At 69.3% G+C, this 55,164-nt stretch carries 53 protein-coding genes (2 of these 53 cut by a window edge); 38 read left to right on the forward strand and 15 right to left on the reverse strand.

Translation table 11 applies throughout. From position 1 onward, the window contains the following. The 10 genes in view from AC07OQ_RS01395 to tolA are tightly spaced (at most 34 nt apart) and all read left to right on the forward strand, a layout consistent with a single transcriptional unit that may run on beyond the window. Positions 1–186: the final stretch of a type IV pilus modification PilV family protein gene (locus AC07OQ_RS01395; RefSeq protein ID WP_495051286.1), read on the forward strand. The gene continues 1,041 nt to the left of window position 1, outside the view; only the last 186 of its 1,227 coding nucleotides appear in the window; its start codon lies beyond the left edge, outside the window; the stop codon is at positions 184–186. A 34-nt stretch (positions 187–220) separates the two neighbouring features. After that, the gene (gene ribD, locus AC07OQ_RS01400; protein WP_495051287.1) at positions 221–1,348 is read left to right on the forward strand and encodes a bifunctional diaminohydroxyphosphoribosylaminopyrimidine deaminase/5-amino-6-(5-phosphoribosylamino)uracil reductase RibD; all 1,128 of its coding nucleotides are present in this window, start codon (positions 221–223) and stop codon (positions 1,346–1,348) included. A gap of 20 nt (positions 1,349–1,368) precedes the next feature. Further along, complete coding sequence (gene ribBA, locus AC07OQ_RS01405) at positions 1,369–2,469, forward strand: bifunctional 3,4-dihydroxy-2-butanone-4-phosphate synthase/GTP cyclohydrolase II (RefSeq protein ID WP_495051288.1); 1,101 nt, start codon at positions 1,369–1,371, stop codon at positions 2,467–2,469. A gap of 13 nt (positions 2,470–2,482) precedes the next feature. After that, positions 2,483–2,947, forward strand: a complete 465-nt coding sequence (gene ribH / locus AC07OQ_RS01410) for a 6,7-dimethyl-8-ribityllumazine synthase (RefSeq protein ID WP_495051289.1) — start codon at positions 2,483–2,485, stop codon at positions 2,945–2,947. Between the two features lie 11 nt (positions 2,948–2,958). Continuing rightward, positions 2,959–3,447, forward strand: a complete 489-nt coding sequence (gene nusB, locus AC07OQ_RS01415) for a transcription antitermination factor NusB (RefSeq protein ID WP_495051290.1) — start codon at positions 2,959–2,961, stop codon at positions 3,445–3,447. A 4-nt stretch (positions 3,448–3,451) separates the two neighbouring features. Continuing rightward, positions 3,452–4,642 carry a pyridoxal phosphate-dependent aminotransferase gene (locus AC07OQ_RS01420; protein WP_495051291.1) on the forward strand — a complete coding sequence of 397 codons (1,191 nt, stop codon included), beginning with the start codon at positions 3,452–3,454 and terminating at the stop codon, positions 4,640–4,642. Further along, positions 4,639–5,052, forward strand: coding sequence for a tol-pal system-associated acyl-CoA thioesterase (ybgC, locus tag AC07OQ_RS01425; protein WP_495051292.1), 414 nt, complete (start codon positions 4,639–4,641; stop codon positions 5,050–5,052). The genes AC07OQ_RS01420 and ybgC overlap by 4 nt, the downstream gene beginning before the upstream one ends. Continuing rightward, positions 5,049–5,747: a protein TolQ gene (gene tolQ / locus AC07OQ_RS01430; protein WP_495051293.1), complete on the forward strand. Its 699-nt coding sequence runs from the start codon at positions 5,049–5,051 to the stop codon at positions 5,745–5,747. The genes ybgC and tolQ overlap by 4 nt, the downstream gene beginning before the upstream one ends. A 1-nt stretch (position 5,748) precedes the next feature. Next, entirely contained in the window at positions 5,749–6,183 is a 435-nt protein-coding gene (gene tolR / locus AC07OQ_RS01435) for a protein TolR (RefSeq protein ID WP_495051294.1), read from the forward strand. A gap of 22 nt (positions 6,184–6,205) precedes the next feature. After that, positions 6,206–7,078, forward strand: a complete 873-nt coding sequence (gene tolA, locus AC07OQ_RS01440) for a cell envelope integrity protein TolA (RefSeq protein WP_495051295.1) — start codon at positions 6,206–6,208, stop codon at positions 7,076–7,078. A gap of 287 nt (positions 7,079–7,365) precedes the next feature. Here the strand turns inward: tolA and AC07OQ_RS01445 are convergent, their stop codons facing one another. Both AC07OQ_RS01445 and AC07OQ_RS01450 read right to left on the reverse strand, forming a co-directional pair. Next, complete coding sequence (locus AC07OQ_RS01445) at positions 7,366–8,148, reverse strand: hypothetical protein (RefSeq protein WP_495051296.1); 783 nt, start codon at positions 8,146–8,148, stop codon at positions 7,366–7,368. Between the two features lie 10 nt (positions 8,149–8,158). After that, positions 8,159–8,770 carry a LysE family translocator gene (locus tag AC07OQ_RS01450; RefSeq protein ID WP_495051297.1) on the reverse strand — a complete coding sequence of 204 codons (612 nt, stop codon included), beginning with the start codon at positions 8,768–8,770 and terminating at the stop codon, positions 8,159–8,161. A gap of 100 nt (positions 8,771–8,870) precedes the next feature. Between AC07OQ_RS01450 and gcvA the strand changes: the two genes are divergently transcribed. Then, entirely contained in the window at positions 8,871–9,779 is a 909-nt protein-coding gene (gene gcvA, locus AC07OQ_RS01455; protein WP_495051379.1) for a transcriptional regulator GcvA, read from the forward strand. A 287-nt stretch (positions 9,780–10,066) separates the two neighbouring features. Here gcvA and AC07OQ_RS01460 read toward each other — a convergent pair whose 3' ends face one another. Genes AC07OQ_RS01460 through AC07OQ_RS01475 form a run of 4 tightly spaced genes read right to left on the reverse strand, consistent with a single transcriptional unit; the run spans position 10,067 to position 12,448 of the window. Beyond that, complete coding sequence (locus tag AC07OQ_RS01460) at positions 10,067–10,546, reverse strand: DoxX family protein (RefSeq protein WP_495051298.1); 480 nt, start codon at positions 10,544–10,546, stop codon at positions 10,067–10,069. A gap of 12 nt (positions 10,547–10,558) precedes the next feature. After that, complete coding sequence (locus AC07OQ_RS01465) at positions 10,559–11,254, reverse strand: HvfC/BufC family peptide modification chaperone (RefSeq protein WP_495051299.1); 696 nt, start codon at positions 11,252–11,254, stop codon at positions 10,559–10,561. Beyond that, positions 11,251–12,138 carry an MbnB/TglH/ChrH family RiPP precursor modification enzyme gene (locus AC07OQ_RS01470; RefSeq protein ID WP_495051300.1) on the reverse strand — a complete coding sequence of 296 codons (888 nt, stop codon included), beginning with the start codon at positions 12,136–12,138 and terminating at the stop codon, positions 11,251–11,253. Before AC07OQ_RS01470 ends, AC07OQ_RS01465 begins: the two co-directional genes overlap by 4 nt. 25 nt (positions 12,139–12,163) lie before the next feature. Continuing rightward, the gene (locus AC07OQ_RS01475; protein WP_495051301.1) at positions 12,164–12,448 is read right to left on the reverse strand and encodes a BufA1 family periplasmic bufferin-type metallophore; all 285 of its coding nucleotides are present in this window, start codon (positions 12,446–12,448) and stop codon (positions 12,164–12,166) included. Positions 12,449–12,574: 126 nt separating this feature from the next. Here AC07OQ_RS01475 and AC07OQ_RS01480 point away from each other — a divergent pair, with 126 nt between their 5' ends. Beyond that, positions 12,575–13,141: a sigma-70 family RNA polymerase sigma factor gene (locus AC07OQ_RS01480; RefSeq protein ID WP_495051302.1), complete on the forward strand. Its 567-nt coding sequence runs from the start codon at positions 12,575–12,577 to the stop codon at positions 13,139–13,141. Positions 13,142–13,146: 5 nt separating this feature from the next. Then, positions 13,147–13,341, forward strand: a complete 195-nt coding sequence (locus tag AC07OQ_RS01485; RefSeq protein ID WP_495051303.1) for an anti-sigma factor family protein — start codon at positions 13,147–13,149, stop codon at positions 13,339–13,341. A 42-nt stretch (positions 13,342–13,383) separates the two neighbouring features. Here AC07OQ_RS01485 and AC07OQ_RS01490 read toward each other — a convergent pair whose 3' ends face one another. Continuing rightward, positions 13,384–14,715, reverse strand: coding sequence for an MFS transporter (locus tag AC07OQ_RS01490; protein ID WP_495051304.1), 1,332 nt, complete (start codon positions 14,713–14,715; stop codon positions 13,384–13,386). Positions 14,716–14,826: 111 nt separating this feature from the next. Between AC07OQ_RS01490 and cyoA the strand changes: the two genes are divergently transcribed. The 7 genes from cyoA to AC07OQ_RS01525 are packed head-to-tail and all read left to right on the forward strand — an operon-like array spanning position 14,827 to position 21,590. Next, complete coding sequence (cyoA, locus tag AC07OQ_RS01495; RefSeq protein ID WP_495051305.1) at positions 14,827–15,888, forward strand: ubiquinol oxidase subunit II; 1,062 nt, start codon at positions 14,827–14,829, stop codon at positions 15,886–15,888. A gap of 46 nt (positions 15,889–15,934) precedes the next feature. Continuing rightward, positions 15,935–17,938 (forward strand): cytochrome o ubiquinol oxidase subunit I, encoded by a 2,004-nt coding sequence (gene cyoB / locus AC07OQ_RS01500; RefSeq protein WP_495051306.1) that lies wholly within the window; start codon positions 15,935–15,937, stop codon positions 17,936–17,938. A gap of 25 nt (positions 17,939–17,963) precedes the next feature. Then, complete coding sequence (gene cyoC, locus AC07OQ_RS01505; protein ID WP_495051307.1) at positions 17,964–18,584, forward strand: cytochrome o ubiquinol oxidase subunit III; 621 nt, start codon at positions 17,964–17,966, stop codon at positions 18,582–18,584. Then, complete coding sequence (gene cyoD / locus AC07OQ_RS01510) at positions 18,584–18,964, forward strand: cytochrome o ubiquinol oxidase subunit IV (protein WP_495051308.1); 381 nt, start codon at positions 18,584–18,586, stop codon at positions 18,962–18,964. The genes cyoC and cyoD overlap by 1 nt, the downstream gene beginning before the upstream one ends. Then, positions 18,964–19,743, forward strand: coding sequence for an SURF1 family protein (locus AC07OQ_RS01515; protein WP_495051309.1), 780 nt, complete (start codon positions 18,964–18,966; stop codon positions 19,741–19,743). The genes cyoD and AC07OQ_RS01515 overlap by 1 nt, the downstream gene beginning before the upstream one ends. Next, the gene (locus AC07OQ_RS01520) at positions 19,721–21,064 is read left to right on the forward strand and encodes an ATP-binding protein (RefSeq protein ID WP_495051310.1); all 1,344 of its coding nucleotides are present in this window, start codon (positions 19,721–19,723) and stop codon (positions 21,062–21,064) included. Before AC07OQ_RS01515 ends, AC07OQ_RS01520 begins: the two co-directional genes overlap by 23 nt. Next, entirely contained in the window at positions 21,054–21,590 is a 537-nt protein-coding gene (locus tag AC07OQ_RS01525) for a response regulator transcription factor (protein ID WP_495051311.1), read from the forward strand. The genes AC07OQ_RS01520 and AC07OQ_RS01525 overlap by 11 nt, the downstream gene beginning before the upstream one ends. An 87-nt stretch (positions 21,591–21,677) precedes the next feature. On the opposite strand, the gene pcp is transcribed toward AC07OQ_RS01525, so the two are convergent. Further along, a complete protein-coding gene (gene pcp, locus AC07OQ_RS01530) occupies positions 21,678–22,319 on the reverse strand; it encodes a pyroglutamyl-peptidase I (RefSeq protein ID WP_495051312.1) in 642 nt (213 codons plus the stop codon). Between the two features lie 104 nt (positions 22,320–22,423). Here pcp and AC07OQ_RS01535 point away from each other — a divergent pair, with 104 nt between their 5' ends. The 5 genes from AC07OQ_RS01535 (at position 22,424) to AC07OQ_RS01555 (ending at position 28,981) form a co-directional block, all read left to right on the forward strand. Further along, positions 22,424–23,407, forward strand: a complete 984-nt coding sequence (locus AC07OQ_RS01535) for a TRAP transporter substrate-binding protein (RefSeq protein WP_495051313.1) — start codon at positions 22,424–22,426, stop codon at positions 23,405–23,407. Positions 23,408–23,600: 193 nt separating this feature from the next. Continuing rightward, positions 23,601–26,129 carry a GspE/PulE family protein gene (locus AC07OQ_RS01540; protein ID WP_495051314.1) on the forward strand — a complete coding sequence of 843 codons (2,529 nt, stop codon included), beginning with the start codon at positions 23,601–23,603 and terminating at the stop codon, positions 26,127–26,129. A gap of 181 nt (positions 26,130–26,310) precedes the next feature. Then, entirely contained in the window at positions 26,311–27,483 is a 1,173-nt protein-coding gene (locus AC07OQ_RS01545; RefSeq protein WP_495051315.1) for a sigma-54-dependent Fis family transcriptional regulator, read from the forward strand. 100 nt (positions 27,484–27,583) lie between these two features. Next, complete coding sequence (gene selD / locus AC07OQ_RS01550) at positions 27,584–28,642, forward strand: selenide, water dikinase SelD (protein WP_495051316.1); 1,059 nt, start codon at positions 27,584–27,586, stop codon at positions 28,640–28,642. Positions 28,643–28,756: 114 nt separating this feature from the next. Continuing rightward, positions 28,757–28,981, forward strand: coding sequence for a hypothetical protein (locus AC07OQ_RS01555; protein ID WP_495051317.1), 225 nt, complete (start codon positions 28,757–28,759; stop codon positions 28,979–28,981). A 33-nt stretch (positions 28,982–29,014) separates the two neighbouring features. Here the strand turns inward: AC07OQ_RS01555 and AC07OQ_RS01560 are convergent, their stop codons facing one another. Both AC07OQ_RS01560 and AC07OQ_RS01565 read right to left on the reverse strand, forming a co-directional pair. After that, positions 29,015–30,304, reverse strand: coding sequence for a 3-deoxy-D-manno-octulosonic acid transferase (locus AC07OQ_RS01560; protein ID WP_495051318.1), 1,290 nt, complete (start codon positions 30,302–30,304; stop codon positions 29,015–29,017). Between the two features lie 148 nt (positions 30,305–30,452). Beyond that, entirely contained in the window at positions 30,453–31,844 is a 1,392-nt protein-coding gene (locus AC07OQ_RS01565) for a phosphomannomutase/phosphoglucomutase (RefSeq protein ID WP_495051319.1), read from the reverse strand. Between the two features lie 245 nt (positions 31,845–32,089). Here AC07OQ_RS01565 and AC07OQ_RS01570 point away from each other — a divergent pair, with 245 nt between their 5' ends. From AC07OQ_RS01570 to AC07OQ_RS01580, 3 genes are read left to right on the forward strand one after another with little or no spacing between them, the layout of a single operon-like run. After that, positions 32,090–33,589, forward strand: a complete 1,500-nt coding sequence (locus tag AC07OQ_RS01570) for a DNA-3-methyladenine glycosylase 2 family protein (RefSeq protein ID WP_495051320.1) — start codon at positions 32,090–32,092, stop codon at positions 33,587–33,589. A 5-nt stretch (positions 33,590–33,594) separates the two neighbouring features. Next, positions 33,595–34,095, forward strand: coding sequence for a methylated-DNA--[protein]-cysteine S-methyltransferase (locus AC07OQ_RS01575; RefSeq protein WP_495051321.1), 501 nt, complete (start codon positions 33,595–33,597; stop codon positions 34,093–34,095). Continuing rightward, positions 34,092–34,967 carry a DMT family transporter gene (locus AC07OQ_RS01580; protein ID WP_495051322.1) on the forward strand — a complete coding sequence of 292 codons (876 nt, stop codon included), beginning with the start codon at positions 34,092–34,094 and terminating at the stop codon, positions 34,965–34,967. Before AC07OQ_RS01575 ends, AC07OQ_RS01580 begins: the two co-directional genes overlap by 4 nt. A gap of 6 nt (positions 34,968–34,973) precedes the next feature. Here the strand turns inward: AC07OQ_RS01580 and ligA are convergent, their stop codons facing one another. Next, on the reverse strand, positions 34,974–37,412 hold the full coding sequence (ligA, locus tag AC07OQ_RS01585) for an NAD-dependent DNA ligase LigA (RefSeq protein WP_495051323.1): 2,439 nt from the start codon (positions 37,410–37,412) through the stop codon (positions 34,974–34,976). A gap of 100 nt (positions 37,413–37,512) precedes the next feature. On the opposite strand from ligA, the gene AC07OQ_RS01590 reads away from it, so the two are divergent. After that, the gene (locus tag AC07OQ_RS01590) at positions 37,513–38,715 is read left to right on the forward strand and encodes a multidrug effflux MFS transporter (RefSeq protein WP_495051324.1); all 1,203 of its coding nucleotides are present in this window, start codon (positions 37,513–37,515) and stop codon (positions 38,713–38,715) included. Between the two features lie 6 nt (positions 38,716–38,721). Here AC07OQ_RS01590 and paeA read toward each other — a convergent pair whose 3' ends face one another. After that, complete coding sequence (paeA, locus tag AC07OQ_RS01595; RefSeq protein WP_495051325.1) at positions 38,722–40,020, reverse strand: polyamine export protein PaeA; 1,299 nt, start codon at positions 40,018–40,020, stop codon at positions 38,722–38,724. Between the two features lie 113 nt (positions 40,021–40,133). On the opposite strand from paeA, the gene AC07OQ_RS01600 reads away from it, so the two are divergent. Then, positions 40,134–41,687, forward strand: a complete 1,554-nt coding sequence (locus AC07OQ_RS01600; RefSeq protein WP_495051326.1) for a methyl-accepting chemotaxis protein — start codon at positions 40,134–40,136, stop codon at positions 41,685–41,687. 92 nt (positions 41,688–41,779) lie between these two features. On the opposite strand, the gene AC07OQ_RS01605 is transcribed toward AC07OQ_RS01600, so the two are convergent. Then, the gene (locus AC07OQ_RS01605) at positions 41,780–42,886 is read right to left on the reverse strand and encodes a cell division protein FtsZ (protein WP_495051327.1); all 1,107 of its coding nucleotides are present in this window, start codon (positions 42,884–42,886) and stop codon (positions 41,780–41,782) included. Between the two features lie 109 nt (positions 42,887–42,995). After that, positions 42,996–46,511, reverse strand: a complete 3,516-nt coding sequence (gene smc / locus AC07OQ_RS01610; RefSeq protein WP_495051328.1) for a chromosome segregation protein SMC — start codon at positions 46,509–46,511, stop codon at positions 42,996–42,998. 228 nt (positions 46,512–46,739) lie between these two features. Between smc and queF the strand changes: the two genes are divergently transcribed. After that, positions 46,740–47,171 (forward strand): preQ(1) synthase, encoded by a 432-nt coding sequence (queF, locus tag AC07OQ_RS01615; RefSeq protein ID WP_495051380.1) that lies wholly within the window; start codon positions 46,740–46,742, stop codon positions 47,169–47,171. Next, entirely contained in the window at positions 47,172–47,597 is a 426-nt protein-coding gene (locus AC07OQ_RS01620) for an SET domain-containing protein (protein WP_495051329.1), read from the forward strand. It begins immediately after the preceding gene. A 21-nt stretch (positions 47,598–47,618) separates the two neighbouring features. Here the strand turns inward: AC07OQ_RS01620 and AC07OQ_RS01625 are convergent, their stop codons facing one another. Further along, complete coding sequence (locus tag AC07OQ_RS01625) at positions 47,619–48,371, reverse strand: substrate-binding periplasmic protein (RefSeq protein ID WP_495051330.1); 753 nt, start codon at positions 48,369–48,371, stop codon at positions 47,619–47,621. A 78-nt stretch (positions 48,372–48,449) separates the two neighbouring features. Here AC07OQ_RS01625 and dapC point away from each other — a divergent pair, with 78 nt between their 5' ends. From dapC to prmB, 6 genes are all read left to right on the forward strand, one after another. After that, positions 48,450–49,667 (forward strand): succinyldiaminopimelate transaminase, encoded by a 1,218-nt coding sequence (gene dapC / locus AC07OQ_RS01630; protein ID WP_495051331.1) that lies wholly within the window; start codon positions 48,450–48,452, stop codon positions 49,665–49,667. Positions 49,668–49,677: 10 nt separating this feature from the next. Further along, positions 49,678–50,502 (forward strand): 2,3,4,5-tetrahydropyridine-2,6-dicarboxylate N-succinyltransferase, encoded by an 825-nt coding sequence (dapD, locus tag AC07OQ_RS01635; RefSeq protein ID WP_495051332.1) that lies wholly within the window; start codon positions 49,678–49,680, stop codon positions 50,500–50,502. A gap of 138 nt (positions 50,503–50,640) precedes the next feature. After that, positions 50,641–51,801, forward strand: coding sequence for a PilT/PilU family type 4a pilus ATPase (locus tag AC07OQ_RS01640; protein ID WP_495051333.1), 1,161 nt, complete (start codon positions 50,641–50,643; stop codon positions 51,799–51,801). Then, a complete protein-coding gene (dapE, locus tag AC07OQ_RS01645; protein ID WP_495051334.1) occupies positions 51,798–52,955 on the forward strand; it encodes a succinyl-diaminopimelate desuccinylase in 1,158 nt (385 codons plus the stop codon). The genes AC07OQ_RS01640 and dapE overlap by 4 nt, the downstream gene beginning before the upstream one ends. 107 nt (positions 52,956–53,062) lie before the next feature. After that, positions 53,063–54,946, forward strand: coding sequence for an aspartyl protease family protein (locus AC07OQ_RS01650; protein ID WP_495051335.1), 1,884 nt, complete (start codon positions 53,063–53,065; stop codon positions 54,944–54,946). A 63-nt stretch (positions 54,947–55,009) separates the two neighbouring features. Then, positions 55,010–55,164, forward strand: the 5' end (the start) of a protein-coding gene (gene prmB / locus AC07OQ_RS01655; RefSeq protein WP_495051336.1) for a 50S ribosomal protein L3 N(5)-glutamine methyltransferase. Its footprint extends 715 nt past the window's final position; 155 of the gene's 870 nt are visible here — the first part of the coding sequence; the start codon lies at positions 55,010–55,012; its stop codon lies beyond the right edge, outside the window.

Below are 55,164 nucleotides of genomic sequence, written 5' to 3' on the forward strand. Positions count from 1 at the left end.
GTCGAGAACCTGGAACACCCGCTGCGCTATGTGGATGTGGCCGGGGCGCTGACCCAGCAGAACTTCCTGGTGATCCGCGCCGCCGCCAACTGCCCGCAGGGCACACCGGTCGACCCGTCGCTGGGGCGCTTCTTCAACAGCGCCACGGTGCTGCACCAGCCCGCCGGCATCGTCACGCCGCGCTGACCCTTGCGCCCGCCGGCGCGGCTAGACTGCGCCGATGAGCGACAGCAGCCCCGCCCCCCTCCAGCATCACGACGACCGCAGCGCCATGGCCCATGCCCTGGCCCTGGCCGAGCGCGCCATCGGCCTGTCCGACCCCAACCCGCGCGTCGGCTGTGTGATCCTCGACCGCGATGGCCGCGTGCTCGGCGCCGGCCACACCCAGCCCGCCGGCCAGGCCCATGCCGAGGTGATGGCCCTGCGCGACGCCGCGGGCCATGAGCTGCGCGGCGCCACCGCCTACGTGACCCTGGAGCCCTGCTCTCACCATGGCCGCACGCCGCCCTGCTGCGACGCGCTGATTGCCGCCGGCCTGGGCCGCGTGGTCGCCGCCGTCGGCGACCCCAACCCCCTGGTGGCCGGCCAGGGCATGGCGCGCCTGCAGGCGGCCGGTATCCGCACCGAGCTTGGCCTGCTGGCGGACGAGTCCCGCGCCCTCAACATCGGCTTCTTCTCGCGCATGCAGCGCGGCCGCCCCTTCGTGCGCCTGAAGGCCGCCGCCTCGCTGGATGGCCGCACCGCCCTGCCCGACGGCCAGAGTCAGTGGATCACCGGCGAGGCCGCCCGGCGCGACGGTCACGCCTTCCGCCGGCGCGCCAACGCCCTGCTGACGGGCATCGGCACGGTGCGCGACGACGACCCGCGCCTGGACGTGCGCTACGTGGAAACGGCCTTGCAGCCGCTGCGCGTGATCGTCGACTCGCGCCTGGAAACCCCGCTCGCGGCCCGCATCCTGCAAGCGCCGGGACGGGTGCTGATCTACGCCGCCGTCCCGGACGAGGCGCGCGCCCGGGCGCTGCGCGCCGCCGGCGCCGAGATCGTGTTCCAGCCCGGCCCCGGCGGCAAGGTCGACCTGGCCGCGCTGATGGCCGATCTGGGTGCGCGCGGCATCAACGAGCTGCATGTTGAGGCCGGCCACAAGCTCAACGGCTCCCTGGTCAGGGCCGGCCTGGTGGACGAGTTCTTGATCTACCTGGCACCCAAGCTGCTGGGCGAAGGCCGGGACATCGCGGCCTTCGGCCCGCTGGCCAGCCTGAAGGATGCCGTCGAGCTGCAGTGGCAGGGCGTCGAGCCGGTGGGCCAGGATCTGCGCCTGATCGCCCGACCGGGCGGATGGGCACTCTAGGCCCTCTACAATCCAAGCCTATGCCCATATCACCTGTCCCCGAGCTGGTCGCCGAGCTGGCGGCCGGCCGCATGGTCATCCTGGTCGATGAAGAGGACCGCGAGAACGAGGGTGACCTCGTGCTGGCGGCCGACCATGTGACTCCCGAGGCGATCAACTTCATGGCCAAGTACGGCCGCGGACTGATCTGTCTGACCCTGACCCGCGAGCGCTGCGAGCGCCTGCAGCTGCCGCCGATGGCCACGCGCAACGGCACCAAGCACGGCACGGCCTTCACCGTCTCGATCGAGGCCACCACCGGCGTCACCACCGGCATCTCGGCCGCCGACCGCGCCCGCACCGTGCAGGCCGCCGTGGCCCGCGGCGCCGTGGCCGCCGACCTGGTCCAGCCCGGCCACATCTTTCCGCTGCAGGCCCAGGACGGCGGCGTGCTGATGCGCGCCGGCCATACCGAGGCCGGCTGCGATTTCGCTCGCATGGCTGGCCTGGAACCCGCCGCCGTGATCTGCGAGATCATGAAGGACGACGGCACCATGGCGCGCCTGCCGGACCTGGAGATCTTCGCGCAGGAGCATGGCCTGAAGATCGGCACCATTGCCGACCTGATCGAATACCGCAGCCGCAACGAGTCGATCATCACCCGTGCCGGTTCGCGTTCCATGCAGACCGCCCAGGGCGAGTTCCAGGCCGAGGTGTTCCGCGACCGCAGCGGCGCCGTCCACCTGGCGCTGAGCCATGGCCAGTGGACCGAGGCCGACGAGGTGCTGGTGCGCGTGCACGAGCCGCTGTCGGTGCTGGACCTGCTGGAGGCCGGTCCCTGCTCCCATTCCTGGCCGCTGCCCGCCGCGCTGGCCGAGATCCAGCGTGCCGGACGCGGCGTGGCGGTGCTGCTGAACTGCGGCGAGGACGCCGATGGCCTGCTGGCGCGCCTGCAGCCGACGACCTCCCCGGCCGCGCCGAGCACGACCATGGACCTGCGTACCTATGGCGTCGGCGCGCAGATCCTGCGCGAACTGGGCGTGCACAAGATGAAACTGCTGGGCAGCCCGCGCCGCATGCCCAGCATGACGGGCTACGGCCTGGAAGTGACGGGGTTCAAGGCCCCGGACAACAACTGCTGATTCAAGGACATCCATGCAAGCTGCCGACAAGGGCCGGGCCGTCAATCTCAAGGGCCAAGACCTGCGCATTGGCCTGGTGCAGGCCCGTTTCAACGATGCCATCACCGGCGCCCTGGCGCAGAACTGCCTGGCCGAGCTGAAGGCCCTGGGCGTGGCCGAGGGCCAGATCGACCATGTCACCGTGCCCGGCGCCCTGGAAGTGCCGCTGGCCCTGCAGGCCATGGCCGAGGGTGAGGCCTATGACGCGCTGATCGCGCTGGGCTGCATCATCCGCGGCGAAACCTATCATTTCGAACTGGTGGCCAACGAGAGCGGCGCCGCCGTGACGCGCATCGGGCTGGACTACCAGATCCCCGTGGCCAATGCGATCCTGACCGTCGAGAACGAGGCCCAGGCCTGGGCCCGCGCCGAGGAGAAGGGTCGCGACGCCGCCCGCGTGGCGGTCGAGATGGCCAATCTGCTGGACACCCTGCGTTGAACAAAGACACCATGGCTGACGACAAGAAAACCAACAAACCCGCCGCCAAGCGGGCCCCGGCCAAGTCGGCGCGCCGCCGCGCCCGCGAGGCCGCGCTGCAGGGCCTGTACCAATGGCTGCTGGCCGGCGAAGACGCCGGCGCGATCGACGCGCATATGCGCGAGCAGGACGGCTTCAACAAGGCCGACCTGGCCCATTACAACGCCCTGCTGCATGGTTGCGTGCAGGAGGCGGCCGACCTGGATGCCGTGCTGGCCCTTCATGTCGACCGCAAGACCACCGAGCTCTCGCCGATCGAGCATGCGGTGCTGATGATCGGCGCCTACGAGCTCAAGCATTGCATCGACATCCCCTACAAGGTGGCGATCAACGAGGCGGTCGAGCTGGCCAAGTCCTTCGGCGGCACCGACGGCCACAAATACGTCAACGGCGTGCTGGACCGCGCCGCCGTCGATCTGCGCCCGCTGGAGGTGCAGCAGCAACAGGCCGCGCGTCGCTGATCCGATGAAGCTGGCCCAGCGGCTCGAGCAGATCGAGCCCTTCTACGTGATGGAATGTGCCAAGGCCGCGGCGGAGATCGCCCGCAGCCCGGCCTGCGACCCGGCCCAGGGCGGCCGGCGCATGATCTACCTGAACATCGGCGAGCCCGACTTCGGCGCGCCGCCGGCGGTGCAGGCCGCGGCCCAGGCCTGCATCGAGACGGGCCGCACCCAGTACACGCCGGCCACCGGCCTGCCGGCGTTGCGCCAGGCGATTGCAGGCTGGTACGGCACGCATTTCGGCCTGGACATCGCGCCCGAACGCATCGTCGTCACCGCCGGCGCCTCGGCCGCCCTGCAGCTGGCCTGCCTGGCCCTGTTCGAGCGCGGCGACCGGGTGCTGATGCCCGACCCCTGCTACCCCTGCAACCGCCATTTCGTCGCGGCCGCCGACGCCCAGGCCGTGCTGCTGGACGCCGGTGCGGCGCAGCGCTTCCAGCCCAGCGCCGCGCAGATCGAGGCCGCCTGGGACGCGCAGACCCGCGGCGTGCTGCTGGCCTCGCCCAGCAACCCGACCGGCACCTCGATCGAACCCGAGGAGATGCGCGCCATCGTCGCGGCCGTGCGCGCGCGCGGCGGCGTCACCATCGTCGACGAGATCTACCTGGGCCTGAGCTACGAGGAACATTTCGGCCACAGCGCGCTGGCTCTGGGCGAGGACGTGATCTCGGTCAACAGCTTCTCCAAGTATTTCGGCATGACCGGCTGGCGCCTGGGCTGGCTGGTGCTGCCGCCGGCCCTGGTCCAGCCCGTCGAGAAGCTGGCGCAGAACCTTTTCATCTGCCCCTCCAGCATTGCCCAGCATGCGGCCCTGGCCTGCTTCGAGCCTGCGCAGCTCAGGGAGTACGAACGCCGCCGCGCCGAGTTCAAGGTCCGGCGCGACTACATCGTGCCGGCGCTGCAGCAGCTCGGCTTCACGGTGCCGGTCGTACCGGACGGCGCCTTCTATGTCTGGTTCGACGTCTCGGCCTTCTCGTCCAGCAGCTGGGACTTCTGCTTCGAGATGATGGACAAGGCCCATATCGCCCTGACTCCGGGCAAGGACTTCGGCAAGCTGGGCGCCGAGCGCTGGGTGCGCCTGTCCTTCGCCAGCAGCCTCGACGACCTGAAGGAAGCGGTGGCCCGACTGGCCGCGGCGCTGAAGCACAAGGCATGAGCGACTTCGAGCACGGCCTGCGCGTCTACTGGGAAGACACCGACGCCGGCGGCGTGGTCTTCTACGCCAACTACCTGAAGTACTTCGAGCGCGCGCGCACCGAGTGGCTGCGCGCCCTGGGCTTCGAGCAGGAGCGCATGCGCCAGGACGGCGGCGTGATGTTCGTCGTCGGCAGCACCGCGCTGCGCTACCTGAGCCCGGCCCGGCTTGACGATTTTTTACAGGTCTCGGTGCGCCTTGCCGAGTGCGGTCGTGTCAGCATGACGCTCCATCAGACGGCGCGCTGCGGCGAACGCCTGCTGTGCGAGGGCGAGATCCGCATCGGCTGCGTGGACAGCCGGACCTTCAAACCCACCCGCATCCCCGCGGCCATCCTCCAGGCCCTGGACGCCCAGACCAAGCAACAATGAACCAAGACCTTTCCATCGTCAGCCTGATCCTGCACGCCAGCTTCGCGGTGCAACTGGTGATCGCCGGCCTGCTCGCGATGTCGCTGGCCAGCTGGAGCGTGATCTTCAGCAAGTTCTTCGCGCTGTCCAAGGTCAAGGCCGCCAACGAGGCCTTCGAGGCCGAGTTCTGGTCCGGCAAGAACCTCAACGAGCTCTACAACAGCGTCAACGGCAAGCAGGGCGGTGCCCCGCTGGAGCGCATCTTCGCCGCCGGCATGCGCGAATTCCTGAAGCTGCGCGAGCGCCGCGTCGCCGAGCCCAGCGCCCTGCTGGACGGCGCCCGCCGCGCGATGCGCGCCAGCTTCCAGCGCGAGCTGGACGCGATGGAGTCGCACCTGTCCTTCCTGGCCTCGGTCGGCTCGGTCTCGCCCTATGTGGGCCTGTTCGGCACCATCTGGGGCATCATGCACGCCTTCGTGGGCCTGTCCAACCTGCAGCAGGTGACCCTGGCCACCGTGGCCCCCGGCATCGCCGAGGCCCTGGTCGCCACCGCGATCGGCCTGTTCGCCGCGATCCCCGCCGTGCTGGCCTACAACCGCTTCGCCCGCCAGATCGACCGCAGCGCGATCACGCTGGAGACCTTCATCGAGGAGTTCTCCAACATCCTGCAGCGCAACGCCGGTGCGCCCATCGGCGGCCAGCATGGAGCCGACTGACATGGCTGCCATCAGCCCGCGTGGCGGCGGCCGCCGCCGCACGATCAACGAGATCAATATGGTGCCCTTCATCGACGTGATGCTGGTGCTGCTGATCATCTTCATGGTCAGCGCGCCGCTGATCACGACCGGCCTGGTCGACCTGCCCAGCGTGGGCAAGAGCCGCCAGCAGCCCGACCAGGTGATCCACGTGATCGTCGGCAGCGACGAAAAGCTCAAGCTCAAGATCGACAAGGGCGAGCCCGAAGGCATCCAGATGAACCGACTGGCCGACCGCGTCAAGCAGGCACAGGCGGGCAAGGACAACTCGCCGGTCGTGATCTCGGCCGACAAGGCCGTCAAGTACGAGGCCGTCGTCAAGGTGATGGATGCCCTGCAGAGCGCCGGCATCCAGCGCGTCGGCCTGGCCGTCAAGAGCGGCGCCAGCGGCGGTTGACGCGCAGCCGAAGAGCCACTCCATGAGCGTCCTCGCCCTGCATCGGGACCCCTCGCGTCCGCCGCCCGCCCCGGGCCTGGGCCGCGGCATCGTGCTGGCCCTGATCGCCCATGGCCTGCTGATCGTCGCCCTGACGGCCGGCCTGAACTGGCGCAGCAAGACCGAGCCGGCCTTCGAGGCCGAGCTCTGGGGCGCCGTGCCGGTGGCCGCCGCGCCGCGCGAGCAGGCGCCGCCGCCGGAGCCCGAACCCGAACCGGTCAAGCCACGGCCCGCACCCGAGCCTCCCAAGCCCGATCCGCGCGCCGAGCAGGAGCAGCGCGAGGCCGAGATCGCGATGGAGCGCGAGAAGAAGAAGAAACTCGAGAAGAAGCGCGCCGAGGACGAAGCCGAGCGCAAGAAGCGCGAGCAGGAGCTCAAGGACAAAAAGGCCAAGGAAGAGCAGAAGGCGCGCGACGACAAGGCCAAAGAGGACAAGCTCAAGGAAGACAAGGCCAAGCAGGACAACGCCAAGAAGGCCGAAGCCGCATTGGAGAAGCAGCGTCAGGACAATCTGCGCCGCATCCAGGGCATGGCCGGCGCCACCGGCGCGCCCAACGCCGCCGGCACCGCGCTGCAGAGCGCCGGGCCTTCATCCAGCTATGCCGGCCGCATCAAGGCACGCATCCGCCCCAACATCATCTACAGCGATGCCGGCACGGGCAATCCGGTGGCCGAGGCCGAGGTGCGCGCGGCTCCCGACGGGACGATCCTGAGCCGCCGCCTCGTCAAGAGCAGCGGCGATGCGGAATGGGACAAGGCCGTGCTGCGCGCCATCGACAAGACCGAGGTGCTGCCGCGCGATGTCGACGGCCGCGTGCCCGCCTTGCTCGTCATCAGCTTCCAGCCCCGCGAGTAAGGCCCCGCCCGCGGGCACGTGGGCAGCCTCCGGGGCGCGTCCCTGCTTGTGGGTTGCCATGCATGTGCACATGGAACATGCACGCCGGTCTAGCTGTCACGCCGGCAGGACAGCCTTAGGCTGGGCCGCCGCAGGCTTGAGCGCGCCGAACTCACCCGATCGACTCATAGCAGCCGGACAGGTTGCTCTAAAGCTGCCCATCGCCCGAGGCCGTGGCATCGTGGTTGGACATCCAAGAAGCAACCGGTCGGTCCGTAAAGCTATCGGCCACAAGCCATCTGCTCCGTTCACTCCACGACAGCTCCCAGAGCTGTCCGTTGGCGCAGTCGCCGGAAGCTCCATGCCTGCAAGCCAAGTGCCGCAATCAGTGCGGCACCGTAGGCCAGCGGCATGGCGACCCGGGTCAGCGCCAGGCTGAGCACATAGAAGAAGACGCCGAAACCCACTAGACCTGCACCCATGCCCCGCATCACGCTCTGGCCGGCGCCCGGACCAGCAATATGGTGCGCGAATACCGTGAGGATCAGGCCCATAAAGGGAAACGACGCCAGCACCCCGCTGACCTGCGGCCCCAGCCTTGGGGCAGCGGCCGTCACAACCAGAACGAGCATCATCATCAGAGCGATCCGGGCTGGAATGTCCCACCGCGCCGGCGCCGTGACTCGACGATCTGGCGCCGCCATGGGACTGAAGTGCAGTGCGCCTGCGATCGCCGCCAAGGCGATGGCGAACAGCAGACCCTGTGGCCACTCACTGGCCTGAAGCAGCCCCGCGACCACGGCGAAGGCGAGGCAAGAGCCGATGATCGCCAGCAGGCAACCTCTCGTGGCCAGAAGGCAGTAGGCCCAGACGGCTGCCGCCTGCGCGGCGGTCGCCGTCAGGGACCCGGAGGTCGCTTCACGGGCGAAGGGGGCGCCCTGCTCCAGCGCCAGGAACAGAGAGATCGGCCCCGAGGTCAGCGGCAGCCCCACGAAGAAGCCGCCAATGGACTCGCCCCAGCGGCGGACCGCCAGCGTGGCCCCCAACAGCAGCAACGGCGAAGCGATCAGCTTGAAGAGCAGCAGTTCCATCGGCTGGCCGTTAGCCCCGCAACGGTAGTGCAGCGCCGATGGCGACGAAGATCCCACCGCACGCCTGGTTGAAGCGTCGGCCCACCTTGGCCAGCCAGGGGCGCACACGATGGGCGGCGCTGGCGAGCGCGTACTCGGTCCAAAATTCCGTCACCGCATAGGTGGCGGCCATGATCGCGAATTGCATCAGCAGGCTGCGCTGCGGGTCGATGAACTGCGGAAGCAACGCGCTGAAGAACAGCAGGCCCTTGGGATTAGTCGCCGCTGACAGCAGTCCTTGGCGGAACATGGTGGCACCTGGGGCTCCGGCTTCCCTGGACGGCCTCTCCAACGTGATGGGTGGCGCCCACCACAGCTTGACGCCGAGCCATGCCAAGTAAGCCCCGCCCACCCACTTGAGGACCGTTAGCCACTCCACCGACGACTTGGCCAGCGTACCGATGCCGAACATGCACAGTGCCATGATTGCGGTGAAGCCGACGAGACCACCCACGATCGTGAAGAGGGTCTTGCGGCTGCCGTGCAACGCTCCATGGGTCAGCGCCAGTAATCCATTTGGACCGGGAGACAGCGACATGCCAATGGCGGTCACGAGAAACAGGATCCAAGTATCGAGGGACATGGTCGGAAGTGATTTAATTGCGTGATTTTTCGCTGCACAGACCACATCGGACAAGCGATTTGTCCTCACATAATGCGTGAGCGGAACTCACGCATTGGACATGTTCGATCGGTTACCTCCCATGCAGACCCTGCGCGCCTTCGAGGCCGCGGGCCGCCTCTTGAGCATGACGCAGGCCGCCGACGAGCTGCACCTTACTCATGGCGCCATCAGCCGCCACATCGCCACCCTGGAAGCCGACCTCGGCAAGCCGCTGTTCCTGCGCCTCACGCGCCGTATCGTCATGACGGAGGCCGGTGCAGAGTTCCATGCGACAGTGGCTCGCCTGCTCGGCGAGCTGGCCAGCGAGGCGCAGCGCCTGCGCGGCGACGACCGCGCGAATCGTTTGATGGTAAGCACCAGCGTGTCATTCGCGAGCAAGTGGCTGGCGCCGCGTTTGCCCGGGCTGAGGGCCAGCTGCCCGTCCTTCGATGTCCAGATGGACGTCACGGACGTGAACGTCGACCTGCGGGCGGGTCATGTCGACGCTGCGATCCGCTACGGCTTCGGCAGCTACCCGAACGTGATGTCGGAGCGGGTCCTGGAGGAGTCGGTGACGCCGATATGCAGTCCCGCTTACCAGAGCGAGGCCGGTGGGTTGGCATCGGCGATGGATGTCGTGGGCTGCACCCTGCTTCACGAAGTCGGCATGCTGGTTGACTGGACCCAGTGGTTCGCGCTGGCCGGCCTGAGCCGCAAGCGTCCGCCGCGTGGGCCGACCTTCAGCCACGGCAGCATGGCTGTGGAGGCGGCCATCCGTGGCGAGGGCATCGCGCTGGCCCGCAGCACCCTGGTGGCCGATGACATCGCGGCGGGGCGGCTGGTTGCGCCGTTCCCAAACCTTCTTTTGAAGGCCGAGCGCGGGTACGACCTGGTCTACCGAGTGGGTGAGCGGGACAGCCCGAACATCGCGGCACTCAGGTCTTGGTTAAGCAAGGAGATTAGGGCGTTCAGCAGGACCGTGCGCTGACGCCCGATCCGGTGAAGAGGCGGAATCCGCAAATCCACGGTCAGCTTTGCGCTCGTTTCGTGACCGGCAGTTTGTGGCCGACTGCCGCCCTAGAGATGAGCCGGGCGTAGGTCGGCTCCCGCCGCAAATCCGACATTGCATCGGGCGGCTTGGCCGTCGCGGGCCGGCATCTGCGCGACGGCCAAGCCGTGGCGCGCTCGCTGTTTGTCTTTGCAGGGCGCGGCTTGCCCCAAACAGCACAGCCCGCGCCGCTTCTGGGGCGGCGCGGCGAGCGGCACCGTCCCGACCTAGCGGCGCGCGATCAGCGCGTCCAGCGACCAGCGGCCCGCGCCGCACAGCAACACCGCCAGCAGCAGGCTGCCCCAGAGTTGGTGGCCCAGCAGCGCGGCCGGCGCGATCTCGGCCAGGCTCAGCACCGCGACGATGTTCAGCACCGTCAGCCCCAGCGCCGCGAAGCGCCCGGCGAGCCCCAGCAGCAGCAGCAGCGGCAGCAGCAGTTCGCCGCCGGTGCCCAGGTAGGCCGCGAGCGCGGGCGACAGCAGCGGCACCCGGTACTCGTCCTGGAACAGGGCCAGCGTGGTGTCCCAGTCGCGAATCTTGGTCAGCCCCGAGAGGAAGAACACCTGGGCCACATAAAGCCGTGCCAGCAGCAGCGCCAGCGAGCGCAACTGCTCGACCAGGGCGGCCAGCGGTTGCGCCATGGCCAGCGGGCGTTCCAGCCCGGGGTCGGTCAGGGCCCCGAGCGTCATCTTGATCATCGTGTTCATGCTGTCTTGTCCTTATGCGTCGAGGCGCAGAACCGCCCACAGCCAGCCCTCGCGCAGGGCGGCCTGCAGCCATTGGGAGAAGTCGAAATCCGGATGCGCGGCCAGGCAGCCGTCCAGCGCCGCGCCGAGGCTCTGGCCCGCCAGCAGGCGCGCGAAGAAATCGGCGGGGCCCGCCTCCAGCTCCAGCGTCTCGGCGCGCCAGACGCGCCGCCACACCAGCCGCTGCGGCGGGAGCAGTTGCAGCCCGGGGCGCAACGCCAGGCGCAGCCGTTCCGGCGCTTCCTGCCCCAGCAATGGCAGGGTGTCGGCATCCAGCTCGGCATCGGCCGCCCGCTCGGCTTCATGCAGCGCCCATTCCAGGCGCGCCAGCGCCGGCGGCTCGGCGTCCATGCCGGGCTGCGCCTCCAGAAAGTCGGGCAAGTCCTGACCCCAGCGGCCCAGGTCGCCGCAGCGCGGCGGCCGCTGGCGCCAGAAGGCCCAGGCCATCGCGGCGAACTGCGTCTCGCCCAGCAGCGCATGCAGGCGCGGAAATGCGGCCGTCAATGCCTTGTCCGCCAGGGCCTGCGCATTGCGCCGGTAGGCCCGCAGCCCGGCCGCCGCGCCGCCGGCGATGCCGGCCGGGCTTGTCAGCCCCGCAGGCAAGGCACCGCTGTCGAGGGCGGCCAGCAGGGCCCGCTGGCGCCGGGCTTCGCGCGCGGTTGCGTTCATGGCCGCGCCCTCCCGAGCGCCGCGGCCGCGACGGCATCGGCACGGGCGGCCTCCTCCAGCAGCACCGCCAGCGCGGGGATCTCGGTGTCCCATTCGATCAGGCTGGGCACCGGGCCGAATCGGCGCAGCGCATGGGCATGCACGGCCCAGACCGTCTCGCAGACCCGGCTGCCATGGTTGTCGATCACGATGCCGTCCAGGCGGGCATGCCCGGCCAGGTGGATCTCGCCCACGCTGCCGGGCCGCAACGCGTCGATCCAGGCGCAGGCCTCGCGCAGCGCGCCCGCTTCGGCGCCCTCTTGATCGGGGTCCTCTTGGTCGGGACGGCGGTTGAGCGCATTGACGACCAGGTTGTTGACATCCAGCAGCAGGCCGCAGCCGCTGCGCGCGCTGAGCGCATTGAAGAACTCCGGCTCGGCCAGCGCGTCGTCGTCCCAGGCCAGGTAGGCGCTGAGGTTCTCGACCAGCAGCGGCCGCCGCAGGCGCTCCTGCACCCGCTGCACGTTCGCCACCATGATCGCCAGGCTGGCCTCGGTGAAGGCGATGGGCAGCAGGTCGTTGGCATGACGGCCCGGCGCGCACGCAAAACTGGCGTGATCGGACACGCGCAGCGGCTCGATGCGTTCGACCAGGCCGGCCAATTTCTCCAGATGGGCCTCGTCCAGCCCGCCGGCCGAGCCCAGCGACAGGCCCACGCCATGCAGGCTGACCGGGTATTGCGCGCGGCCCGCGGCCAGCACCTGCAGGGCCGCGCCGCCCGGCGCGAAGAAGTTCTCCGAATGCACCTGCAGGAAGCCCAGGCGCGGCCGCTCGCGCAGCAGCGCCTCGTAATGCGGCTGGCGCCAGCCGATGCCGGCCGGGCTCTGCAGGGCGTCCGGGCTCATCGCAGCTTCATCGCGGGTTCGCCGCTTACTTCTTCATGGCCAGCTTGGCCTTGGCCTCGTCGCTCGTCAGGCCCTTCATGTCCTTGCAGCTGCCCTTGTTCACGTACTTCCATTCGTCGGGGGACATGTCCATCTTCGACTGGCCCGCGCAGGAATGGCTGCCCGAGAGGTTGGCGCAGTCGTTCTGGCCGGCCTTGGCGATGCCGTAGCACTTCTCCTTGCCGCTGTCCTGCGCGGCCGCCTGGGCCGAGAAACCCATGGCCAGCGCGGCGGCCAGGGCAGAGGACACGATGTGCGATGTGGTGTTCATGGAAAACTCCTTGTGGGATCAGGGATCGAAGGCAGCAAGCGCGTCATGCGCTGCTGTGGCCTGCGTCGCGGCAGGCGCCGAAGTCCTTACACTGCGCCGAACAAAAGCTACGCCGACAGGCCTCGCATGACCGATTTCGCCCAGGCCCTGGAAGCGCTGCGCCCGCAGCTGCTGAAGTACGCCCGCATGCAGCTGCACAACCCGGCCTGGGCCGAAGATGCGGTGTCCGAGACCCTGCTGGCCGCGCTGGAGAGACCGCTGGCCTTCGCCGGCCAGTCGCAGCTCAAGACCTGGCTGGTCGGCATCCTCAAGCACAAACTGGTCGACCAGATCCGGCGCAATTGCCGCGAGCTCTCGAGCACGCCGGAAGACGGCGTCGACCTCGACGAGGAGCTGTTCCGGGCCGACGGCCACTGGCGCGAGGCACCGCAGGACTGGGGCGACCCCGAGGCGGCCTTGCGGCAGCTGGAGTTCATCAGGGTGCTGGAGGCCTGCGTCGAGCATCTGCCCGGCCAGCAGGGGCGCCTGTTCATGATGCGCGAGTGGCTGGAACTGGAGACCGACGAGATCTGTAAGGTCCTGGCCATCAGCCCGACCAATCTCTGGGTCATGCTGCATCGCGCACGCCTGCGTCTGCGCGAATGCCTGCAGCTGAACTGGTTTACCCCCACATCGTCCCATCGCCCCGCCTGATCGCCATGCTGCTGCGTCGAACCTGCCGCGAAGTCACCGCCCTGGTGCTGCAAGCCCAGGACCGCGCCCTGCCCTGGCACGAACGCCTGGCCGTGCGCCTGCACATGCTGATCTGCCAGGCCTGCCCGCGCTTCGCCGCCCAGGTGGCACTGATGCGCCGCGCCAGCGCGCGCTGGCGCGCCTATTCCGAATCGGACTGACAGCGCAGCCGCCCCAACGGAGCCCGCGGGGCCGGCGAGAGCTTAATCTCGCAATGCCAGCGCCCGGTTGGCGCGCAGCGCCAGCAGGGTGCAGGCCACGCCGGACAGCAGGTACAGGGTCACCGCCTCCAGCCCGAAATGGGCGGACAGCCCCAGCGCCACCAGCGGCGCGAACGCCGCACCGACCAGCCAGGCCAGATCGGCGGTCAGCGCCGCGCCGGTGTAGCGCAAATGCAGCTCGAAGTTGGAGGTCACCGCGCCCGAGGACTGGCCGTAGGACAGGCCCAGCAGCACGAAGCCGGTGATGATGTAGATGTCCTGCCCGACCCGGCCGCCTTCCAGCAGCGTGGGCGCCAGCAGGCTGAACAGGCCGATCGCGATGGCCAGGATGCCCAGCAGGCGGCGGCGCCCGATGCGGTCGGCGATCAGGCCCGAGACCGGCATTGCCGCCGCGGCCATCACCGCGCCGAACACCTGGATGGCCAGGAACTCGGCGACGCTCTGCTCCGAATACAGCAGGATCCAGGACAGCGGGAACACCGTGACGATGTGGAACAGCGCGTAGCTGGCCAGCGCCGCGAAGGCGCCGATCAGGATGTTGGAGCCCTGGGTCGACAGCAGCTCACCCACATCGCAGGGCTCCAGCTCGTGGCTGTCCATATTGCGTTCGTACTCATGCGTCACCACCAGGCGCAGGCGCGCGAACAGCGCCACCACATTGATCGCGAAGGCGGCGAAGAAGGGATAGCGCCAGCCCCAGTCGAAGAAGTCGCTGCTGGAGAGATTGCTCCACAAATAGGCAAACAGGCTGCCCGCCACCACGAAACCGAGCGGCGCGCCCAGCTGACCCAGCATCGCGTACCAGCCGCGCTTGCCCTGGGGCGCGTTCAGCGCCAGCAGCGAGGGCAGCCCGTCCCAGGAACCGCCCAGGGCCAGGCCCTGGCCGATGCGGCAGGCCGCCAGCAGCGCGATCGCCGCGAAGCCCGCCGTGGTGTAGCCCGGCAGCAGGGCCATGCCCACGGTCGAGCTGCCCAGCAGGAACAGCGCCACGGTCAGCTTGGCGCTGCGCCCGAAGCGGCGCTGGATCCACATGCCGGCCAGCGTGCCCAGCGGCCGCACGACAAAGGCCAGGGAGAACACCGCGAAGGCCCACAGCGTACCCTCCAGCCGCCCCATGTGCGGGAAGAAGATGGCCGGGAACACCAGCACCGAGGCGATGCCGTAGACGAAGAAATCGAAGTACTCGGACGCCCGGCCGATGATCACGCCGACGGCGATGTCGCCCGGCGCCAGGGCCGCGTCCTCGGCGGATTGCGGCTTGTGGTCCGGCACGGCCGGGAAACGGGCGGGGGGGGTAATGCTGGTACTGGACATGACAGATGACTGACTGGCTGGGACAAAATGTCCTATCGATGATCTGCATCAATCAGGATACATTCGCGCCCGGCACACAACTATTGTTTACCCGCGGATCTGGTTTTCCCGATGTCGTCAACGCCCCTGATCAACAAAATCCTTGGCCGCCTCGGCCTCGCCGCCCTGGCCGCTCCGTTGGCAGCGTGCAACACCGTGGTGATGAACCCTTCCGGTGACATCGCCGCGCAGCAGGCCCAGCTGATCGTCACCTCGACCCTGCTGATGCTGATCATCATCGTGCCGGTGATCGCGCTGACCATCCTCTTCGCCTACCGCTATCGCCAGTCCAACACCCAGGCCAGCTACAGCCCGGACTGGCACCATTCCACCCGCCTGGAGCTGCTGATCTGGGGCGCGCCGCTGCTGATCATCATCGCGCTGGGCGCGATCACCTGGATCAGCACCCACAAGCTCGACCCCTACCGCCCGCTGGACCGCATCGACGCCAACCGTGCGGTGCCGGCCGACGTGTCGCCGCTGGTGGTCGAGGTGGTGTCGCTGGACTGGAAGTGGCTGTTTCTCTACCCCGAGCAGGGCATCGCCACGGTCAACGAACTGGCCGCACCGGTGGACCGCCCGATCCAGTTCAAGCTCACCTCGTCCACGGTGATGAACGCCTTCTACGTGCCGGCGCTGGCCGGCATGATCTACACGATGCCGGGCATGGAAACCCAGCTGCACGGGGTGATCAACAAGGCGGGGGTCTACGACGGCTTCTCCTCGAACTTCAGCGGCGACGGCTTCTCGCACATGCGCTTCAAGTTCCATGGCCTGTCGAACGCCGAATTCGACGCCTGGGTCGCGCGCAACAAGGCCGAGGGCGGCGAGCTGAGCCGCGACGCCTACCTGAGCCTGGAAAAGCCCAGCGAGAAGGAAGCCGTGCGCCGCTATGCCAGCGTGGCCAAGGGCCTGTATGACGCCATCCTGAACCGCTGCGTCGACGGCAGCAAGATGTGCATGGCCCAGATGATGGCCATCGACGCCAGCGGCGGCGGCGGCAAGGGCGCCATCGACGGCCTGGCCAGCCGGCCCTGGCGCGACGACCAGACCCGCAGCTACGTGGCCGCCCTATGCACGCCCGAGAACGCCGGCCAGTATGCGGCGCAGCTCGCATCCGTCCGCCAACCCTGAACGGCGGCGCTGAATCGCGGCCCAAGAATTACCGAGAAGATCCACGATGCTCGACGCACAACAGCTCATCTTCGGGCGCCTCAGTTGGGAGGCGATCCCCTTTCATGAACCGATCCTGGTCGGCACCTTCGCCGCCGTCCTGCTGGGCGGCCTCGGCCTGCTCGCGCTGCTGACCAAGTACCGCCTCTGGGGTCCGCTGTGGCACGACTGGCTCACCAGCATCGACCACAAGAAGATCGGCATCATGTACATCGTGCTGGGCATCGTCATGCTGCTGCGCGGTTTTTCCGACGCGCTGATGATGCGTGCCCAGCAGGCCATCGCCTTCGGCGGCGAGGCCGGCTTCCTGCCGCCGCACCACTACGACCAGGTCTTCACCGCCCACGGCGTGATCATGATCTTCTTCGTGGCCATGCCCCTGGTGACCGGCTTCATGAACTACGTGGTGCCGCTGCAGATCGGCGCGCGCGACGTGGCCTTCCCCTTCCTGAACAACTTCAGCTTCTGGATGACGGCCGGCGGCGCGGTGCTGGTGATGATGTCGCTGTTCGTCGGCGAGTTCGCCCGCACCGGCTGGCTGGCCTTCCCGCCGCTGTCGGGCATCCTGGCGAGTCCGGGCGTCGGGGTGGACTACTACATCTGGGCGCTGCAGGTCGCGGGGGTCGGCACGACCTTATCGGGCATCAACCTGATCGTCACCATCATCAAGATGCGTGCGCCGGGCATGAACCTAATGAAGATGCCGGTCTTCACCTGGACCTCGCTGTGCACCAACGTGCTGATCGTGGTGAGCTTCCCGGTGTTGACCGCGACCCTGGTGCTGCTGTCGCTGGACCGCTACCTGGGCACGAATTTCTTCACGACGGACCTGGGCGGCAACGCCATGCTGTACGTGAACCTGATCTGGATCTGGGGCCACCCCGAGGTCTACATCCTGGTCCTGCCCTGCTTCGGCATCTTCTCCGAGGTGGTGGCCACCTTCGCGCGCAAACGCCTGTTCGGCTATGCCTCGATGGTCTACGCGACGGTGGTGATCACGATCCTGTCCTACCTGGTCTGGCTGCACCACTTCTTCACGATGGGCTCGGGCGCCAGCGTCAACAGCTTCTTCGGCATCACGACGATGATCATCTCGATCCCGACCGGAGCGAAGATCTTCAACTGGCTGTTCACGATGTACCGCGGCCGCATCAAGTTCGAGCTGCCGATGATGTGGACCATCGCCTTCATGATCACCTTCGTGATCGGCGGCATGACCGGCGTGCTGCTGGCCGTGCCCCCGGCGGACTTCGTGCTGCACAACAGCCTGTTCCTGATCGCGCATTTCCACAACGTGATCATCGGCGGCGTGCTGTTCGGCCTGTTCGCGGGCATCTACTTCTGGTTCCCCAAGGCCTTCGGCTTCCGCCTCGACCCGTTCTGGGGCAAGCTGTCCTTCTGGTTCTGGGTCATCGGCTTCTACTTCGCCTTCATGCCGCTGTATGTGCTGGGCCTGATGGGCGTGACCCGCCGTATGAGCCAGTTCAGCGATCCCTCGCACCAGATCTGGTTCCAGATCGCCGCCTTCGGCGCCGTGCTGATCGCCCTGGGCATCGCCAGCATGCTGATCCAGTTCTACGTCAGCTTCAGGAAGCGCGAGCAGCTGCGCGACGCGAGCGGCGACCCCTGGGACGGCCGCACGCTGGAATGGGCGACCGCCTCGCCGCCTCCGGCCTACAACTTCGCCTTCACCCCGGTGGTCCACGACCTGGATGCCTGGACGGACATGAAGAAGCGCGGCGCCGTGCGCCCGACCGGCGGTTTCGTGGACATCCACATGCCCAAGAACACCGGCGCGGGCGTGGTCATCGCGGCGCTGGCCACCCTGCTGGGTTTCGCGATGATCTGGCATATGTGGCTGGTGGCCGGCGTGAGCTTCGCGGTGCTGGTGATCGCCGCCATCGTGCACACCTTCAACTACCACCGCGACTACTACATCAAGGCTGACGAGGTGACGCGCAGCGAGGACGCGCGCACCCGGCAGCTGGCGGCCCTGCCGGCCCAGGCCTGAGAAGCCCACAAGAGCGACAGCAACCATGCAAGCAACGCAAACCCTGAGCGGGGCGACGGCCCCGCGCTTCTACGACGACGGCAGCCACCATCCGCAGCAGGGCACCCTGCTGGGCTTCTGGATCTACCTGATGAGCGACCTGCTCATCTTCGGGTCCCTGTTCGCCACCTTCGCGGTGCTGGGCCGCAGCTATGCGGCGGGTCCGTCCGGCGCCGACCTGTTCGACCTGAAGCTGGTGGCGGTCAACACCGCCATGCTGCTGTTCTCGTCAATCACCTACGGCTTCGCGATGATCGGCGCCCAGCAGGGCAGCAAGAAGCTGGTGCTCTCCTGGCTGGCGGTGACCGGCCTGTTCGGCCTGGCCTTCGTCGGCATCGAGCTCTACGAGTTCGCCCACCTGATCCACGAAGGCGCCAACTGGCAGCGCAGCGCCTTCCTGTCCTCCTTCTTCGCCCTGGTCTCGACCCACGGTCTGCACGTCAGCTTCGGCATCATCTGGCTGGTGGTGCTGATGGTGCAGGTCGGCAAGCTCGGCCTGACGGTGGAGAACAAGCGCCGCCTGATGTGCCTGTCGATGTTCTGGCACTTCCTGGACCTGGTCTGGATCGGCGTGTTCACCTTTGTTTATCTGATGGGGGTGCTGTGATGGGCGCTCAACAACACGACCATGGCCATGACGGCCACCACGACGACCCGATGGCCGGGTACCACGTGTCCTTCAAGGGCTATGCGGTCGGCTTCCTGCTGTCGGCCATCCTGACCATCATCCCGTTCTGGCTGGTGATGGCCAAGGTGCTGCCGGCCGACATGACCAAGCTGATCATCCTCGGCTTCGCGGTGGTGCAGATCGTCGTGCAGATGGTCTACTTCCTGCACATGAACGGCAAGGTGGAGGGCGGCTGGTCCATGCTGTCGCTGATCTTCACCGTGGTCTTCGTCGTCATCATCCTGGCCGGTTCGGTCTGGGTCATGTACCACATGAACACCAATATGATGCCCGTGCATGACATGAGCAGCATGCGCTGATGTCCGGCCTGCCGCCGCGGCCGCGCCGCGGCAAGGCCTTCTGGGCCTTGCTGCTGGGCGCGGCCTTGTTCTTTCTGGGCTTCCTGGCGCTGGGCGTCTGGCAGCTCCAGCGCCTGGCCTGGAAGCAGGACCTGATCGCCCGCGTCGAGGCCCGCCTGGCCGCCGCAGCGGCGCCGCCGCCCGCGCGCGCCGCATGGCCGTCCGTCGACAAGGCCGGCTTCGAGTACCGCAAGCTGCGCCTGCGCGGCCGCTTCGACCCTGCGCGCGAGACCCTGGTGGCCGCCAGCACCGAGCTGGGTTCGGGCTTCTGGGTGCTGACGCCGCTGCGCACCGAGCAGGGCGACTGGCTGCTGGTCAACCGCGGCTTCGTGCCGCCCGCGCTGCGCGAGCGCGCCGGCCGGCCCGCGGACGCTCTCGAAGGCGACACCGAGCTGGTCGGCCTGCTGCGGCTCAGCGAGCCGGGCGGCAGCCTGCTGCAGAAGAACGAGCCGGCGGCCGGGCGCTGGTACTCGCGCGACGTGCGGGCCATCGCAACGGCGCGCGGGCTCGAAGGCCCGGTGGCGCCCTTCTTCGTCGATGCGGCGGGCGACCCGCGCACCGAGGTCTGGCCCAGGCCGGGCCTGACCGTGCTGCACTTCAGCAACAATCACCTCGGCTACGCCCTCACCTGGTTCGCGCTGGCCGCCATGGTGGCGGCCGCGCTCGCCTACCTGCTGCACGACGCGCGGCGCCGCCGACCTGCCGGAGACCCCGCTCTTGCCCACCACGATCGCGATTGAGCATCCCTCTGCCCCCGGCCAGGCGCCGGTGCAGCAGGCCGGCCGCAAGAATCTGCTGCAGCTGATCCAGCTGCGCTGGCTGGCCGTGGCCGGCCAGCTCGCCACCATCCTGACCGTGCAGTTCGCGCTCGGCATGCACTTGCCGCTGGCCGAGATGCTGAGCCTGCTGGCCGCGCTGGCCCTGTTCAACCTGGTCTGCTGGCTGCGCAGCCGCGCGCCCTATGGCGTGGGCGACGGCGAGCTGTTCGCCGGGCTGCTGGTCGATGTGGCGGTGCTCACCGGCCAGCTCTACTACAGCGGCGGTGTCACCAACCCCTTCATCTTCCTCTACCTGCTGCAGGTGGCGCTGGGCGCGGTGCTGCTGCGCCGCCGCTACATCTGGGCCATGGTCGGCCTGACCAGCCTGTGCTTCATCGCCCTGACCCAATGGCAGCGCAAGCTCACCCTGCCCGACCTCAGCAGCCCGGAACTGTCCACCCACTACGTCGGTGGCCTGCTGATCTGCTTCACGCTCAACGCCGCCCTGCTGGTGACCTTCATCACCCGCATCGGCCGCAATCTGCGCCAGCGCGATGCCCGCCTGGCCGACCTGCGCCAGCGTGCCGCCGAGGAGGACCACATCATGCGCATGGGCCTGCTGGCCTCGGGCGCCGCGCACGAACTGGGCACGCCGCTGGCCACCCTGTCGGTGATCCTGGGCGACTGGTCGCGCATGGCGCCCTTTGCCGGCGACCCCGAGCTGCGCGAGGAGATCGAGGAGATGCAGCTGCAGCTGCAGCGCTGCAAGACCATCGTCAGCGGCATCCTGCTGTCGGCCGGCGAGGCGCGCGGCGAGGCGCCGGCCCAGACCACGCTGCATGCCTTCCTGGACGAGCTGGTCGAGCAATGGCGCAGCACCCGTCCGGCGCAGGCGCTGCGCTACGAGCGCGGCCAGTTGCCCGACCCGCCGATCATCTCGGACGTCGGCCTCAGGCAGATGATCGACAACGTGCTGGACAACGCGCTGGAGGCCGCGCCGCAGCGGCCGCTGACCCTGCTGGCGCGCTGCGAGGACGAGGAGCTGATCATCAGCGTGCTGGACCGGGGCCCCGGCTTTGCGCCCGAGATGCTGGCGCGCTTCGGCCGCCCCTACCAGTCCAGCAAGGGCCGACCGGGCAGCGGCCTGGGGCTGTTCCTGTCGGTCAATGTGGCGCGCTCGCTGGGCGGCCGCATCGAGGCGCGCAACCGCCCCGACGGCGGCGCCGAGGTGGTGCTGAGCCTGCCGCTGGCGGCGCTGACCCTGCAGGCCCCGGGCGCGGGACAATCCGACCATGGACGCTGAACGACAGCTGCTGATCGTCGAGGACGACGACGCCTTTGCCCGCACCCTGACCCGCTCCTTCGAGCGCCGGGGCTACCGGGTGCTGCGCGCCGCCAGCCTGGACGGCCTGCAGCAGTTGCTGGCCAGTCACCGCCCCGGCTATGCGGTGGTGGACCTGAAGCTGGCCGGCGGCGCCTCCGGCCTGGCCTGCGTGCAGGCCCTGCATGCGCATGACGCGCAGATGCAGATCGTCGTGCTGACCGGCTATGCCAGCATCGCCACCGCGGTCGAGGCCATCAAGCTGGGCGCGCGCCATTACCTGGCCAAGCCCGCCAACACCGACGACATCGAGGCCGCCTTCAATCGCGCCGAGGGCGACGCCGAGGTCGAGCTGACCGAACGCACCACCTCGATCAAGACGCTGGAGTGGGAGCATATCCACGAAACCCTGGCGGCCACCGGCTTCAACATCTCCGAGACCGCGCGCCGCCTGGGCATGCACCGCCGCACGCTGGCGCGCAAGCTGGAGAAGCAGCGGGTGAAGTAGGCCCACCCCCTGCGCGCGCGCCCTCAAGGGGGCGATCCCGTAGGGCCGGCAGAGCCGGATCCTCGGGATCCGCGGGTCCGAGATCGATCAGGAAAGCGTGCCGCCTTCGGCCACCAGATCGCGCTCGGTGTTCAGCGCCACCCGCAGCGCCAGCCGGGTGCCGTCGATCAGGGTCGCCAGCGGCAGGCTGGGCTGGCCCGGGTGCCGCGCCGCCTGCTCGGGCAGGTAGGGGATGTGCATGAAGCCGCTGCGCACCCCGCTGCCGGCCAGCCGGTGCTGCAGGCCGTAGAACACATGGTTGCAGACGAAGGTGCCGGCGCTCTGCGACACCGAGGCCGGGTGGCCGGCCGCGCGCAGGCCCGCGACCATGGCCTTGATCGGCAGGGTCGAGAAATAGGCGGCCGGGGCCCCCGCCAGCACCGGCCGGTCGATCGGCTGCGCGCCGGCGTTGTCGGGGATGCGCGCATCGTCCACATTGATGGCCACGCGCTCGATCGACAGATCGCAGCGTCCGCCGGCCTGGCCCAGGGCCAGCACCAGCAGCGGCCGGGTCTCGGCCAGGGCCGCGGCCAGCGCCTCCAGGGCCGCGCCGAACGCGCAGGGCAGCCGGCGCGCCACGATGCGCGCATCGTCGATCATCTGGCCGTCGAGCGCGCGCGCGATCTCCCAGGCCGGATTGATGGTTTCGCCCCCAAAGGGCTCGAAACCGGTGAGCAGGATCTGGTTCATGCGGCGCATGCTAACCGGGCCGGCTCGGGGTCTGCACCAATCGGCAAGGCGCCGGGCACGCCGCATGCTTGCCATATCGCCACCGTCCACTCCGGAGCCCCAGCATGCCGATTTCCCGCCGCCTGCTTGCCCTCAGCGCCGTCGGGGCCCTGAGCCTCCTGGCCACCAGCGCCCGCGCCCAGACCAAATGGGACCTGCCCTCCGCCTATCCGGCCACCAACTTCCACACCGAGAACCTGCAGCAGTTCGCGGCCGATGTGGACAAGGCCAGCGGCGGCAAGCTCAAGATCACCCTGCACCCCAACGCCTCGCTGTTCAAGGCCCAGGAGATCAAGCGCGCCGTGCAGGGCGGCCAGGCCCAGGCCGGGGAGATCCTGCTGGTGAACTTCGAGAACGAGAATCCGCTGTTCGGCGCCGACGGCATTCCGATGCTGGCCACCGGCTACGGCCAGGCGCGCAAGCTGGCCGAAGCGCAGAGACCGCAGCTGAACCGGCTGCTGGCGAACCAGGGCATGCAGTTGCTCTACACCGTGGCCTGGCCGCCCCAGGGCATCTTCGTCAAGAAGGAGATCGCCTCGGTGGCCGATATGCGCGGCATCAGGTGGCGCGCCTACAGCCCCGCCACCGCCAAGATCGCCGAGCTGATCGGGGCCCAGCCGGTCACCATCCAGCAGGCCGAGCTGAGCCAGGCCCTGGCCACCGGCGTGGTCGAGGCCTATATGTCCTCGGGCTCGACCGGCTACGACACCAAGACCTACGAGAGCATCAAGTACTTCTATGACACCCAGGCCTGGCTGCCGAAGAACGCGGTGATCGTCAACAAGAAGTCCTTCGACGCGCTGGACAAGCCCACCCAGGAGGCCGTGCTGAAGGCGGCCGCGGACGCCGAGGCGCGCGGCTGGAAGACCAGCGAGGAAAAGACCGAGTGGTACAAGAAGGCCCTGGCCGAGAAGGGCATGAAGATCATGCCGGCCGGCCCCAAGCTGATGCAGGACCTGCGCCAGGTCGGCGGCGTGATGGCCGGCGACTGGGAGAAGCGGGCCGGTGCCGAGGGTCAGGCCTTGCTGGGCGCCTACCGCAGGCCCTGAGCCGGCCTCGGCGCATGCCCCGGTCGCCCCTGCGCACGGGAGAGGGTCTACCATCCGTGACTTAGTTGCCGCGCGCGCGGCACGCCCACCGGATCTGGCCCCCTCTCCCTAAGTTGATTCCGGCATAGGGCACCGCGCGAAGAGGCTAAGCTCAGCGGTCTGGCAAACTCAACGACAGAACCGGAGACCCCCGATGCACGACCCGTCCGCGCCCCTGAACTGGCCCCATGCCAAGGCCCAGGACAAGGCCTTCGGTGCATTGGGGGACGAGCCGCATTTCCACTGGCCGACGCCGCCCTACGCGGCCTATCCGCAGCCGCAGGCCCAGGCCTCGCCCGAGCCCTGCGAAATTCTCGGCCTGAACAACAGCCGCACCACCGGTCATGTGATCCTGATGGTGCCGGCCGAGCGGGTGGCCCAGATCAATGTGCCGCCGGCGCGCAACGCGATGCCGCTGAAATTCGGGCAGTTCCGCGCCCTCAAGCTGCTGCGCCCGATCGCCGCCGCGCCGCGCGAGCCGGGCGGCGCCGATGACGCGCTCTCGCTGGATCAGCGTCCGCGCAGCGACTTCAGACTGAACTACCACGGTGGCGGCGAACTCAAGGGCGTCACCATCGGGCACTACCAGGACGACAACGGCCTGTATCTGTTCCCGCCGGTGTCGGACAGCGACGATGCGGTGCTGCGCGTGTTCGTGCCGCGCGAGGTGCTGGCCGGTTTCGAGCTGGGCGAACGCTGCGGCGACCCGCGCGCGCAGGCCGCCGGCGCCGAAGAGACCGAGGACGCGGCACGCGAACAGGACGAACTGCGCAGCCGCCGGGTCGGCGACATCGTGGTGGCCAAGCAGGTGGTGACGATCGAGCAGTTGCTGCAAGCCATCGAGCAGCAGGCCCGGATGCCGATGGTGCGCATCGGCGAAGCCTTGCTGGCGCTGGAGCTGATCACGCAGCAGCAGCTCGAGGAGGCGCTGTCGCTGCAGCGCGACGACCGCTCGGTGCCGCTGGGCCAGCTGCTGGTGCGCAAGGGCGTGATCACGCGCCAGCAGCTGCAGTCGGCCTTGGCGCGCAAGATGGGTTATCCGCTCGTCGATGTGGACAACTTCCCGGTCGATCCCGACGCGGTGCGCAAGCTGCCGCAGGCGGTGGCCAAGCGCCTGGAGGTGCTGCCGCTGGTGCTGCGCGACGGCAAGCTGATCGTCGCGATGGAAGACCCGACCCGGCGCGATGCGATCGAGGAGGTCGAGTTCATCTCCCAGCTGAAGGTGGTGCCGACCCTGACCAAGGTGGGCAGCCTGCTGTTCGCTCTGCCCCAGGTCTACGAGCGCTTCGGCAGCGACGCCATCTCCGCGACCGGCGAGCTGCGCCTCCCCTCGCTGAACCTGAATTTCCAGCTCGACAACGCCGACAAGCTGATCGAGACCCTGGAGCGGGACAGCCAGGAGCGGTCCTCCAGCGAGGACGACGCGCAGATCGAGCAGTCCGACAACTCCCTGGTGCGCCTGATCAACACCATGATCATCGACGCCCACAACCAGGGCGTTTCCGACATCCACATCGAGACCTACCCGGGCCGCGAGAAGGTCAAGATCCGCTTCCGCAAGGACGGCCATCTGCAGCCCTATCTGGAGCTGCCCTGCACCTACCGCAACGCGATGGTCGCGCGCGTCAAGATCATGTGCGACCTGGACATCTCCGAGCGCCGCAAGCCGCAGGACGGCAAGATCAACTTCTCGCGCTTCTCCAGCCAGCACAAGCTGGAGCTGCGCGTCGCCACCATCCCGACCAACAATGGCCTGGAGGACATGGTGATGCGCCTGCTGTCCTCCGCCAAGCCCATCAGCATCGAGAAGCTGGGCCTGTCCACGCCCAATCTGGCCCAGCTGAAGGCGGCCGTGAACCGTCCCTACGGCCTGGTGCTCTGCGTCGGGCCGACCGGCTCGGGCAAGACCACCACCCTGCACTCGGCGCTGGGCCATATCAACACGCCGGATCGCAAGATCTGGACCGCGGAAGACCCGATCGAGATCACCCAGAACGGGCTGCGCCAGGTCCAGGTCAATCCGAAGATCGACTGGACCTTCGCCAAGGCCTTGCGCGCCTTCCTGCGCGCCGACCCGGACGTGATCATGGTGGGCGAGATCCGCGACGAGGAAACCGCCCAGATCGCCATCGAGGCCTCGCTGACCGGCCACCTGGTGCTCTCGACCCTGCACACCAACAGCGCGCCCGAGACCGTCACGCGTCTGCTGGACATGGGGATGGACCCCTTCAACTTCGCCGATTCGCTGCTGGCCGTGCTGGCCCAGCGCCTGGTCAAGCGCCTGTGCCCCAGTTGCCGCAAGAGCGAGCCGCTGCCGGATGCCCAGTTGCAGGAGCTGCTGGACGACTATCTGCATGTCTTCCCGGCCGATCAGCGCCCCGAACGTGACGCGCTGCAGGCCGAATGGCAGACCGGCTATGGCGAGAACGGCCGGCTGGTGCATTACCACAGCGCCGGTTGTGCGAAATGCGACCAAACGGGCTTCAAGGGCCGGGCCGGTTTGCACGAGCTGCTGGCCGTGTCCAAGACCGTGCGTCGCCTGGTGCAGACCGGTGCACGCGCCGAGGAACTGCAGCATTGCGCGCTCGCCGAGGGCATGCGCACGCTGAGGCAGGACGGCATCATCAAGGTGCTGGCCGGGGTCACGACCCTGGCCGAGGTGCGAGCCACCAGCAATACCTGACCCCGGCGCAGGGCCGCGGGCGGCTGCACCTGGCCGGTGCGTATCCGCCGCAACCTGGGCCGCCGGCCCCGCCCGCAGGCGAGCGCGGCGCGGCGCGGGGCCGCCATGCCCCTCGCATCTCCGCTTGTCAGCAGGCGCCGATGTGGTTCATATTGGGCCATCCTCGCCCCCGGAGCCCATCATGGCCCAACCCAGTGCCGCTCTTGGCAGCCATGCCCCGCGATTGCTGCACGACGCGCCGCATGCCCAGCAGATCGCCGCCTCGCACGAGCGCTGCCAGGCCTTCGGGCTGAGCAGCGAGGGCCTGGTCGACCTGCGCCGCCTCGCCAGCGGCCCGCTGCAGGACCTGCAGCAGCGCAATGCGCGCCTGTGCGCCCAGGCCCTGCCGCTGATGGACATGCTGTACGAACAGCTGATGCATGCCCAGAGCATGGTGCTGCTGACCGATGCCAGCGGCTGCGTGCTGCATGCGCTGGGCGACCCCGCCTTCCTGCAGCGCGCCGATCAGGTCGCGCTGGCGCCTGGCGCGCTGTGGGCCGAGGCCGACAAGGGCACGAATGCCGTCGGCACCGCGCTGATGACCGAGGCCCCGACCCTGGTGCATGGCCAGGAGCATTACCTGCGCGCGCTGCAGTTCCTGACCTGCTCGGCCGCACCGATCTTCGACCACAAGGGCGCCCTGCTGGGCGTGATCGACGTCTCCGGCGAACGCCGCTCCTACCACCCCCACACGCTGGCGCTGGCCAGCGTGGCGGCGCGCTTGATCGAAAGCCAGTGGTTCGCCGACCGCTTCCGCCACAGCAACCGGCTGCATTTCCACAGCGCCGCCTCCGGCCTGGGCACCCTGCACGAAGGCCAGCTCGCGCTGGATGAAGACGGCCGCGTGCTCGGCGCCAACCGCCGCGCGCTGGCCCTGCTGGGCCTGACGCCGATGGCCCTGCGGCGCGAAAGCCTGAGCAGCCTGTTCGGCAGCGGCCTGGGCGCGCTGGCCCAGCAGGTCCGCCAGGCCCCGTCCGACGCCCTGCGCCTGAACAGCGCCCGCTCGCCCGCCCTGCCGCTCAACGCCAAGCTGAGTCTGAGCCAGGCCGATCCGAGCCTGCAGCGCCAGCAGGACCGCATCGCTCTGGCCAGCCTGCCGGAAGAGCCGCCGCCCCTCTTCGACCGGCCGGCGCCGCCCGCAGCCCGGCCGCCGGCGCAGCCCGAACCGGCCGGCCGGGCGCCCAGCCTGCGCCAGACCGAGCTGCAGGCCATCGCCAGCGCGGTGCAGGCGTCCGCCGGCAATCTCTCCGAAGCGGCGCGTCGGCTCGGCATCGGCCGCAGCACCTTGTATCGCAAGCTGAAAATCATGGCCTGACGGTGCCGCTCCGGGCCGGTCGGCGCGGCCGCCCGCGGATCCGCGGGCCGGGCCGGGCCGGTTCGGCGCGATTCGGTGGCAGCGTCTATCATCTGCCGCCATGAGTACCACCCCTTCCCATCCCCGTCTGAGCAGCCTCTCGCATGGCGGCGGCTGCGGCTGCAAGATCGCGCCCGGCGTGCTGTCCGAGATCCTGAAGAACAGCGGCGCCAGCCGCATCCTGCCGCCGGAACTGCTGGTGGGCATCGAGACCGCCGACGACGCGGCCGTCTACAAGCTCAACGACGAGCAGGCCCTGGTCGCGACGACCGATTTCTTCATGCCCATCGTCGACGACCCCTACGATTTCGGCCGCATCGCCGCCACCAATGCGATCAGCGACGTCTATGCGATGGGCGGCAGGCCCATCTTCGCGCTCGCCCTGGTCGGCATGCCGGTCAACGTGCTGCCGCCCGAGGTGATCGGCCGCATCCTCGCCGGCGGCCAGGACGTCTGCGCCGCGGCGGGCATCCCGATCGCCGGCGGCCACACGATCGATTCGGTGGAGCCGATCTACGGCCTAGTGGTGCTGGGCCTGGTGCATCCCAGCCAGATCAAACGCAATGCCGATGCCCGCCCCGGCGACCGCCTGGTGCTGGGCAAGCCGCTGGGCGTCGGCGTGCTGTCGGCGGCGCTGAAGAAGGAGCAGCTCGACGCCGCCGGCTACGCCCGCATGGTCGCCAGCACCACCCGGCTCAACACCCCGGGCGTGGCGCTGGCCAGGCTGCCCGGCGTGCACGCGCTGACCGATGTGACCGGCTTCGGTCTGGCCGGCCATGGGCTGGAGCTGGCGCGCGGCGCCGGTCTCTCGGTGCGGATCGACTGGGCGCGCGTGCCCCTGCTGGACGGCGTGCGCACGCTCGCGGCCCAGGGCTTCGTGACCGGGGCCTCGGGCCGCAACTGGGCCGCCTATGGCCATGAGATCGCGCTGCCCGAGGGTTTCGCGCCCGAGGACCGCGCGCTCCTGTCCGACCCGCAGACCAGCGGCGGCCTGCTGGTGTCCTGCGCGCCCGAGGCGGTGGACGAGGTGCTGGCGCTGTTCCGCAGCGAGGGCTTCGACGCGGCCGCCGAGATCGGCACGGTACTGCCGGCCCGGGAGCACCGGCTGGAGATCGTCTAGGCGCCCGCGCCGCGCGGCGCCCGCCTCGATCACAAGCCCGCAATGCGATGCCGGGCAATGTTCCCGGGCCATACTGGCCATACCAGTGGTTGGAAGCTTTGCGGAGATCGCATCATGAACGGACGCAGCAGCAAGCAACAGGACTTTCCGCCCGGGCTTCAGGGCGGGCTCGAGCATGACGCCGAGGACCATCGTCTCGGCGAAACCGGCCAGACCGGCCCCGAAGCCCCGGGCGACCTGAACCGAAGCCATCCGGAATGGCGTGGCGAGGGCGACGCCAAGACGTCCGAGGAGCAGCAGCCTCCGGACAAGGATGACGGGACGGCCCGCGGGGCCTAGCGCCGCGCCCGACTGCCCGTCATCGCGGGGCCGTCATGGCCCCGCCGGCGCGAGCCGCAGGATGCTGGCCGCCATGCGCGCCGCCGCGCCGCGGTGCCGGGCCGCGAAGTCTTCGGCCGCCCGCGCCATCGCGGCACGGCCCGCGTCGTCGCCGAGCAGCGTCGCGGCGGCCTCGATCGCGGCCGGCAGGTCCGGCACGCGCCGCGCGGCACCGGCCGCCAGCGCCAGCGCGGCCGCCTCGGCGAAATTGAAGGTGTACGGCCCCATCAGCAGCGGGCAGGCGCAGGCCGCGGCCTCGATCAGGTTCTGCCCGCCCAGCGGCGCGAAGCTGCCGCCCAGCAGGGCCAGGTCGGCCAGGCCGTAATACAGCGGCATCTCGCGCAGGCTGTCGCCCAGCCAGACCTCGGCCGCCAGCGCCGCGGCCGGCGGCTCGCCCGCGGTCCACTGGCTGCGCCGCGCCAGCGTCAGGCCTTGCCCCTGCACCAGCGCCGCCACCTCGTCGAAGCGCTGCGGGTGCCGCGGCACGATCAGCAGCAGCGGCCGCGCGGCCGGCGGCAACTCGCGGTAGCGGGCCTTGAAGGCCTGCAGCAGCAGGGCCTCCTCGCCCTCGCGCGTCACCGCGCCCAATAGCACCGGACGGGCCAGGCGGGCCCGCCAGGCGCGGCCGCGCGCCAGCAGGGCCAGGTCGGGCTGCAGATCGAATTTCAGATTGCCGGCCACCTCGACCGCAAGCACACCGGCCCGGCGCAGGCGCCGGGCGTCATCCTCGGTCTGGGCCAGGGCCAGGCTCAGGGCCTCGGCGGCCGGACGCATCAGGGCGGCCAGGCGCAGGCCCTGGCGCAGGCTTTTCTCGGACAGGCGCGCATTCGCCAGCACCAGGGGCAGGCCTTGCCGGCGCGCGGCATGCTGCAGGGCCGGCCAGATCTCGGTCTCCATCAGCACGCCGGCCGCGGGCCGCCAGTGGCGCAGGAAGCGCCGCACCGCGCCGGGCGCGTCGTAGGGCAGCCAGGCCTGGGCATCGCCCTCGCGCAGCAGCGCCTGGCCGGCCTCGCGACCGGTGGCCGTGCCATGGCTCAGCAAGAGCCGCAGGCCCGGCCGCTGCTCGCGCAGCGCCGCGATCAGCGGTGCCGCCGCGCGGGTCTCGCCGAGCGAGACCGCGTGCAGCCATAAGCGGCCGGCTTCGGCCGCAGGTCCGCGGTAAAGCCCCAGCCGCTCGCCCCAGAAGGCGCGATACAGCGGCTCGGCCTTGCCGCGCCGCCACAGCTTCAGCAGGTACAGCGGCGTGGCCAGGCGCAGCAGGACGCCATAGAGAAAGCGAGCCATCTGCTCCCTCAAAGCCGCCCCCCAAACAACGGCCTGGCCGGCCGTGGTTCCCGATGGACGTCCCCAGCGGATACCGCCGATCCGGCTTCGCCGGGCGGCCGGTATCGTCCCCTCGAGGGGGCCGGCGAAGCCGGTAGGGGGTGGGCCATCAATGTGCCGAGGCGGCGAAGGTGGCGTCCGGCTTGACGCGCTTGAGCTGCGCCAGCATGTCGTGCCGGATGCGATCCAGCGCGCCCTGCGTATGGCCCTCGAAGCGCAGCACCAGCACCGGCGTCGTGTTGGACGGGCGCACCAGGCCGAAGCCGTCCTCGTACTCGACGCGCAGGCCGTCGATCGTGACGATCTCGGCCGCGCCCGGGAACTCGGCGATCTCCTTGAGCTGCTTGACGACCTCGTGATGCTCGCCCTCGGCGCAGGGCACATTGATCTCGGGCGTGTTGAAGCTGGTCGGCAGGGCCTGCAGCACGGCGCTGGGATCGTCCGAGCGCGACAGGATTTCCAGCAGGCGCGCGGCCGTGTACATCGCGTCGTCGAAACCGTACCAGCGCTCGGCGAAGAAGATATGGCCCGACAGCTCGCCGGCCAGCGGCGCGCCGGTCTCCTTCAGCTTGGCCTTGGCCAGCGAATGGCCGGTCATCCACATCAGCGGACGGCCGCCATGCTCGCGGATCCAGGGCGCCAGGCGCTGCGTGCACTTGACGTCGAAGATGATCTCGGCGCCGGGCTTGCGGCTCAGGATGTCGGCCGCGAACAGCATGATCTGGCGGTCCGGCATGATCATCTCGCCGTCCTTGGTCACGACGCCCAGGCGGTCGCCGTCGCCGTCGAAGGCCAGGCCCAGGTCGGCATCGGTGGCATGCACGATGCGCTTCAGGTCTTCCAGATTCTCGGGACGCGAGGGGTCGGGATGGTGGTTGGGGAAGTCGCCGTCCACCTTGGAGTAGATGTCGATCACCTCGCAGCCCAGCGCGCGCAGGATGGCCGGCGAGCTGGCGCCGGGGATGCCGTTGCCGGAATCGACGACGATCTTCAGCGGACGCGCCAGCTTGCAGTCCCTGACGATGCGCTGGGTGTATTCGGCGACGATATCCATTTGGCCGACGCGGCCCTGACCGGTGGCGTAGTCCTCGGCCTCGATGCGGCGGCGCAGGCACTGGATCTGCTCGCCGTAGACGGCGGCGCCCTTCAGCACCATCTTGAAACCGTTGTAATCCTTCGGGTTATGGCTGCCGGTGACCTGGATGCCGGAGTTGCAGCCATGCTTGCCGCGCGTCGCGGCCACGTAGTAGAGCATCGGGGTCGTGACCGCGCCGATATCCACGACGTCCAGTCCGGTCGACCGGATGCCACGCACCAGCGCCGCCACCAGGCCGGGGCCGGACAGGCGACCGTCGCGGCCCACCGCCACCGCCTTCTCGCCGGCCAGCTTGGCCTCGGTGCCGAAGGCGCGGCCCAGATGTTCGGCCAGCGTCTCGTCCAGGGTCTGACCGACGACGCCGCGGATGTCATAGGCCTTGAAGATGGAGGCGTGTACTTGCATGAGGTCCTTTGTAAACAGAATTCCGGCGAATTGTAGGCATGAGCGCTGTGACAGTTCGTACGCCGCCGCGCCGTCGAATCGTCGCGGCGAAGCCCGTCGTGCCGAGCTGCCCGCATGCATTGGCAGCCCGAGCCTCCGGCGGGAATCGCCCCCGTCCCGGGAGCCCGCCGATCGAACAGCGTGAACAAGCGGGTAGATGTCCGTTTCCGGCGAGTCCGCGTCACCGCCCTGCCTATCATCGGGGCATGGACATCACCGGCCCGCTGGACCCCGCCAGCTGCTACCCCGCCCTGACGGCACGCGACAGCCGCTTCGACGGCCACTGGTTTGTCGGCGTCACCTCGACCGGCGTCTACTGCCGGCCGATCTGCCGCGTGCGCACGCCCAAGGCCGAGAACTGCCGCTTCTACCCGTCGGCCGCCCAGGCCGAGGCGGCGCGCTTCCGGCCCTGCCTGAAATGCCGGCCCGAGCTGGCACCGGCCCCCGGCCAGGTCCCCTGGAGCGTGATGGATGCCTCGCGCACCCTGGCCCGCCAGGCGGCCGCCTGGCTCGACGCCTGCGACGACGAGGAGGCCTCGATCGAACAGCTGGCGGCCCATCTGGGCATCACGAGCCGCCACCTGCGCCGCATCTTCGCGGCCGAGCATGGCGTCACGCCGCTGCAATACCTGCAGACGCGCCGCCTGCTGCTGGCCAAGCAGTTGCTGACCGACACGGCCCTGCCGGTCAGCGAGGTTGCCCATGCGGCCGGCTTCGCCAGCCTGCGGCGCTTCAACGCCGCCTTCCTCGAGCATTACCGCCTGCAGCCCGCCGCCTTGCGCCGCACCGGCGAGCCGCGCGGCAGCGACGGCGCCGCCCTGCTGCGCCTCGCCTACCGGCCGCCCTATGCGGTGGCGGCCCTGCTGGACTTCCTGGCGGCGCGCGCGATCGCCGGCGTCGAGACGGTGGATCTGGCGCGCGGCCGCCTGACGCGCAGCCTGCGCCTCGCCCATGGCGGGCGCGAGCACCGCGGCTGGCTGAGCCTGGCCTTCGACGAGGCCCGCCACCAGGTCCGCATCGAGCTGTCGCCGGGCCTGTGGCCGGCGGTCGGCTCGCTGCTGCCCCTGCTGCGCCGCTGGCTGGACCTGGATGCCGACCCCGGCTGCATCGATGCGGCCCTGGGGCCCTTGGCCGCCGACGAGCCGGGCCTGCGCCTGCCGGGCTGCCTGGACCGCTACGAACTCGCCGTGCGCGCCGTGCTGGGCCAGCAGGTCACGGTGGCGGCGGCGCGCACCCTGGCCTGCCGCCTGGTCGAGCGTTTCGGCCAAGCACTGGAGGGGCCTGCGCCGGACGGCGCCAGCCGGCTGTTCCCTACCCCCGAGCAGATGGCCATGGTGGCCGTCGAGCGCATCGCCGAGCTGGGCATCATCCGGCGCCGCGCCGAGACCCTCATCGCCCTGGCCCGGGCCTGGCCCCGGCTGGCCTTCGCCCGCGTGGGTCCGGGCTGCCCCCCCGAGGACGCCGAGGCGGAGCTGCGCCAGATCCCCGGCATCGGCCCCTGGACCGCCCACTACATGCTGATGCGCGGCTGGAGCTGGCCCGACATCTTCCCCAGCGGCGACATCGTGCTGCGCCGCGCCCTCAGCCCCGACCCGCGGCAGCCCTTGCCGGCGCGCGCCATCGATGCCGCCGCCGAGCGTTTCCAACCCTACCGCAGCTATGCCGTGCTGCGCCTGTGGCGCTGCGCCGCCCGCGACAAGCCATGACCGCCATGACCCTGCATCACATCGCCCAGACCCGCATCGCCACCCCGCTGGGCCCACTGACGGCGGCGCGCAGCGCGCATGGCCTGTCGGGACTGTGGTTCGACGCGCAGCGCCACCATCCGGGCCCGCTGGATCTGCCGAGGCGCGGCGACGACCCGCTGTTCGCACGCACGGCCCTGGCGCTGACGGCCTATTTCGAGGGTCAGGCCTTGCCGGATCTGCCCCTCGATCCGGCCGGCACCGCCTTCCAGCAGGCGGTCTGGCGCGCGCTGTGCCGGATCCCGGCCGGCCGGAGCCTCAGCTACGGCGCGCTGGCCGCGTCCCTCGGCCGCCCCGCCGCCGCGCGTGCGGTAGGCGCCGCCGTCGGGCGCAATCCGCTCTCCATCCTGATACCCTGCCACCGCGCCCTGGGTGCCCAGGGCCAGCTGACCGGCTATGCCGGCGGCCTGCACCGCAAGATCGCGCTGCTGCGCCTGGAAGGCGCAACGTTTCTAGAAGCCGCATGAAACCCTTCGACCTCGCCGAACTCATCCTCCTCGCCGCCATCTGGGGCGCCTCCTTCCTCTTCATGCGCCTGGGTGCCCACGAGTTCGGGCCGATCGCGATGGCGGCGCTGCGCGTCGGCCTGGCCAGCCTGGTACTGCTGCCGCTGCTGGCCGCGCGCCAGGGCCTGAGCGAGCTGGGGCGCGAATGGAAACCGCTGGTGATGGTCGGCCTGTTGAACAGCGCCCTGCCCTTCGCGCTGTTCAGCTACGCGGCGCTGTCGATCACGGCCGGCCTGTCCAGCATCCTGAACGCGACCACGCCGCTGTGGGGCGCCATCGTCGCCTGGGTCTGGCTGGCCCAGCGCCTGAGCCCCGCGCGCGTCGCCGGCCTGGTGCTGGGCTTCGCGGGTGTGCTCTTCCTGGCCTGGGACAAGGCCTCCTTCAAGCCCGGCGGCAGCGGCTGGGCCATCCTGGCCTGCCTGGCGGCGGCGCTGTGCTACGGCGTCGCCGCCAGCTATACCAAACGCTTCCTGGCCCATGTGGGGCCGCTGGCCGTGGCCACCGGCAGCCAGATCGCCGCAGCCCTGATACTGGCCCTGCCCGCGGCGCTGCTGTGGCCGGCCCAGACGCCCAGCGCGCGCGCCTGGGTCGGCGTGGTGCTGCTGGCCGTGCTCTGCTCGGCGCTGGCCTACATCCTGTTCTTCCGGCTGATGGGCCGCATCGGCCCCAGCAACACGATCGCCGTGACCTTCCTGATCCCGGTGTTCGCGGTGCTGTGGGGCTGGCTGTTCCTGGCCGAGACCTTCACGCCGGCGATGGCGCTGGGCTGCGCCATCGTGCTGCTGGGCACGGCCCTGGCCGTCGGGCTGCTGCCGCGACCGCGGCGCGCCTGAGGGGCGTCACGCTCGGCCCGCGCCGCCGGCCTCTTGCGCCAGCAGCCGCAGCAGCCCGGCCTCGTCCAGCACCGCCACGCCCAGCTCGCGCGCCTTGTCGAGCTTGGAGCCGGCCTCCTCGCCGGCGATCACGTAATGGGTCTTCTTCGAAACCGAGCCGCTGACCTTGCCGCCGGCGTTCTCGATCAGCTCCTTGGCGGCGTCGCGGGAGAGGGTCGGCAGGGTGCCGGTCAGCACCAGGGTCTTGCCGGCCAGCAGGCCTTCGGTTCCCGCGCCATCCGGCAGCAGGGCCAGCACCTCGTCGCGGAACCCGGCCAGGGCCAGCAGCTCCGCACGATGGGACTGCGCATCGAGCCACTGCAGCAGGGCCGCCCCCACCTCGGCAGGCAGGGACGCGATGGCCGGCTCGGCGGCCGAGTCGGCCCGCGCCAAACGGCGCAAGTCCATGCCTTGCTCGCTCAGCTGCCGGCAGCGGAGCTCGGTCATCCTGGGGATCTCCAGCGCGCCCAGCAGCGCGGCGTCGTGCAGGGAGACGCGCAGCTTGGCGCTTGGCGCATGCTCGTCGAGCGCTCGCACGCCGGCCTGCAGCAGGGCGTCGAGGGCCTGCTGGTTTTTCGTCTCGGCAAAGAAGTCGGCAATGGCCTCGGCCACGGTGGCCCCGATGTCCGGCAGCACCCGGAACACGGCCCGGGGGGCACGGCGCACCAGCGCCAGCAGGCCCAGCCAGTCGGCCAGGGTCTTCGCGGTCGATTCGCCGACATGGCGTATGCCCAGCGCGAACAGCAGGCGGGCCAGCGGCGGCTGCCTGCTGGCGGCGATGGCCTCGATCAGGTTTTCGGCCCATTTGGTGGCGATCTTGCCCGCCTGCACGGTCTCCGGCGTCACGCCGTCGCGCTCATCCGCGCGACGCTTCATCTCCAGCAGATTGTCCAGGGTCAGCGCGTAGAGGTCGGCAATGCCCTTGACGTACTCCAGTTCGACCAGATTGTCGATATAGCGCTCGCCCAGACCTTCGATGTCCATCATCCGTCGACCCGCGAAATGACGGATCGCCTCCTTGCGCTGGGCCGGGCAGGACAGCCCGCCCGAACACCGCGCAATCGCCTCCCCCGCTTCGCGCGTCACATGCGAGCCGCAGACCGGGCAGGTCGCCGGCAGACGGTAGGCGGGCTGCAGCGGCTCCCGCGCGGCCGTGAACAGGTCGCTGCCGGGAAGCTCCCGCATCGGCCGGCGCTCCAGCACGACGCCGACGATCTCCGGGATCACGTCGCCCGCGCGGCGCACGATCACGGTATCGCCGATGCGCACGTCCTTGCGCTGCACCTCGCCCTCGTTGTGCAGCGTGACATTGCTGACCGTGGTGCCGCCGACGAAGACCGGCGTCAGCCGGGCCACCGGCGTGATCGCCCCGGTACGGCCGACCTGTACCTCGATGGCTTCGACCGTCGTCAATTGCTCCTGTGCCGGGTACTTGTGGGCCACGGCCCAGCGCGGTTCGCGCGTCCTGAAGCCCAGGCGGCGCTGCAGTTCCAGGTTGTTGACCTTGTAGACGACGCCGTCGATGTCGAACGGCAGGCCGTCACGCAAGGCCCCCATGCGCAAATGGAACTGCACCAGCCCGGCCGCCCCGAACGCCACCTGCCGGTGCTCGCAGACCGGCAGACCCATCGCCTGCAGGGCGTCCAGCAGGGCGCCGTGGCTGGCGGGCAGTTGCCAGCCGCTCGATTCGCCGAGGCCGTAGGCGAAGAAGCTCAGCGGCTTCTGCGCGGCCAGGTTCGGATCGAGCTGGCGCACCGCGCCCGCGGCGGTATTGCGCGGGTTGACGAAGGTCTTCTCGCCGCGCTCGCGTTGCCGCGCATTGAGCGCCTCGAAGTCGTCGCGGCGCATATAGACCTCGCCGCGCACCTCCAGCACCGGCGCCGCCACACCCCGCAGGCGCAGGGGTATCTGAGCGATGGTGCGGATGTTCTGCGTGACGTCCTCGCCCGTCTCGCCATCGCCGCGCGTGGCCGCTTGCACCAGCACCCCATGCTCGTAGCGCAAATTGATCGCCAGGCCGTCGAACTTCAGTTCCGCGGCATATTCGACCGGCGGCGCGAGCTCGGACAGCTCCAGCAGCTTGCGCACGGAGGCATCGAAGGCCTCGGCGCCACTGGCCGTCGTATCGGTCTCCGTGCGGATGCTCAGCATCGGCACCGCATGCCTGACCGGTGTGAAGCCCGCGAGCACCTGGCCGATCACGCGCTGGGTCGGCGAATCGGGCGTCAGCAATGCCGGATGGGCGGCTTCGAGGGCCTGCAGCTCCTGGAACAGCTTGTCGTACTCGGCATCCGGCAGGCTGGGCTGGTCCAGCACGTAGTACAGATGGGCATGGTGGTTCAGCAGCTCGCGCAATTCGGCGGCGCGCGCCACGGCGGCGGCGGAAGGCGGATCGATCATCGTCATGGGGCGGCATTGTGGCGCAGACCGACCCGGACGAGGCCCACGTGCGGCCTGCGTGCCCTGCTGACAGGAGCGGGTCGTGCCACCGGCGAAAATCCCCTCGATGATCTCCCGCTTCCTGAAAATCGCCCTCGTGCTGGGCCTGCTCTCCGCGATCGGCCCCTTCGCCATCGACATGTACCTGCCGGCCCTGCCGGCGATCGGCCGGAGCCTGAACGCCGACATCGGCCAGGTGCAGTGGAGCCTGACCGCCTTCTTCATCTCCATCGGTGCCGGCCAGCTGCTCTACGGGCCCCTGGCCGACATGCTGGGCCGCAAGAAGCCCCTGTATTTCGGCCTGGCGCTGTTCCTTCTGGCCAGCATCGGCTGCGCGCTGGCCGGCGACGTCGACACCCTGATCGCCCTGCGCTTCCTGCAGGGTCTGGGCGCGGCGGCCGGCATGGCGATTCCGCGCGCCGTGGTGCGCGACCTGCATACCGGCACCGATGCGGCGCGCTTGATGTCGCTCTTGATGCTGGTGTTCAGCGTCTCGCCGATCCTGGCGCCGCTGGCCGGCAGCGCGGTGATCGCGCTCACCAGCTGGCGCGGCGTGTTCTGGGCCGTCAGCGTGGCGGCCCTGGCCGGTCTGGTGATGACGGCCCTGTTCCTGAAGGAGACCCGAGCGCCCGAGCAGCGCATCGGCAGCGGCTTCGGCACGGCGCTGGCGGGCTACGGCCTGCTGCTGCGCGACCGGCATTTCATGGGCCTGGTGCTGATCGGCAGCTTCGCCTTGGGCGGCTTCTTCGTCTACCTGGCCAATTCGCCCTTCGTACTGATCGACCATTACGGCCTGACGCCGACGCAGTACAGCCTGGCCTTCGCGCTGAACGCCTTCTCCTTCATCGGCGCCTCGCAGTTCGTCGGCGCTTTGGGCGAACGCTACGGCCTGGCCCAGCTGGTGCGCGTGGCCATCGTCGGCGCCTGCGCCGCGATGCTGGCGATGCTCATCTACTACCTGGGCGGCGGCGACCGCCTGGCGGTGCTGATCGCGCTGTACCTGGTGGCCAGCGCCTTCATGGGCCTGGTGATCCCGACCAGCTCGGTGCTGGCGCTGGACGGCCATGGCGCGATCGCCGGCACGGCCTCGGCCCTGCTGGGCACCTTGCAGATGCTGGTGGGCGCCGTGATGATGGGCCTGGCGGGCCTCTTCACCGACGGCCGGCCGCTGCCGATGGTGGTGGGCATGACCCTGGGCCCGCTGATCGCGCTGGCGCTGACGGCCGGCACCCTGGGCCTGCGTCGGCCACAGCCCTGCCCCGCCGGCTGAGCCTTATCAGCCTTCGGAGGTGGCGGCCACCCGGGTGATCATCACCTGGTCGACGCGGTGGCTGTCCACGTCCATCACCTCGAAACGCCAGCCCTCCCACAGCACATGGTCGGTGCGCTTGGGGATGCGGCGCAGCATCACCATCAGGAAACCGGCCAGCGTGTCGTACTGGCCGGCATGCGGCCAGGCTTCCAGCTCCAGCGCGCGCTGCACGTCGGGAATCGGCGTGATGCCGTCGGCCAGGTAGCTGCCGTCCTCGCGGCGCACGATCTGCTCCTCGTCGTGGCTGGCCACCAGCGAACCCATCACCGTGCTCATCACGTCGTTCAAGGTGATCACGCCGACCACCAGGCTGTATTCATTGACGATCACCGCGAAGTCCTCCAGCACCTGGCGGAACTGCAGGAGCACCTCGGACAGGGTCAGCCGGTCCGGCACGATCAGCACCTTCTTCACCAGCCCATGGCAGGTGCGCAGATTGATGGGCTCATCGCGCAGCACGCGCTGGAACAGGTCGGTGGCGTCCACATAGCCGACCACCTGGTCGATCTCGCCGTCGCAGACCAGGTAGGTGGAATGCGGCGACTCGGCGATGCGGTTGCGGATCAGCGCATCGTCGTCGTCCAGCCCCAGGAAGACCACGCGCTCGCGCGTGGTCATCGCGCTCTCGACGCGGCGCGTTTCCAGCTCGAACACGTTCTCGATCACCTGCTGCTCGGCATCGGCGACGACGCCGGCCAGATTGCCGGCCTCGGTCATCGCCAGGATGTCATGGTGGGTGATGGTGTTGTCGCGCGTCACCGGGCGGCCCGACAGGCGCAAGAGCGCATCGGTGATGGCGCTGAAGGCCCAGGCCAGCGGCTTCAGCAGGGTGACGAGGCTCAGCATCGGCCCGATCAGGGCCAGCGCCACGCGCTCCGGCTCGTTCATCGACCAGCGCTTGGGCACCAGGTCGGCCAGCACGACGAACAGCGCGGTGATGCTGGCAAAGGACAGCGCGAAGGCCAGGGTCTGGGCCTGTTCCGGCGCCACCAGATAGGCCAGCGCGGCGGCGAAGTAAGGCGTGAAGGCCCCCTCGCCGACGATGCCGGCCAGTATCGCCACGGTGTTGACCCCGATCTGCACGACGGTGAAGTAATGGCCCGGCTGCTCCTGCACGGCCAGCACGCGCGCGGCACGGGGGTCGCCCTCGTCGGCCAGCTGCTGCAGCTTCAGGCGCCGCGAGGCCGCCAGCGCAAGCTCGGCCATCGAGAAAAAGGCGCTGGCCGCGATCAGGGCCACGATCAGAAGCAGGCTGCTTGTCATGGATTTCAGTGTAGCGGCAGGCAACACCTGGCCCTGGTTTTTCGCCCCGGCGCGGCGGCGCTGTGCTATTTTTCCGGCCTGGCCCGCGGCGGGCCGCCTTGGGGAGGACGAGCATGACGGTGCTGCTGTCGAATCTTCGCGTGGGCCTGCGTCTGGGCCTGGGTTTCGGGCTCCTGCTGCTGCTGATGCTCGTGATGGGCCTGTTCGCGGTCAACCGCGTCGACCGGGTGCAGGCCAATGTCGGTGAGCTGGCCACCAACTGGCTGCCCAGCACCCAGCAGCTGGCCGGGCTCAACGAGGCGCTCAACCAGATGCGGCGCGCCGAGCTGCAGATGCTGCTGGGCGGTGGCCAGCAGGCGCTGCAGGAGGAAGGCGAGCGGCTCGCCAAGCAATGGGAGGCCGTGCCCCGGCTGCTGGCGGCCTACGAAGCCAGCCTGTCCGGCAGCGAGGAGCGCCAGCGCTTCGGCGAATTCAAGTCCGCCGTCGAGGCCTACAGGAGCACCCAGCCGCGGCTGATCGCGCTGCTGCGCGAGAGCCGGCAGGAGGAGGCGCTGGCCTGGCTGCGCGGCGAATCGCGCCGCGCCTTCCGCGCCACGAGCGAGGGCATCGGCAGGCTGATCCAGCTCAACGACGCCGGCGCGGCCCTGGCCCACCGGGATGCGCAGTCCAGCTACGCCGCCGTGCTGTGGGGCATCTGGCTGATGGTGGCCGTGGCGCTGAGCCTGGGCGGCCTGACCGGCTGGCTGCTGACGCGCTCGCTGACCCAGCCGCTGCACTATGCGACGGCCAGCGCCGACCGCATCGCCGGCGGCGACCTGAGCCTGCAGGTGCGCGCCGAACGGGCCGACGAGCTGGGCGATCTGCTGCGCTCGCTCGCGCGCATGCAGGAGGCGCTGAACCAATCGGTCGGCACGGTCAAGCGCAGCGCCGACAGCATCGCGCTGGCCAGCCACGAGGTCTCCAGCGGCAGCCTGGACCTGTCGTCGCGCACCGAACAGGCCGCCTCCAGCCTGGAGCAGACCTCGGCGGCGATGCAGCAGGTCACCGACACCGCGCGCCAGAGCGCCGGCGCCGCCCGGCAGGCCAGCCTGCTGGCCATCGGCGCCTCCCAGGTGGCCAGCCAGGGTGGCGCCGTGGTGTCGCAGGTGGTCGGCACGATGGACGGCATCCGGGCGGCCTCGCGCAAGATCGCCGACATCATCGGCGTGATCGATGGCATCGCCTTCCAGACCAATATCCTGGCCTTGAACGCGGCCGTCGAGGCGGCGCGCGCCGGCGAGCAGGGCCGCGGCTTCGCGGTGGTGGCCGGCGAGGTGCGCGTGCTGGCCCGGCGCAGCGCACAGGCGGCCCGGGAGATCAAGACCCTGATCGCGAACTCGGTCGATCAGGTCGAGGCCGGCTCGCGCCTGGTGGCCGATGCCGGCGGCACGATGGGCGAGGTGGTGGCGGCCGTGCAGCAGGTCAGCGACATCGTTGGCGAGATCGCCGCTGCGGTGCAGAGCCAGACCCGGAGCCTCACCGAGGTCAATGCCGCGATCGGCCAGCTGGACGGCATGACGCAGCAGAACGCGGCCCTGGTGGAGGAATCGGCCGCCGCGTCGGAATCGCTGCGCGAGCAGGCGGCGAAGCTCGCCGAGGTGGTGGCGCGTTTCCGCCTCGCGGCTTAGCCCCCTACGCGCTTCGCGCGCCCACTCAAGGGGCGGCGCCGACTGCCCGGCAAAGCCGGATCAGCGCTGCCCGCAGGGCAAGACAGAAGTCATTAGCTGAACAAACGGCGGGCGGCGAACGAACCGGCCGCCAGGTCGCGCGCGGCCAGGGCCTTGTAGAGCCCGCCGAGTTCCTGGTCGATCGCGGCAAAGGAATGCAGGTTCAGCAGCTGGCCGCGGTCGTCGCAGATGTCGGCCTCGATGTCGCGCGACAGCAGGCGTGCCGCCTCCTGCCAGGCGGCAAAGGGCTCCAGCGTCTCGGCGGTCTGCGGCACGTCCAGGGTCAGGGTCAGCTCGCGCAGCGACGAGGCCTGCGGGTCCTCGGCCAGCGCGGCCTGCGACTCGAAGCTCAGCAGCAGCACCGGCGGCAGGCCTTCCTCGCCCGAGGGCAGCACCAGCCGGCCCGGCACCGCGCCGGGCACGAAGCCATGGCGCAGCGCGATCTGCTGCACATAGCCCAGGGTCCAGGCGGCACCCCGGCTCTTCAGCTGGATGGCCAGCTGCGCATCATGCTCGCTGGCGAACTGGTCCAGTTCGCGGGCCCGCCCCACCACGTCCAGCATGTCGGGAAACTGCACAAAGCCGCCGACGCCGTCGACAAAGCCCTGCACCTTCTGCACGAACTCCGAGTACTCGATCTCGTTGAGCGCACCGCTGCGGTTGGCCATCTGCACGCCGGCCTGGAATTCGCCGTAGCGCTGGCCCGGCGCCGGCAGCTCCCAGTCGCCCGTCTCGGCATTCAGACCCTCGATGTGGAAGGGCTTGGTGCCGGCGCGGCGGCTGCCGGGCAGCTGCGACAGCGCCATCTCGCCGCTGAGCGGCGCGTCCACGCTGATGGTCGCGATGGCGTCGATCAGGGCGTCGATGCGCGCCGAGGGCCGGCGCGCCGGCTGGCGCACGACGGCGGGCACGGTCTCGTCCAGCGTCGAGAGGAGGCCGCCCCGCTCGCCCGCGGCGGCGTCGGGCTCGAAGGGCGCGGCCACCGCCGCCTGCACCTCGCCGAGGCTGGGTTCGCGGCGCTCGGCACCGCCGGGCATCGAGGGCTCCGCCTGCGGACTGGCGCGGCGCGGACCGGCCTTGCGCGCGCTCCAGGCGCCATGGGCCACGACCCCGGCCAGCACCAGGCCACCGAGGATCGCCAGCAGTTCGGTCAGGGACATGTCGAACCTCCCGCCGGAGCGCCCCAAGAGAGGTTTGCTCGCCGAGGCCCCGGGAGGGGCCTCGGCGAGGCCTTGGGGGCAGCGAACGAAGTGCGCGTGGGGGCCGACATCATGCCGCCTCCGCCATATTGAGCGCGGATTCCATGTCGACCGCGACGATGCGGGACACGCCCTGTTCCTGCATCGTCACACCGATCAGTTGTCTTGCCATTTCCATTGCGATCTTGTTGTGCGAGATGAACAGGAACTGCGTGCCCGCGCTCATCTCCGAAACCAGCTTGGCGTAGCGCTCGGTGTTGGCGTCGTCCAGCGGCGCGTCCACCTCGTCCAGCAGACAGAAGGGCGCGGGGTTGAGCTGGAAGATCGCGAACACCAGCGCGATCGCCGTCAGCGCCTTCTCACCGCCCGAGAGCAGATGGATGGTGCTGTTCTTCTTGCCCGGCGGCTGGGCCATCACCTGCACGCCGGCATCGAGGATCTCGTCGCCGGTCATCACGAGCTTGGCCTGGCCGCCGCCGAACAGGCTCGGGAACATGCGGCCGAAATGCTCGTTGACCTGGTTGAAGGTGCTGGCGAGCAGGTCGCGCGTCTCCAGGTCGATCTTGTGGATCGCGTCCTCAAGGGTCTTCATGGCCGAGCTCAGGTCGGCGTTCTGCGCATCGAGAAAGGTCTTGCGCTCGCGCGCCGCCGTCAGCTCGTCCAGCGCCGCCAGGTTGACCGCGCCCAGGGCCGCGATGTCGCGGTTGATGCGGTCGATCTCGCCCTGCAGGCCGTAGAGCTTGACCGCGCCCTCCTCGACCGACCGGGCCAGGGCCTCGAGATCGACCGCGGCGGCCACCAACTGCTCCATGTACTGCGCACCGCCCAGTTGAGCGGCCTGCTCCTCCAGCTGCAGCTTGGTGATGCGCTCGCGCAGCGGGTCCAGGCTGCGCTCGAATTCCAGGCGCTGCTCGTCGGCCTTGCGCAGGCGCAGGCTCAGGTCGTCGTAGCCGCCGCGCACCGCGGCCAGCTCCTTCTCGCGCTCCAGCTTGACGGCCAGCGCGTCCTGCAGGCCGGCCTGGGCGGCCGCGTCGTTGAGCGTGTCCAGCTCGCGCTGCAGGCCCTCGGCCGAGGCGCTGTTGGTCTGCACCTGGGCCTGGGCGGTCTCGATGCTGCGCTGCAGCTCGCCGCGCCGCGAGGCCAGCGAGCGGGCGCTGAAGGTGGCCTCCTGGGCACGGCGCTCCAGTGCGCGCAGCTGCTCGCGCGCCTCGCCGAGGCGGCGCTCGGCCTGGATCACCGCCTCCTCCAGCTCGGCATGGCGCTCCTGCGTCGTCGCGAGCTGCAGATCCAGCTCCTCGAAGCGGGCCTCGCCGGTGACGCGGCGCTCCTGCAGCTCCTCCATCTGGCCGTCGATCTCGGCCAGCTCCTCGTCGAGCTGGCTGCGGCGGTTGCTGGCGGCCTCGGCCTGCTGGGACAGGCGCAGCAGCTCGACATGCAGCTGGTGCGCGCGGGTCTGGGTGTCGCTGGCCTCGCGGCGCAGGCCCACCATGCGCTGCGCGGCCTCGCTGTGGGCGGCCTCGCTGCGCACCAGCCGGCTCTTGGCTTCTTCCGCGATCAGGGTCTGGGCGCGGCTTTCCAGCATCAGCTGCTCGATCTCCTGGGCGCGCGCCAGCATGCCGGCCTGCTCGGAGTCCGGCGCGTAGAAACTCACCGCGAACTGGCTGACCGCATGGCCCTCGGCGGTCATGATGATCTCGCCATGGGTCAGCCTGCCGCGCCCCGCCAGGGCCTCGTCCATCGAGGCGGCGGTGTAGACGCCCTCCAGCCAGTCGTTCAGCAAGGCCTTCAGGCCCGCATCGTCCAGACGCAAGAGTTCGCTCAGGCGCGGCAGGGTCTCGTGCGTGTTCGCGATCGCCGCGGCCGGCGGCGAATAAAAGGCCAGGCGGGCCGGCGGCGCGTCCAGCGCAAAGGCGCGCACCGTCTCCAGGCGGCCGACCTGCAGCGCGCCCATGCGCTCGCGCAGCGCTGCTTCCAGCGCGTTTTCCCAGCCTTGCTTGATATGCAGCCGGGTCCACAGGCCCTGCAGGCCGTCCAGCCCATGCTTGGCCAGCCAGGGCTTGAGCTTGCCCTCGGTCTGCACCTTTTCCTGCAGCGCGCGCAGCGCTTCCAGGCGTGCCACCAACTCGGACTGACGGGCCAACTGGGCATTGGCATCCTGCTGCACCGCGCGGCGCTGTTCCTCCAGCTGCGGCAACTGGTCCTGCAGCTCGTGCAGGCGCGCATCGGCCAGGTCGCGCGCCTCGTCGGCGGTCTCGCTCTGGCGCTTCAGCGCGACGAGCTTGTCCTGGTCCGGCGCGGCCAGGCCCGCTGCTTCAGCGGCCAGGCGCTCGCGGCGGGTGCGCAACGCGCGGTTCTGCTCGTCGATATTGCGGCTCTCGGCCGCCAGCACCTGGATCTGCTGCTGTACCTGCACGACCGAGCCGCGCTGCTCGTTGGCACGCCCTTGAGCGGCACGCACCGCGTCCTCGGCATTCGGCAGGTTCAACGCCTGCTCCTCGGCCTGGGCCGCCAGGATCTCGCTCTGCTCCTCGGCGGTGGCGATCTGCTCGGCGATCGTTTCCAGCTCGGCTTGCGCCTGTTCGGAGCGCTCCTGCCACTGCTGGTTCTGCACCTGCAGCTCGACCAGTCGCGCCTCGACCCGCTGGCGGCCTTCGACCACATAGCGGATGCGTTCCTCCAGCCGGCTGACCTCCAGCTGGGCCTCGGCCATCCGCCCTTGCGAGGCATGCAGCTCGTCGCCGGCGGCGTAATGGGCCTGGCGGACGGTTTCCAGCTCGGCCTCGACATGGCGCAGCTCGGCCATGCGCGATTCCAGCGCGGTCAGCGCCTGCCCATGCTCGCCCTTGACCCGGCTCTGTTCGCTGCTGGCGTCGCGGTGCTTCAGGAACCAAAGCTGATGCAGCTTCAGGGTGCCGGCGTCCTGCAGGCCGCGGTAGCTGGCCGCGACCTCGGCCTGCTTCTCGAGCTTGTCGAGGTTGTTGTTCAACTCGCGCAGGATGTCCTCGACCCGCGTCAGGTTCTCGCGCGTGTCCTTCAGACGGTTCTCGGTTTCCCGACGGCGTTCCTTGTACTTGGAGACCCCGGCGGCCTCCTCCAGGAACATGCGCATCTCCTCCGGCTTGGATTCGATGATGCGGGAGATCGTGCCCTGGCCGATGATGGCGTAGGCGCGCGGGCCCAGGCCGGTGCCGAGGAACACGTCCTGCACGTCGCGGCGGCGCACCGGCTGGTTGTTGATGAAGTAGCTGCTGGTGCCGTCGCGGGTCAGCACGCGCTTGACCGCGATCTCGCTGAACTGGTTCCATTGCCCGCCGGCACGCGCGTCCTCGTTGCTGAACACCAGCTCGACGCTGGCGCGGCTCGCCGGCTTGCGGTTGCCCGAACCGTTGAAGATCACGTCCTGCATCGACTCGCCGCGCAGCTCCGAAGCCTTGCTTTCGCCCAGCACCCAGCGCACGGCGTCCATGATGTTGGACTTGCCGCAGCCATTGGGCCCCACCACGCCCACCAACTGCCCCGGCAGCTGGAAGTTGGTGGGGTCGGCAAAGGACTTGAAGCCCGAGAGCTTGATCGAGTTCAGGCGCATGGATGCGGGAACAGAACGCTTACTAAGCCGTTGATTTATTTACGGAAAAGCCCCTTGGAAGGGGCCTTGCACGGGCCTGGATGATACCATTGGGCCCTCCCCTGAAATCCGGCTTGCCTGGGCGTCGATGCCCGGGCGGGCCTCGCATCGAAAAACATGGCCAAGACCACTCCCGCCGCTCCGAAGAAGACCACCACCAAGGCTGCCGCTGCACCGAAGATGCGCGAGATGCCGCCCAACCCGCCCTCGGCGCCCAGCAAGGAGCTGCATGTCTTCCCGAACCCGGCGCCGCAGCGCGACTATGTGATCCAGTTCCAGGTGCCCGAGTTCACCTGCCACTGCCCGCTGACCGGCCAGCCCGACTTCGCCCATTTCACGATCGACATGATCGCGGACAAGCTCTGCGTCGAGCTGAAGAGCCTGAAGATGTACTTCTGGAGCTACCGCAACGAGGGCGCCTTCCACGAGAAGGTGACCAACACCATCCTGGAAGACATCGTCAAGGTGACGAATCCGCGCTTCATTCGCATCACCGCCAAGTGGTATGTGCGCGGCGGCATCTACACCAACGTGGTGGTCGAGCATCGCAAGAAGGGTTGGAAGCCCGAGCCCAGGATCGACCTGCCCGCTCACGGCTTCCAGTCCGGTCTGCTGGGCTAATTGGCCTTCGCCACCAGCTCCGCCCACCTCAGCGTCGACGTGACGGTGCGGCGCAGCCGCATCGACGGCTTCGGCGTGTTCGCGGCCGAACGGGTGACCGCCGGTGCGCGCATCGGCGCGCTGACCGGCGAGGCGATCACGGTGGCCGAGGGCCGCCGCCGCGCCCAGGGACGCCAGCGCATCATGCTGGTGGAGCTGAGCGAGAGCCGCGCGGTCGACGCGACCCGCTCCGACGACGCGCTGCGCTTCACCAACCATTCCTGCCGACCGAACGCCCGCATCCGGGTCGAGGATGGCGTGATCGAGTTCTTCGCCCTGCGCGCGATCGCGCCGGACGAGGAGATCACCGTGGCTTACGGCGCCACCCATCACGAAGGACGGCTGGCCTGCCGCTGCGGCCAGGCGGACTGCGCCGGCTGGCTCTGAACGGCGCGTCGCTCGCGCCGATCAGCGCCGCATCACCGGGTTGCGCCGCCAGGCTTCGTGGTTCTCGGCCACCAGGCGCCCGGTGTTGAGCCCGGCCAGATAGCGCTTGAGCATGGCGTCGAACTCGCCCAGCCGCGCCAGGCAAGGGCTGCGGCGCGACCAGCCGACATAGTTCAGCGCCTCGGCGATGAAGGGTTTCAACGCCCGGTATTTGCTCTCGCTGCCGGTCGAGATCAGGTGCGACAGCGCCGGATAATGCGGCGAGATGAGGTAGTCGATCCGCATGGCATCGAGCTTCAGGAAATTCTCCCTGATGCCCGGCCCGACCTCGACGCTCAGACTCGCCTCGATGTACTCGTCCAGCCCGTCCCCGAAGCGGTTGCCATGCGTCATGCCGCCGCGCAGCCCACGCAGATCCTCGCGCCGTTCGAACTTGATCGACTGATCGTTCGCGCGCACGAACACCGAGGTCGGATTGCTGAAGATCGGCGTCTCGGCATAGGCCAGGAACTGCTCGCGCTCGGCATTGCGTTTCAGCTCCGTGATGATGTCGACCTCGCCGTTGCGGGCGCCCTGCAGCACGCGCAGAAAGGGGCCGACATAGCGCAGTTCGTAGGGCAGCTTGATCGCCTGGAGCACGGCCAAGACCACGTCGACACTGGCGCCGCGCAGGGTCTGGCCGTCGTACCAGGCATAGGGCGGGAACTCGGGATCAGCGCTGACGATCACGCGCGTACAGGCCGGCTGGGCCATGCCGGCACCGCTCAGCAACAAACCAAAAATAAGGCAGACGATGCGCACCAGGCCCTCCCCGCGAATCGAACATCAGGAGCACTCCCCTATCATGGCGGCATGAGCTCTCCTGTCAATCCACGCTTGGCGCTGCTGCACCCCTACCCCTTCGAACGCCTGCGCGCCTTGACCCGGGACATCACGCCCAACCCGGCCTACCGTCCGATCAGCCTGGGCATCGGCGAGCCCAAGCATCCGGCGCCCAAGCTGGTCGAGGATGCCCTGGTAGGGAGCCTGAAGAGCCTGGCCGCCTATCCGGCCACCGCCGGCGAGCCGAGGCTGCGCGAGGCGATCACCGGCTGGCTGGCACGCCGCTACGGCCTGAGCCTGGACCCGGCCAGCCAGGTGCTGCCGGTCAACGGCTCGCGCGAGGCCTTGTTCGCGCTAGCGCAGACGGTGATCGACCCGACGCGCCCCGGCGCGACCGTCGTGTGCCCGAATCCCTTCTATCAGATCTACGAGGGCGCGGCCCTCTTGGCCGGCGCGCAGACCGCCTTCGCCAACAGCGACCCGTCACGCAATTTCGCGGCCAACTGGGCCGAGATCGACGCGGCCACCTGGGCCAGGACCCAGCTGCTCTATGTCTGCTCGCCCGGCAATCCGACCGGCGCGGTGATGCCGCTGGAGGAGTGGAAGATGCTGTTCGAGCTCTCCGACCGCCACGGCTTCGTGATCGCCTCGGACGAGTGCTACTCGGAGATCTACTTCCGCGCGGAGGCGCCGCTGTCGGGCCTGGAGGCCGCCGCCCGGCTGGGCCGCACGGATTTCCGCAATCTGATCGCCTTCACCAGCCTCTCGAAGCGTTCCAATGTGCCGGGCATGCGCTCCGGCTTCGTGGCCGGCGACGCCGCCATCATCAAGAAGTTCCTGCTCTACCGCACCTACCATGGCAGCGCGATGAACCCGATGGTGCAGGCCGCCAGCATCGCCGCCTGGGGCGACGAGGCCCATGTGATCGCCAACCGCGAGCAGTACCGCGCCAAGTTCGCCCAGGTGACGCCGCTGCTGTCGGCGGTGCTGGACGTGGCGCTGCCGGACGCCAGCTTCTACCTCTGGGCCGCCATCCCTCCACATGTAGCCGGTGGCGACGACATCGCCTTCGCCCGGGGCCTCTTGGCTCAATACAATGTCGCGGTGCTGCCGGGCAGCCTGCTGGCCCGCGAGGCCCATGGCGTCAACCCGGGGGCCGGCCGCATCCGCATGGCCCTGGTGGCCGAACTGTCCGAATGCGTCGAGGCCGCGCAGCGCATCGTCTCCTATACCCAATCCCTCGCCTGAGCCGTTTCCCATGAGCACTCAACAACTGCAATCCGTCATCGACCTGGCCTGGGAAGGCCGCGCCAACCTCAATCCCGCCAACGCGCCCGAGGTGCGCCAGGCCGTCGAGCATGTGATCGCCGAGCTGGACGCGGGCCGCCTGCGCGTGGCCGAGCGCCAGGGCGTGGGCCAATGGACCGTGCACCAATGGGTCAAGAAGGCGGTGTTGCTGTCCTTCCGCCTGAACGACAACCGCCAGATGGGCGCCGGCGACATGACCTTCTTCGACAAGGTGCCGACCAAGTTCGGCGGCCTGTCGGACGATCAGCTGCGCGCCAGCGGCGTGCGCGTGGTGCCGCCCGCCGTGGCCCGTCGCGGCAGCTTCATGGCCAAGAACGTCGTGCTGATGCCCTCCTACGTCAACATCGGCGCCTATGTCGACGAGGGCACGATGGTCGACACCTGGGCCACGGTCGGCTCCTGCGCGCAGATCGGCAAGAACGTGCATCTGAGCGGCGGCGTCGGCATCGGCGGCGTGCTGGAGCCGCTGCAGGCCAACCCCACCATCATTGAGGACAACTGCTTCGTCGGCGCCCGCTCCGAGGTGGTCGAGGGCGTGATCGTCGAGGAGAACTCGGTGATCTCGATGGGCGTCTACATCGGCCAGAGCACGCCGATCTACGACCGCGAGACCGACACCGTCTCCTACGGCCGCATTCCCGCCGGCTCGGTGGTGATCAGCGGTTCGCTGCCGAAGAACGACGGCAAGTACAGCCTCTACGCCGCCATCATCGTCAAGAAGGTCGATGCCGGCACGCGCGCCAAGACCAGCATCAACGACCTGCTGCGCGCCTGAGAATGACCCACCCCCTACGGCCTTCGGCCGCCCCCATCGGGGGCATGCCCGCAGGACCGGCGAGGCCGGATCTTCGGACGCCGCTGGGTTCGTCGGGGGGGCATTTCGCCGTTGGTTCGCTCGCTTAAGGGAGAAAGCATGAGCACCGGAAATATGGAGCGCATCCTGCGCCTGATGGCCGAGAAGGGTGCCTCCGACTGCTATTTGTCGGCCAGCATGCCGGTGCTGATCCGCATCAACGGTCAGATGCTGCAGCTCTCCGATCAGCAGCTCACGCCCAGCCAGCCGCGCCAGCTGATCTCCGAGGTCATCGACGCCGGCCAGCTGGCCGAGCTGGATGCCACCGGCGAGCTGAACATGGCCGTGTCCGTCTCCAAGGTGGGCAGCTTCCGGCTCTCGGGTTTTCGCCAGCGCGGCACGATCGCCGCGGTGTTCCGCCATATCCCGCACAACATCCCCACGCTGGACAGCCTGAACCTGCCGCCCATCCTCGGCAAGCTGATCCAGGAGAAGCGCGGCCTGATCCTGATGGTGGGGGCGACCGGCACGGGAAAAAGCACCACGCTGGCGGCGATGCTGGAGCAGCGCAACCAGACCATGGCCGGCCATATCCTGACGATCGAGGATCCGGTCGAATACCTGTTCAGCAACAAGCGCTCGGTGGTGAACCAGCGCGAGGTGGGCCGCGACACGGCCTCGCTGCAGATCGCGCTGAAGAACGCGCTGCGCCAGTCGCCCGACTGCATCCTGATCGGCGAGGTGCGCGACCGCGAGACCATGACCGCGGCGATCTCCTATGCGCTGTCGGGCCATCTGGTGGTGGCCACGCTGCACGGCAACAACAGCTATCACGCGCTGAACCGCATCCTGTCCTTCTACACACCCGAGTCGCGCCCGGCCCTGCTGAACGACCTGGGCGCGGGTCTGAAGGCCGTGATCTCGCAGCGCCTTGTGCGGGCCGCGGCCGGCGGCCGGGTGCCCGTGACCGAGATCCTCTTGAACACCAAGCTGATCGCGGAGCTGATCGAGCATGGCGACTTCAGCGGCGTCAAGGAAGCGATGGAGAAGTCCATCGCCGAAGGCTCGCAGACCTTTGAGGAGCATTTCGCCAGGCTGATCAAGGACGGCACCATCACCCGCGAGGAAGGCCTGCTGTTCGCCGACTCGCCCACCAACCTGCTGTGGCGCCTGCAGAACGACGGCGAGCCGCAAGCCAAGAGCGCGGCCGGCAAGCCCGAGGAACTGGCCAGCGACGAGGCCAGTTTCACCGAGATCACCCTGGACGTGCGCCCCGAATGAACAACAACAACGCCCTCGCGCTGCTCGAAACCCTGATCGCGCGCCCCTCGGTCACGCCCGAGGACGCCGGCTGCCAGGACCTGATCGCCGAGCGCCTGGGCAGGCATGGCTTCGAGATCGAGCGCATGGACAGCGGCCCAGACAGCTTTCGCGTGAGCAATCTCTGGGCCGTCAAGCGCGGCAGCGCCGGGGCCGACGCCCCCGTGCTGATGTTCGCAGGACACACCGATGTCGTGCCGCCCGGCAAGCTGGAACAATGGACCAGCGACCCCTTCGTGCCCAGCTACCGCGACGGCCGCCTCTACGGCCGCGGCGCGGCGGACATGAAGGGTTCGGTGGCGGCCATGGTGGTGGCGGCCGAGGAGTTCGTCTCTGCCCATCCGGATCACCGCGGCAGCGTCGCCTTCCTGCTGACCAGCGACGAGGAGGGTCCGGCCGTCGACGGCACGGTGGTCTGCTGTGAACAGCTCAAGGCGCGCGGGCAGCGCCTGGACTTCTGCATCGTCGGCGAGCCCACCTCGGTGGAGAAGCTCGGCGACATGGTCAAGAACGGCCGCCGCGGCACGCTCTCCGGCAAGCTCAAGGTCAAGGGCATCCAGGGCCATGTGGCCTACCCGCATCTGGCGCGCAACCCGGTGCACCAGGTCGCGCCCGCGCTGGCCGAGCTGGCCGCGGCCGAATGGGACCGCGGCAACGACTATTTCCCGGCCACCACCTTCCAGATCTCCAATATCCACGCGGGCACCGGCGCCACCAATGTGATCCCGGGCGACGTGGTGATCGATTTCAACTTCCGCTTCTCGACCGAATCGACGCCCGAGGGTCTGAAGCGCAAGGTCGAGGCCCTGCTGGAGCGCCATGGCCTGGAGTACGACCTGGTGTGGACCCTGGGCGGCGAGCCCTTCCTGACCCCGATCGGGTCCTTGAGCGAGGCGGTGCGCGACGCCATCCTGGCCGAAACCGGACTGGCACCCGAGCTGTCGACCACCGGCGGCACCTCGGACGGCCGCTTCATCGCCAGGATCTGCCCGCAGGTCTTGGAGTTCGGCCCGATCAACGCCACGATCCACAAGATCGACGAGAACGTGCCGGCCGACTGCATCGAACCCCTGAAGAACATCTACCGGCGCACGCTGGAATTGCTGCTGGCCTGAGCACAAACCCCAGAGATTTAGCCCCCGGCCTGACGTACAGTCCGGCGCCAGCGGGCCGGTCAAGAGCGCAAAGCGCCACCGGCCCGATCGACAGGGAGGGCAGGCTGATGAATGAGTGCATCGCGGGGCTGCATGAGCCGGCCCGAAACCTGGGCACGGAACGCCGTGCCCCTTGGACGAGCTGCGTATCCGGCATGCTCATCGCGCTGAGCCTGTTGATGATGCCGGGCCTCGGCCGGGCGGCCTGCCAACTCAGCTCGATCGAGTTGCCGGTGATGATGGTCGGCTCGCGGGCCGTTGCCACCTTGGGCATCAACGGCACCGACATCCGCATGATCGTGGACAGCGGCGCGTTCTACAGCTCTCTGACGCACGCGGCCGCACAGCAGTTGCAACTGCAGGTCGGCCCATTGCCCTGGGGCATGACGGTGCAGGGCCTGACCGGCGAGATCGAGGCCGGCGTGACGACGGTGAAGCGTCTGCAACTGCGCGGCGGCGTGATCCCGGATGTGGAGTTCATGGTCGGCGGCAACGGCGAGAGTGGGACCATGGGTTTGCTGGGTCGCAACATCCTGGCCTTTGCGGACGTCGAGTACGACCTCGCGCATGGCGCGGTCCGGCTGATGTTCCCCAATGACGATTGCGGCAACAAGACCATGGCCTACTGGGCCGGTGACAAGCCGGTCTCCGAACTGGACCTGCTGCGCAACGAAACGTCGAGAACACCGGCGATCCAGGCGATCGCCCAGTTGAATGGCAAGAGGCTGCGCGTCCTGTTCGACACCGGCGCGCAATCCCTGGTGTCGCTGCAAGCCGCCAAACGCGCCGGCGTCACCGACATGAAGGCCGCCGGCAAGGTCTATGGCGCCGGCCGCGGCGAGGCCGACGCCTGGACGGCGAAGGTCGACCGGTTCGAATTGGGCGGCGAGGCGATCTCGAACGTCCACTTGAAAATAGCCGATTTTGAGTTCGTGAACTTCGACATGCTGCTCGGCATCGACTTCTTCCTCTCGCACCGCATCTACGTCTCGAAGAAGCAGCGCCGCATGTACTTCACCTACAACGGCGGCACCGTCTTCGCGCTCAGCGCCATCGAGATGGCAAAGGCCCAGGCCTCCAATCCGCCCGGCCCCGCCAGCGCTGCGAGTGCGCCGGAGCCCGCCGGTGAAACCGCGTCTGCCGACCCGCCCACCGATGCGGCCGGCTACGCCCGGCGCGGCGCGGCCTCGGCCGCGAGGCAGGACTTCGCCCGCGCGCTCGCCGATCTGGATCGCGCCTGCGCGATGGCGCCGCAGGTCGCGGAGCATTTCGTGCGGCGCGGCGCGGTGCACGAGAGCATGCGCCAGGAACGGGTGGCGCTGAAGGACTTCGACACCGCGCTGCAGCTCGATCCTGCGCAGACGGAAGCGCGTTTGAGGCGGGCCTGGCTGCGCGCGGGCACGGGCGATCGCGAAGGCGCGCTTGACGACCTGCAGGCGCTGGACCAGAGCTTGGCACCACAGGCCCATCAGCGGCTCCAACTGGCGCAGCTGTACCAGAAACTCGATTTGTCGGATCGTGCGCTGCCCCAATGGACGCACTGGATCTCCGCCCACCCGCATGACTTCGAACTCGGCAGCGTCCTGAACGGCCGCTGCTGGGTGAGAACCATGCTCAACATCGAGTTGGACCAGGCGCTCGACGACTGCGACAAGGCCATCGACCTGGAATCGAAGAACAGCCACTACTACGACAGCCGCGCCTGGCTGCGCCTGCGCCGCGGCGAGCTGCGCAAGGCGCTCGCCGACTACGAGCGTGCGCTGAAACTGCTGCCGGACAGCGCCTGGTCGCTCTACGGCCGCGGCATCGTGCGCCGCAAGTTGGGGGAAGAGGCGATCGGCCAGGCCGACATCGAGGCGGCACGCAAGCTGGAGCCCTCCATCGACGCCCAGGCCGGCCGCCACGGGCTCGCCGCCGACCCGGCCCAAAGCAGGGCAGCGACGAGCGGCTAGAACCGGCCAGGCCGGTCGCCGCACGCATCGGCGACAATCGGGTCCTGTCCAGACCTAGCAGCCATGAAGTTACTGAATTGCATCGAGGCCCAAGCCGCCCGCCTGACCGAGGCGGGCGTTTCTTTTGGGCATGGCACCGTCAACGCCTTCGACGAGGCCGCCTGGCTGGCGCTGTGGCGCCTGGCCCTGCCGCTGGATGCGCTGGACCTGCATGCCGA

This window comes from Roseateles sp. GW821-FHT09B06 (assembly GCF_059418245.1).

Bases quoted from the DNA above. Each gene is read 5' to 3' on its own strand.
- ribD (WP_495051287.1), top strand. From the start codon at position 221: ATGAGCGACAGCAGCCCCGCCCCCCTCCAGCATCACGACGACCGCAGC.
- ribBA (WP_495051288.1), top strand. From the start codon at position 1,369: ATGCCCATATCACCTGTCCCCGAGCTGGTCGCCGAGCTGGCGGCCGGC.
- ribH (WP_495051289.1), top strand. From the start codon at position 2,483: ATGCAAGCTGCCGACAAGGGCCGGGCCGTCAATCTCAAGGGCCAAGAC.
- nusB (WP_495051290.1), top strand. From the start codon at position 2,959: ATGGCTGACGACAAGAAAACCAACAAACCCGCCGCCAAGCGGGCCCCG.
- AC07OQ_RS01420 (WP_495051291.1), top strand. From the start codon at position 3,452: ATGAAGCTGGCCCAGCGGCTCGAGCAGATCGAGCCCTTCTACGTGATG.
- ybgC (WP_495051292.1), top strand. From the start codon at position 4,639: ATGAGCGACTTCGAGCACGGCCTGCGCGTCTACTGGGAAGACACCGAC.
- tolQ (WP_495051293.1), top strand. From the start codon at position 5,049: ATGAACCAAGACCTTTCCATCGTCAGCCTGATCCTGCACGCCAGCTTC.
- tolR (WP_495051294.1), top strand. From the start codon at position 5,749: ATGGCTGCCATCAGCCCGCGTGGCGGCGGCCGCCGCCGCACGATCAAC.
- tolA (WP_495051295.1), top strand. From the start codon at position 6,206: ATGAGCGTCCTCGCCCTGCATCGGGACCCCTCGCGTCCGCCGCCCGCC.
- AC07OQ_RS01445 (WP_495051296.1), bottom strand. From the start codon at position 8,148: ATGGAACTGCTGCTCTTCAAGCTGATCGCTTCGCCGTTGCTGCTGTTG.
- AC07OQ_RS01450 (WP_495051297.1), bottom strand. From the start codon at position 8,770: ATGTCCCTCGATACTTGGATCCTGTTTCTCGTGACCGCCATTGGCATG.
- gcvA (WP_495051379.1), top strand. From the start codon at position 8,871: ATGTTCGATCGGTTACCTCCCATGCAGACCCTGCGCGCCTTCGAGGCC.
- AC07OQ_RS01460 (WP_495051298.1), bottom strand. From the start codon at position 10,546: ATGAACACGATGATCAAGATGACGCTCGGGGCCCTGACCGACCCCGGG.
- AC07OQ_RS01465 (WP_495051299.1), bottom strand. From the start codon at position 11,254: ATGAACGCAACCGCGCGCGAAGCCCGGCGCCAGCGGGCCCTGCTGGCC.
- AC07OQ_RS01470 (WP_495051300.1), bottom strand. From the start codon at position 12,138: ATGAGCCCGGACGCCCTGCAGAGCCCGGCCGGCATCGGCTGGCGCCAG.
- AC07OQ_RS01475 (WP_495051301.1), bottom strand. From the start codon at position 12,448: ATGAACACCACATCGCACATCGTGTCCTCTGCCCTGGCCGCCGCGCTG.
- AC07OQ_RS01480 (WP_495051302.1), top strand. From the start codon at position 12,575: ATGACCGATTTCGCCCAGGCCCTGGAAGCGCTGCGCCCGCAGCTGCTG.
- AC07OQ_RS01485 (WP_495051303.1), top strand. From the start codon at position 13,147: ATGCTGCTGCGTCGAACCTGCCGCGAAGTCACCGCCCTGGTGCTGCAA.
- AC07OQ_RS01490 (WP_495051304.1), bottom strand. From the start codon at position 14,715: ATGTCCAGTACCAGCATTACCCCCCCCGCCCGTTTCCCGGCCGTGCCG.
- cyoA (WP_495051305.1), top strand. From the start codon at position 14,827: ATGTCGTCAACGCCCCTGATCAACAAAATCCTTGGCCGCCTCGGCCTC.
- cyoB (WP_495051306.1), top strand. From the start codon at position 15,935: ATGCTCGACGCACAACAGCTCATCTTCGGGCGCCTCAGTTGGGAGGCG.
- cyoC (WP_495051307.1), top strand. From the start codon at position 17,964: ATGCAAGCAACGCAAACCCTGAGCGGGGCGACGGCCCCGCGCTTCTAC.
- cyoD (WP_495051308.1), top strand. From the start codon at position 18,584: ATGGGCGCTCAACAACACGACCATGGCCATGACGGCCACCACGACGAC.
- AC07OQ_RS01515 (WP_495051309.1), top strand. From the start codon at position 18,964: ATGTCCGGCCTGCCGCCGCGGCCGCGCCGCGGCAAGGCCTTCTGGGCC.
- AC07OQ_RS01525 (WP_495051311.1), top strand. From the start codon at position 21,054: ATGGACGCTGAACGACAGCTGCTGATCGTCGAGGACGACGACGCCTTT.
- pcp (WP_495051312.1), bottom strand. From the start codon at position 22,319: ATGAACCAGATCCTGCTCACCGGTTTCGAGCCCTTTGGGGGCGAAACC.
- AC07OQ_RS01535 (WP_495051313.1), top strand. From the start codon at position 22,424: ATGCCGATTTCCCGCCGCCTGCTTGCCCTCAGCGCCGTCGGGGCCCTG.
- AC07OQ_RS01540 (WP_495051314.1), top strand. From the start codon at position 23,601: ATGCACGACCCGTCCGCGCCCCTGAACTGGCCCCATGCCAAGGCCCAG.
- AC07OQ_RS01545 (WP_495051315.1), top strand. From the start codon at position 26,311: ATGGCCCAACCCAGTGCCGCTCTTGGCAGCCATGCCCCGCGATTGCTG.
- selD (WP_495051316.1), top strand. From the start codon at position 27,584: ATGAGTACCACCCCTTCCCATCCCCGTCTGAGCAGCCTCTCGCATGGC.
- AC07OQ_RS01555 (WP_495051317.1), top strand. From the start codon at position 28,757: ATGAACGGACGCAGCAGCAAGCAACAGGACTTTCCGCCCGGGCTTCAG.
- AC07OQ_RS01560 (WP_495051318.1), bottom strand. From the start codon at position 30,304: ATGGCTCGCTTTCTCTATGGCGTCCTGCTGCGCCTGGCCACGCCGCTG.
- AC07OQ_RS01565 (WP_495051319.1), bottom strand. From the start codon at position 31,844: ATGCAAGTACACGCCTCCATCTTCAAGGCCTATGACATCCGCGGCGTC.
- AC07OQ_RS01570 (WP_495051320.1), top strand. From the start codon at position 32,090: ATGGACATCACCGGCCCGCTGGACCCCGCCAGCTGCTACCCCGCCCTG.
- AC07OQ_RS01575 (WP_495051321.1), top strand. From the start codon at position 33,595: ATGACCCTGCATCACATCGCCCAGACCCGCATCGCCACCCCGCTGGGC.
- AC07OQ_RS01580 (WP_495051322.1), top strand. From the start codon at position 34,092: ATGAAACCCTTCGACCTCGCCGAACTCATCCTCCTCGCCGCCATCTGG.
- ligA (WP_495051323.1), bottom strand. From the start codon at position 37,412: ATGACGATGATCGATCCGCCTTCCGCCGCCGCCGTGGCGCGCGCCGCC.
- AC07OQ_RS01590 (WP_495051324.1), top strand. From the start codon at position 37,513: ATGATCTCCCGCTTCCTGAAAATCGCCCTCGTGCTGGGCCTGCTCTCC.
- paeA (WP_495051325.1), bottom strand. From the start codon at position 40,020: ATGACAAGCAGCCTGCTTCTGATCGTGGCCCTGATCGCGGCCAGCGCC.
- AC07OQ_RS01600 (WP_495051326.1), top strand. From the start codon at position 40,134: ATGACGGTGCTGCTGTCGAATCTTCGCGTGGGCCTGCGTCTGGGCCTG.
- AC07OQ_RS01605 (WP_495051327.1), bottom strand. From the start codon at position 42,886: ATGTCCCTGACCGAACTGCTGGCGATCCTCGGTGGCCTGGTGCTGGCC.
- smc (WP_495051328.1), bottom strand. From the start codon at position 46,511: ATGCGCCTGAACTCGATCAAGCTCTCGGGCTTCAAGTCCTTTGCCGAC.
- queF (WP_495051380.1), top strand. From the start codon at position 46,740: ATGCCGCCCAACCCGCCCTCGGCGCCCAGCAAGGAGCTGCATGTCTTC.
- dapC (WP_495051331.1), top strand. From the start codon at position 48,450: ATGAGCTCTCCTGTCAATCCACGCTTGGCGCTGCTGCACCCCTACCCC.
- dapD (WP_495051332.1), top strand. From the start codon at position 49,678: ATGAGCACTCAACAACTGCAATCCGTCATCGACCTGGCCTGGGAAGGC.
- AC07OQ_RS01640 (WP_495051333.1), top strand. From the start codon at position 50,641: ATGAGCACCGGAAATATGGAGCGCATCCTGCGCCTGATGGCCGAGAAG.
- dapE (WP_495051334.1), top strand. From the start codon at position 51,798: ATGAACAACAACAACGCCCTCGCGCTGCTCGAAACCCTGATCGCGCGC.
- AC07OQ_RS01650 (WP_495051335.1), top strand. From the start codon at position 53,063: ATGAATGAGTGCATCGCGGGGCTGCATGAGCCGGCCCGAAACCTGGGC.